Raw genomic sequence first — 55,733 nt, forward strand, 5'->3', positions numbered from 1 at the left:
ATACGGCTACATTGGCTTCGCCACCGCCAAAAGTGGCATTCAAATTGTTCGACTGGATAAAACGTTGATAACCGGGCGTTGCCAATCGCAACATAATCTCTCCGAACGTTACTACTTTTTTCATTAAAATCAAGTGTTTGTTTATCTATTGTTAATATTAAATTTGCTTAAAAATTAAAGAAACGTTTCGCATTGAAATAAGAAACATTTTCGACCAATTGACCCAGGAAGTCTATTTCAGAGGCTGGTAGTAGGCCTTTTTCCACATCGTTGCCAATCAGGTTACACAAAATGCGGCGGAAATATTCGTGGCGAGGGTAGGACAAGAAACTGCGCGAGTCGGTCAACATCCCCACAAAACGGCTCAACAGACCCAGATTGGATAAAGAGTTCATCTGCGCTTCCATGCCTGTACGCTGGTCGAGGAACCACCAGCCCGAACCGAACTGAATTTTTCCGGCAACCGATCCGTCTTGGAAGTTACCTATCATTGTCGCAATCAGGTCGTTGTCGCGTGGATTCAGGTTGTAGATAATTGTTTTTGCCAGTTTGTTACCGGTATCCAGGCGGTTAAAGAATTTCGACATCGCCTTTGCTACGGTGAAATCGCCAATGGAATCGAAACCGGTATCGGGGCCTAATTGCTTGAACAAGCGGGTGTTGTTGTTGCGGATAGCGCCATAGTGGAATTGCTGTGTCCAGCCTTTTTCCCAGTCCATGATAGCGCCTTCGACCAATATGGCCGATTTGAACTTCAGAATTTCTTCCTTGCTCAGTTCTTTTCCGCCATACACCTTATTAAATATAGCGTCTATTTCGCTCTGGGTATAGTCTTCGGCATAAAACTCTTCAATTCCGTGGTCGGACAATTTACAGCCTACACTGGCGAAGAAATCGTGGCGTTTGCGAAGAGCGGCAATCAAATCGCTGAATTTACTGATAGTTACGCCCGAAACAGCCGACAATTTTTCTACATAAGCGCGGTAATCGGCAGGTACTTCAACGGCCATCGCCTTGTCGGGGCGCCAAGTTGGAAGCACTTTCACAGGGAAGCCTTCGTTTTTCAACGAGATATGATGCTCCAAGGTATCAACAGGGTCGTCAGTTGTACACACAGCCTCTACATTGTACTTTTTCATCAAGCCACGCGCCGAATATTCCGGTGTGCGCAATTTAGCCGTACACTCGTCATAAATTTCCTTTGCTGTTTGAGGATTCAATATTTTTTCAACGCCAAAAGCCGATTTTAGTTCCAGGTGTGTCCAGTGATACAAGGGGTTACGCATGGTGTAGGGAACCGTTTCGGCCCATTTTTCAAATTTTTCCCAATCAGTCGTATCTTTTCCTGTACAAAAACGTTCGTCTATACCATTTGTACGCATCGCACGCCATTTATAGTGGTCGCCTTCCAGCCATATCTGCCCCAGGTTATCGAATTTATGGTCATTCGCAATATATTCGGGAATCAGGTGGCAATGGTAGTCAATAATCGGTTGATTTTCAGCATGTTCATGGTAAAGTCGCTGAGCCGTTTCCGTTTCAAGGACAAAGTTGGAATCGAGGAATTTTTTCATGTTATTATATTATTTAATTGTTACTGATACATTGTTATTTAATCGGTTTAAAACTTCATCAATACAGCGTTGGAAGTCGCTTTTGGTAGCCACCGGTTCCAAATCCAGTTCCCATGCAGCCATAAAGTAATAGTCCACATAGCCTTTTTCGGGTTTCAGTACCACTACATGGTTCAATTTATCCTCGGTAAGTTCTTTCAGCTGTTTCGTTCTGTAAAAAACGGCCAATCCCGCCATATCCTTATTCAAACTTTGCTGGCCGAATGTAGCGATGTACGACCACTCGCCCTTAGCATCCGATTTGATAAGCTCCGCATTTTTATCTTTGATAATTCCGGTGGCAATATTATCTAATTGCTTGTCCACCAACAGTTCTATATGCGAAGCACGGCTACCTGCATCAATAGAAATCAGGGATTGCAAATCGCATTTCACGCCGTTGGCATTCCAGCCATAGTAAGTTGTCATCACCTGGGAACGAATTTTTCCATCGGCTTTGATGTAGCAGATTGTACTGTCTTCCTTGTCCACGCGGACAGCCTTTTCGCCGTTCCATACAGCGATAGAACCCAATCCGAGCGCATCGCCAACGGTTTGGTTATCCATTCCCCAAACGCTCATTTTATGGTAGTTATCATAGCCGTCAACGCCCACAAAAGGCAAAACGATGCCCGATGTTTTTTTCGCAAACACGTCAATACCATTGCGCCAGTCGAGGTAAAAGCGGAAGGCCACCTTATCGCTTTCCCAACCCGGCCCTTCGTATTTAATATAGTAGGCATGATCGGTAAATCCGTCCGGAAGACGCAGGTAGTTCGGTTTTACCCAAGCAAAATCGCCGACATATTGCACCCAATTGTGCTTGTCGGTTATCTTCGGCTCAAATTTTCCACCAATCTTGTGCGCCAATTCGGCATAAGTGCGTTTTGGGTATTCGGGAACCTCTCCGTTTTTGATAGAATAGCTCAGTTTTGAGTTGGCCTTAATCTGCGATACAGGGAATATGAGCGTGGTGTTTCCGCACACACCAGTTGCAATTTCAACAGGAACTTTTTCGCCTTGCTCACTAATAGCGATGTAATTGCCAAGCGCCAATTTCACTTTACCGACAGGTAATTCTACCGTATAATCGACAATGTCATTTGCCGACTTATTTACTATTTCCACTTTTTGGGCATAGCTTTTAGCCACAAAAAACGAAAACAGCATTACGACCACAATACTTAGATTTCTTTTGTTTTTCATTTCAAATAGTGTTTATTTTCAAACTGTTAGATATTATTTATTTATTCATTATCCTGTATTTTCCATCCAAATGAGGCAAGCCCGACTTTTCAAGTTCCAATATTAAGCATAAATTATGAGTTAATCATCCTATTTTTCCTGAAATTTACTTCATTTATACTAAAAAGCATCATACATCCGGGTTCTTGTTTCTGATTCCCTGTGCAACAAGCAGATGTTTTTCGGCCAATTCGGTGTTGCCAAGCGCGTTATAGCCTTCGGACAAATACTCGTGGCAAGCGGCATGATTGGGTTTCAGGGACGAAGCCTTTAACAAATCGTTCAAGGCCAACTCGGGATTTTTCATGGACAAGCGGTTTTTCCCTCTGTTGTACAAGGCTTTGAACAACATGGGGCTCAACAAAACAGCTTTGTTAAAGCAAACATCCGCCTCATAATAATCCGCTAAATCGTAATAAGTTACGCCTTTCCGCACCCAAGCATCCACATAATCGGGGTCGAGGTCGAGGGCTTTATTGAAATTGGCCAAGGCTGCCCGGTGGTCTTTGTACGACACGATGCACTCATTACCAAGCAGATAATATTCCTCGGCATATTTTTTCAGCGCATTTTTTTGTTCGAGCATCTTGTGGCGCAAGTCTTTGTTCTGCTCCTTCAGTTTACTGATCAGGCTGAGTTTCTTCCTGATATAACGCTTCGACAAGGGCTTTTCTATGTCGTAGCGCGCATGGATGGCCTTGAAAAAAGAATTGATGCAGTTTTCAAAATCCCCCTCATCATACTGTTGCACCGCCTGCGCATACAAATAATCGGCATCCGACTCCTTCAGCGCCTTATTTATCAGTTGCTGATTGTTGAATTGCTTGCTGAACTCAATAATTTCGGGGCGCACAAACACATCGGAGCGGGTAATCGTTTTTCGGAGCGTCATTCCCTCCAGCGAGGTGCAGCGACTAAGGGCAACGTAAGCCTGTCCACCCGCAAAAACGCCTCCGCTGAAATCAACAATCACCCTGTTGAAAGTCAAACCCTGGCTTTTGTGCACGGTTATCGCCCATGCCGGTTTTAGCGGCAACTGCGTAAATGTGCCTATAATTTCTTCTTCTATGCGCTTTTCGGCCTCGTTGTAGCGATAACGGTAATTCCGCCAGGTCTCCAGTTCCACAACTACCTCATTTCCATCCTCTTTCAGAACATACACATGATCCATATCGTCTATCTGCGACACAATACCCAGCGTTCCGTTTACCCAGCGGCGCGGCCATTGCAAGTCGTTTCGGATAAACATAACCTGTGCATGTTCTTTCAGCACCAGTTCTTTCGCAGTCGGCAGGCTCGATTCGGGGAAATCGCCTTCCACCTTGCCATAGCTGAAAAATTCGGGCGTTTTCAGTTCCGCCATTTTCCGGTCGTTGATGTGGTCAACATTGTCCCGCTTTGTGGCCAAAGTGATGTACATTTCGTCCTCCGATGGATTGAAAGAGGGGAAATGGCGCGTATTCAGCAGTTGCATATCCTTGGCCGCCACCACTCCCGTCCGTATATTGTCGAGGATGGAGATAAAAGTCCGGTCTGTTTGCCGGTATATTTTCGTAAATTCTATCGGGATAAGGTTCACCTCGCGAAAAACATTGGCCGAAAAGAAAAACGGATTGGGATAAAATTTATGGATAATCTCTCTCGAATCGCCATTGACCACCGGTTCCAACTGGAATATATCGCCCACGAACACCAGCTGTTTTCCCCCAAAAGGGAGGCGCATATTTCCCGAATAAACCCTCAGAATGCGATCGATACAATCAATCGTGTCGGCCCTGACCATGGAAATCTCGTCAATAATAATCAGCTCGACCTGTTGTATTATTTTCCGGCGCTCTTTATTATACTTGAAAAAATCGAAAATCCGTCCGCTGACCAAACTCAAATCAGGGTCGTCGGGAAGCATTGGGCGAAAGGGCAATTTGAAAAAGGAATGAATGGTAGAGCCGTTTGCATTGATGGCGGCAATACCGGTCGGCGCGAGAACCACCTGCTTTTTTGCGGTAGTGTCGCACAAATATTTCAGGAATGTCGATTTCCCCGTCCCAGCCTTTCCTGTCAGAAAAACCGATTGGGAGGTTTTATTGATTAAATCAAGCGCATCCTTAAATTCCTTATTCGATATGTCAATTGCAGGGTTCAATAATCCAATTTTGAAATGATGCACAAAAATACAATATATATGAGAACCGGGCAATCTTATCGGAGGGATTATCGGGGCAGACGCATGAAAAATTTTAGAACCACTATTACGAATGGGATTCCTCCCCAAGCCCCCCCACCCCCCGTAGGGGGGATTTCAAAAGCCTCCAAAAGCTTTTACCTTTTCCTTTCTCCTTTTGGAGAAAGGACCCGTAGGGGGATAGAGGCAGGGGAGGTTTGGAGGGGCTTCGCCGCCGCTTCCTACTCCCCTCTCCCCAAAAGAAGACAGTCATTCCGACCAAAGGGAGGAATCTCCTGCTCATATCAGCAACTTTACCGAAAGGCATAAGCCGTAAAATTTTCATACGTTTGCCCCGAACAGAAGCATAAAAGTTGTATTTTTGTTCAATTAAAGAAAATAAGCATGATAGAAATAAAAGACATCTCCAAAAGTTTCGGCGAATTGCAAGTACTGAAAGGTATAAACCTGACAGTCAATGCGCACGAAATCATATCTATAGTCGGGCCAAGCGGCGCCGGTAAAACCACCTTACTCCAGATAATAGGAACCTTGGACAAACCCGATCTGGGTTCCATAACCATAAACAACACGGATATTCTGAAACTTAAAGACCAAAAATTATCCGAATTTCGGAATAAAAATATCGGATTTGTTTTTCAGTTTCACCAGCTTTTGCCCGAATTTACTGCCCTCGAAAACGTGATGATTCCGGCTTTAATTGGCAAAACAAAGGATACGGAAGCAAAGAAAAAGGCCTCCGAACTACTTAACTTACTGGGACTTTCGTCTCGCAGCCATCACAAGCCCAACGAGCTTTCGGGAGGAGAAAAACAACGGGTGGCCGTGGCGCGCGCCTTAATCAACAATCCCTCAGTCGTGCTGGCCGATGAACCCTCGGGAAGTTTGGATACGGAAAACAAGGAGGAATTGCACCGGCTGTTCTTCGACCTCAGGGATAAGCTGGGACAAACATTCGTGATTGTTACCCACGACGAAAATCTGGCTAAACTCACCGACCGGACTATCCACATGAAAGATGGATTGATAATCAATTGAAGTTCAAAACCCTAACCACTATGAAAATAAAATATATTATGGCAATACTACTAAGTGCAGGTATGTTTTCCAGCTGTCCGAAGAGTAATACAACTGACGAAAACGAAGCGTTGATAGGTAAATCAACCATCCAAATACCCGGCGGCAAACTGACTCCCGAAGCCTTATACAGCTTTGGACGCATCACTGATGTGCAAGTATCGCCCGATAAAAGCAAAATAGTGTATGGCGTAACCTATGTCGGCATCGAACAGAATAAAACCAACCGCGAATTGTTTGTGATGAATATTGATGGCACAAACAAAACCCAAATAACCCAAACGCCCACCAGCGAAAACAGCGCCAATTGGGTTAAAAACGGCGCAAAGATAGCGTTCCTAAGCGCCGAAAGCGGCAGTTCGCAGATATGGGAGATGAATCAGGACGGAAGTTCGCGGACACAGATAAGCGATGTGGAAGGCGGCATAGATGGATTCAGTTACTCACCTGATAATAAGAAGATTCTATTCTACAAAAACATCAAATCGGGCAAACGGACATCGGATATATACCCCGATTTAGCCAAGGCATCGGGGCGGATTATTGAAGACTTGATGTACAAACATTGGTCGGAATGGATAGAGAATATCCCCCACCCTTTTGTTGCCGATTTCGACGGGGAAAAATTGAGCAACGTAAAAGACATCCTCGAGGGAGAACCCTACGAATGCCCGATGCTGCCCTTTGGAGGAATTGAGCAATTGGCTTGGAGCCGCGACAGCAGAACTATTGCTTATACCTGTCGCAAAAAAACAGGTCGCGACTATGCGCTGTCCACCAATTCGGATATTTATTTATATGACCTGGAAACAGGAAATACCAGAAATATTACCGAAGGCATGATGGGTTACGACACCAATCCGAAGTTTTCGCCCGACGGAGAATACATCGCCTGGCAAAGCATGGAACGGGAGGGATATGAGTCCGACAAAAACCGGCTATTCGTGCTCAATCTTTTAACAGGCGAAAAAAGGGACTTGACCACCTACTTCGACTACAATGTGGACAGCTTTTGTTGGGGTGAATCTTATAGTATTTATTTTGTAGCTAACCAATCAGGCGCCAGTCAATTGTTCCGGTTAGACGCCATAGCTCCCGTCACCGAAGACCACGTAATAAAAGAAACTGAAGGCGCCCACGATTATGTGTCGGTGGCCTGCGCCTACCCCTTGCTTGTAGGATTGCGCCAATCCTTGTCGGCGCCCAATGAAATATATACGGTACACCTCGACAAGGGCGTTCAAACCAACATTTCGCACGAAAACGATAATATATTGAACCAAATAACGATGGGCAAAGTGGAAGAGCGATGGATTCCAACCACCGATGGCAAGGAAATGCATACCTGGGTAGTCTATCCGCCGGATTTCGACCCCACGAAAAAATATCCGGCCATACTGTATTGCCAGGGAGGGCCACAAAGCACAGTCAGCCAGTTTTGGTCGTACCGCTGGAACCTCCAGATAATGGCCGCAAACGGATATATTATAGTAGCGCCCAATCGTAGAGGATTACCCGGATTCGGACAGGAATGGCTGGAACAAATCAGCGGCGATTACGGCGGACAAAACATGAAGGACTACCTGTCGGCCATAGATGCCGTATCAAAAGAGCCCTACGTTGACGAAAACAGATTGGGTTGCACAGGAGCCAGTTACGGCGGCTTTTCGGTATATTGGCTGGCCGGAAACCACGATAAACGGTTCAAGGCCTTCTTTGCACATGCCGGTATGTTCAATCTGGAAGCCGAATACCTCGAAACAGAAGAAATGTGGTTTGCCAACTGGGATTTAGGCGGATCGTTCTGGGATAGAAACAATTCCATAGCCCAACGCTCGTATGCCAATTCGCCCCACCGGTTTGTTGATAAATGGGATACCCCCATCATGATTTCCCACGGCGAACTGGATTACCGGATATTGGCTTCGCAAGGCATGATGGCTTTCAATGCCGCCAAACTGCGCGGAATCCCCAGCAGGATGCTTATCTATCCAAACGAAAACCATTGGATTTCGCAACCCCAGAACGGCATATTATTTCAACGGGAATTTTTCAGGTGGTTTGATGAGTGGTTGAAATAATATTTCAATGGAAGACATCAACGGCAAAGTAACCGACCATGGAGTCATACTGAAAGTCGAAGACATTGCTTGGGCAGGGCGGCAGTTATGGGATAGCGATACGGCGTTCCGCATTTGCTTTGTTACGCCATTGGCGATAACCCTTACGGACCGTTTACTTATCAGGGAGTTATCCTGACACCGGTTGTAGGCTGGACAACGCACCATGCCATTGTCAAGTTCAAGAGGAAGTGGTATCTGTTCCATCATGATTGCGTTCTTTCGGACGGAAAAACATGGTTGCGCAGCCTGAAAGTGGTGGAACTGGAGTATAACGAAGACGGAACGATAAAAACTATTGACGGAGGCGGAAATCAAACCCATTAATTTTTGGCAGGATAGTTCAGGAATAAATAAAAAATAGAATTTTTTAATGACGAGATGAATAAAAGGGACTTAATAATCGCGGCTTCCAAAAAATCGGGCATGACGCAATCTGCAATACAACAAAGTCTGGAAGCCATATTTGAATGCATGATTGAATCATTGGAGAAAGGGGAACAAATTGCCATTCAGAAATTCGGCATATTTTCAGTAAAGGAAAGGAACGAGCGCAATTCAATGATTCCATACACGGGAGAACATATTATCATCCCGCCGAGAAAAGCGGTTAAATTCAAGCTGACCCGACAATCGTCGCTCAATGAAAAAGGAAACTACAAGCGGATATGACTTGTAGTTTCTTATTCATGTATCTCCCTATGACAGTTGCATTTTCCCAATTCAAGTGTAGGTAGGCTATAATATTCGGAAAATAGTTATTATAAGTCTTTTATAATAGAAACAAGGACTGTCCATTATACGGACAGCCTCAAGTATCGTGTATAAGGAGATTGCAGGTCGGGGCTCGCAATGACAAATATGGGCAACGCGAGTGTTGCCCATATATTATTCTCATTGGCATATTATTCACATTATTCTAAGTAACCTCGTAATTTAAATGGGCTTTTCTCTTGTCCAGATTCTTATTGTTGCGGAACAGGGCCAGGAATAAGGTTTTTGCTACTTTTTTTCGCTTGCTGTAACTGTTGAAGGTATCCACCTCCAGGTTAAAGTCCGGTTTCCAGCAAAAAGCGGGGTCGATGTAGCAGTACGAATAGCCGAAAATAACGCCGTTATTGTTTGTATCTTCGGGAGCCAGCAGTTGCTTTTTGGAGGGCGCCATGCAGGTGATATTCCGTACAATAGCTTCTTCCTTTACTTTTCGTATCACCTCTTCGTATTTCTCAGCCAGTTTAGAATGATCGAAGTTAGCGTATTCCGACTTTCCAATGTTCTGAATAGGGCGGAGTTGCAGAATATCAAGCTTCACAAGCCCGAACCGCTCGAAAAAGTAAACCAGCTCATCCAAATTCTGTTCGTTTATCGTATAATTGATTCGAAGCTTGAAGTTGTATTTTTCTTTGGCAGCCGTCAATTGCTTGAGCATTTCGCAAAACCGGTCATAATTGGCATTGGTCATAAAATATTCGTAGGTCTCCTTCACAACCCCGTGCATCGACAGCGTAATTTCGTCCAGACCCGCATCCAGACAGGCAACAATCAATTCCTCATTCAGCAACAAACCGTTGGTCGTTATCGAAACGTAGGGAACATGCTGTTTTTTTGCCAATGAAATTATATCGGGCATTTTTTTGTACAAGGTCGGTTCGGCCCCGCAGCCTATTTGCAGTTTCAACGCCCTGGAAAAGAAAGCTTTCGCTATTTGCTCAAGCTGTTCATCGCTGAGGATGCCTTTCAAAGTTTTTCGCTTTTCTTCGTCGCTGAAGTAACACATTTTGCAGCGCAGATTGCAGGCTAAAACCGGGTCGAGAAAAATTCCCAGATAGCGTTTATTGGTGATATGCATCAGATACAAAGCCAGCAATTTCAGGCGCGGGCTATTTATCTTGTTAAACTTTTTAATCAAGGTATAGACATTCATAATAGAAGAAATAGTGTTTATCCAAGTCAAATTTAAGCAAAAAATCCTTATCTCGAAAATTCGGACGTTTTTTTGTCAGGGCAAAGGTATGAAAAATTTAGTACTACCGTTACGAAAGAGATTCCTCCCTTTGGTCGGAATGACTCGCCTGTTAGTGGTTTAAGGGGGTAGGACGCGGCGGCTTCGCCGCCGCGTCCTACCCCCCCCTCTCCCAAAAAGGAGACCGTCATTCCGACCAAAGGGAGGAATCTCCTGCTCATATCAGCAACTTTACCGACAGGCATAAGCAGAAAGATTTTTCATGTGTTTGCCCTAAATTTGTAATGCATCGAGAAACTGTTTAAGCAGATTCTGGTTATATTTGCAGCATGAATGAGGAGTCAAATTTATTGTACCGGATAGCCTTGACAAAAATCAATGGCGTTGGAGATGTTATCGCCCGAAATTTGTTGAATATTGTCGGCGACGAGGAGGCTGTTTTTAAGTCCAGTAAAAAGTCGTTGATGAAGATACAAAATATTTCGCACAAGCTCGTTGATGAAATATTGGACGCCAATGTCCTCCGCCGGGCCGAAGAGGAATTGAAATTTGTAGAAAAGAACAAAATACAAGCGCTTTTCATTCGGGACGAGGCTTATCCTCTGCGGCTGAAAGATTGTACCGACGCCCCTATCCTACTCTATTACAAGGGAAATACCGACCTGAATGCACAACGCATTATCAGCATTGTCGGCACCCGAAAATCCACCGATTACGGAAGTCGGTTCTGCGAAGATTTTCTGCACAACATGGCCTCCTACTTCCCCGAAGCGTTGATTGTCAGCGGACTGGCCTATGGCATCGACATACAGGCGCATAAATTGTCGCTGATGGAAAAACTGCCCACCATTGGCGTTCTGGCGCATGGTCTGGACAGGATATACCCGCAGGTACACCGGAAAATAGCCGTCGAAATGCTGGAGAATGGCGGATTGCTGACCGAATTCTCCAGCAAAACCGAGCCGGACAAGCACAATTTTGTCAGAAGAAACCGGATAGTAGCCGGAATGGCCGATGCCGTGATTGTAGTGGAATCGGGAGCCAAAGGAGGCGCATTAATCACCGCCGAAATAGCCAATTCGTACAATAAAGAGGTGTTTGCCGTTCCGGGAAGGGTTACCGACCCCTCTTCCATAGGTTGCAACACTCTGATTTCCGATAATAAGGCGCTAATACTTCAGAGTACCGAACATTTCATTCAGCAAATGAACTGGGCGGGCAACAAAAAGACCGTTACCCCCAGACAACAAAGCCTGTTCCTCGACCTGAACACCGAAGAGCAAGCCATATACGATGCATTAACCGGTTGCGAAAACAAACACGTCAACCAGCTGGCCATTGAGATTGGAATCCCCGTAACTCAACTATTCTTCACCTTGCTCGATATGGAAATGAAAAACATTATCAAGCCATTGCCGGGCGGGGTTTACCGGTTGAACTGATGTGCTGATATGCTGATATGCTAATGTGCTGATGTGCTAATGTGAATAATGTAGGGTTGTGGCGTGCCACGACTATTTTTATTTCTGTCATTGCGGGATCCGACCCGCAATCTCCTGAGCGCGAGTAAACCTCCCAGATTTTGTTTCATACTCGGGAGATTGCGGGTCAAGCCCGCAATGACAGTCAGTTTCTTTGTCGCTTCGCGCCAATTATTCTCATTAGCATATTAGCATATCGGCACATTAGCACATCATTCCTCTTCGTCAAAATCAAATTCATCGAAGAACGAAGTGTCGGCAAAATCTTCCAGTTCGCGCCGGTCTTTTTTGGTGGGGCGACCGGTTCCGCGGGCGCGGTCGATAAATCCGCCGACTTTTGTCATTTCGAGTATCTGGTATTCGGAGGCAGGGGTAACATCGACCATGTATTCGGGCACAAGCTTGGCGCCCATTCTTTTCCCTGTCAATGCCAAGACCTTAAACGAATAGGTAACCGGCGATTTTCGTATCTGAATAACATCCCCCACTTTAACTGTCCTCGAGGGTTTTACCTGCATGTTTTGCATCATCACGCGCCCTTTTTTGCACGTTTCTATCGCCAACGAGCGGGTTTTGAACAAACGTACCGCCCATAGCCATTTATCTATCCTGACTTCTTGGTTACTCATAATATAAAAAACAGCCCCAGCCCAGCCCCTCCAACCTCCCCGTAGGGGAGGCTCTGGATCCCCCCTACGGGGGACGGGGGGGCTGTTATTTTTTCAAATACTCATTTACATTCTTTTCAATCCTTGAGGCTACATTGCTTATGTCGGCCTTAACAAAGGGTTCGCCTACAATTTTTTCGTACAGTTCGATGTACCTGTCGGATACCGATTTGCAATAATCCGGCGTCATTACAGGCGCTTGTTGTCCGGTTTTTCCATGGAAGCCGTTATCCATCAACCATTTGCGCACAAATTCTTTCGATAGTTGGCGTTGCTCCTGATCTTGGTCGAACAACTGCTGATAGGTATCGGCATAGAAATAGCGCGAGGAATCGGGCGTATGGATTTCGTCAATCAGGTAAATTTTCCCGTCCTTTTTTCCAAACTCGTACTTGGTATCTACCAGTATCAAGCCTTTTTGCGCCGCTATCTCCGTTCCTCTTTGGAAGAGCGCGCAGGTATATTTTTCCAGTTGTTCGTATTCCGCTTCCGGCACCAATCCCTGAGCGATAATTTCTTTTTTCGAGATGTTTTCGTCATGCCCTTCATCGGCTTTGGTGGTCGGCGTAATGATGGGCGTTGGGAACTTTTGGTTTTCTTTCATTCCGTCCGGCAGCGGCACACCGCACAGGCTGCGTGCACCCGCCTTGTATTCGCGCCACGCACTTCCGGTCAAATATCCGCGGATAACCATTTCCACCTTGTAGGGTTCGCAACGGAGGCCAACGGTTACCATGGGGTCGGGAGCGAATAATTTCCAGTTGGGCAGTATATCGGCTGTGGCATCCAGAAATTTAGCGGCAATCTGGTTCAACACCTGCCCTTTGTAGGGAATTCCCTGAGGAAGTATTACATCAAATGCCGATATGCGGTCGGTGGCAATCATCACCAACAGGTCTTTCCCGATGGAATATACATCGCGCACTTTTCCGTGATATACGTTTGTTTGGCCGGGAAAATTGTAATTTGTATTTACTAATGTCTCGTTCATTGTTGTCAATGGTTTTATGTTATAATTTTTTTTGATTATGCTTTTCTTTTTTATCCTCTTTGTCGTAAGCCTCCACAATGCTTTGTACCAGCCTGTGGCGCACTATATCTTTCGCATTGAATTCAATTCTCTCGATGCCTTTTACGCCTTTCAGCACCTGCAAGGCATGTTTCAAGCCCGAAAGTTGAGAGGGTGGAAGGTCGATTTGGGTTACATCGCCCGTAATTATCATTTTCGCATTCATCCCAAGGCGGGTCATAAACATTTTTATCTGGTTCACCGAGGTGTTCTGCGCTTCGTCGAGAATAATCACCGCATCGTTCAGCGTCCGTCCCCGCATAAAGGCCAGGGGCGCAATTTGTACCACCTTGTTTTCGATGTATTCCTTCAACTTAGAGGCCGGAATCATGTCTTCCAGTGCATCGTAGAGCGGTTGCAGGTAAGGATCGACCTTATCCTTCATATCGCCGGGGAGGAAGCCCAGTTTTTCGCCCGCTTCCACCGCAGGCCGGCTGAGTATAATCCGTCTCACCTGTTTGCTTTTCAGGGCTTTTACGGCCAGGGCAATGGCTATGTAGGTTTTTCCGGTTCCGGCGGGACCTAAAGCAAAGACCAGGTCGTTTTTCTGAAAAGCCTGCACAAATTTTTGCTGGTTTTCGTTCCGCGCCAAAATAGGCTTTCCATTCAACCCGAAAATAATGAGATTATCCTCCTTAATTGTGTTGGGCGATTTTCCCTTCACGATGTCGATAATATTTTCTTCCGAAAGTGCATTGTGGTCGGCGCAAAACTGCTCCAGTTCGCGCGCTTTTTCTTCAAAAAAAGGCAATTCCTCCACATTGCCCATTGCCTTGATTACATTTCCTCTGGCAACGATTTTCAGCTTGGGGAAAAGCGTTTTTATCAATTGCAGATTGCTATTATTAATTCCGAAGAATATAACAGGATCAACATTATTAAGTATAATAACTTGCTCTATCATTTAATATATAAATCATCCGTTTTAGTACGCAAATATAGGTATTCTTTTTAAAATAGCTGAAAATAGGGAAGGTATTTGCAGGAAAATCTCTGTTACGCCAAGTTAAGGCTGAAAGCCTTTGATAACCCAGCCCAATGCAGCGCATTGGGTTAAGGGCGGGGACATGCGTTGTCGGGCTGTAAGCTGGGGTGGCATAAATCGGGGTATCTTCATAAAAAAAGTACCATCCTTAAAAATATGTTGACTGTAAATAGCTTACAGTCAATTAAAGAATCAAAGAATCCCGTTAGGGATTACCGCTCGGTAGAAAACAGTATGATGCCGAATTATCCCGCATTCCGCAGGAATGCATCCCCAAATAGCCAACAGGATACATTCCTACGGAATGTGTAAGGCTATACTGCGCTGATTTTTCTACCGGGCGAATCATTCCTAACGGAATGAAAGCAGCGACTTTGTAGCTTTGTGCTTTTGCGTATCTTTTTTCTCACAAAATGTGCAAAGAGCACAAAAAATAATGGTTACATGCTGTTTCTTTGAAAAATTACTGCTTATGCCTTTCGGTAAAGTTGCTGATATGAGCAGGAGATTCCTCCCTTTGGTCGGAATGACTGTCTCCTTTTGAGGAGAGGGGATGAGGAAGTGGCGGCTTCGCCGCCACTTCCTCATCCCTTAAACCACCAATAGCGAGTCATTCCGACCAAAGGGAGGAATCTCATCCGTAATAGCGCTTCTAAATTTTTTCAGGTTTGCCTTGAAGGTATTTGCAGCTTCGTTGTTGTTCTAAATTAACACAGAATATAAATTTTATATACTTTATTTTCAGCATTTTAAAAATCATAAAATAAATATATTCTGTATTTTCCGTGTATTCTGTGTACTAATTTTGATATTTTAATGCAACCCTCCACCATGTTAATTAGCGTCAAAGTCTGCCATTTATCAGATAATTCAGAAATTTGTCATCTAAAGTTTGCAAAAAAGACGGATTTTTTTTATTATCTTTGCACTCAATTAGTTTTAAGTATAAAATGAGCGCTAAAAAAGTTTTATTCATTGCACAGGAAATTTATCCTTACCTGCCCGAATCGATAATTTCAACAAACTGTAGATACTTACCGCAAGCCATCCAAGAAAAAGGCAAAGAAATCAGAGCATTCATGCCCAAGTTCGGAAACATTAACGAAAGACGTAATCAGCTACATGAGGTCATCCGCTTGTCGGGGATGAACCTTATTATAGACGATTCCGATCATCCGCTGATTATTAAAGTTGCTTCGATACAGGCCGCCCGGATGCAGGTTTACTTTATCGACAACGACGATTTTTTCAACCGGAAATCGACTATAAGCGATGACGAAGGGATAGAGTTTGACGACAATGACGAAAGAAGTATATTTTATGTGAGAGGGGTACTCGAAACCATAAAAAAGCTTCGTTGGATACCGGATATTATCCATTGCCACGGTTGGATGACGGCGTTGACACCCTTATACATAAAAACGGCTTTTGCCGACGACCCCTGTTTTAAAAACACCAAAATTGTATATTCATTATACAACGATGAATTTAAAACCCCGTTCAAGGAAAAATTTGCTTCCAAACTGAAGCTGGCCGGTATTAAAGAACACGAAATTAAAGAATTGAAGGACGAAGTTGACTATGTGAAACTAACCAATTTCGCCATAAAATATGCGGATGCAGTTATTCAGAGCGAAGAAACCATAAACAGCGATGTGTTGGACTATGTGGCTCAATCTCAGAAGAGTTTTCTCCCCTATCAGGAAGGTGAAATATCCGAGACTGCCCATGCAATAAACGAATTTTATAACGCACTGTGATTTGCTAAAAAAAAAGAAAAATGTATCTATGTTTTCACCGATACATTTTTTTTTTAGATATTTGAGCCCGATAAAATAATTAGTCGATGTGCTGATATGCTAATGTGTCAATGTGCTCATAAAAATGAAGCGCAAAGACCAACGGCGCAAAGAAATAATAAAGAAACGTAGCGGCTTAGCGTTTAGAATAGTTGCTAATTAACTCTTGTAACTCGTAACTAAAATGAAATTATACATACTGGGATTTGTACTTGTTTTGACGGCGGTTTTTGCCGTATCGTGCGACGATGACGTTAACTCCATTGGCGGAGATATTCAACCGGGAAGCGATGAAATTCTGATAATTACCGACACGGTGAATGTATCGGCGCGAACCATCCTGATGAATGATATATATGCCCGATCGACTTCTGCCATTCTGGGTAAATACGAAGACCCCTTGTTCGGAACAATCAAGTCGGAGTATCTTTTTGAGTTTAAAGGCGCCGACAATCTGATATTCGGAAATATAAACATACGCAAAGAAAATTTATTCATTGATGTGGATTCGGTGCAGCTGGCCGTTACTTTTCTCGAATATACGGGAGACTCGCTGGCTCCCATGGGCGTATCGGCATACGAGCTGACATCCCCGCTGAAAAGGGATTTTTATACGAATGTCGATCCCAGGAGCTATTGTAATATGACAAAGCCGTTGGGCCAAAAAACATACACAATAGACCAATCTAAACTATATACCTCGATAAGTACCGGCGAATCGTTCCGCACACTGACCATAGATGTTGATACGCTTATTGGCCGAAAGTTTGTAAATGAATACCTGAAAGATTATGGTACAGCGGCACAGGCAAAATTCGATACCTTCAGCAACACAGACAAGCTTCGCCAATTTTTCCCGGGCGTTTATATGGCAAGTACTTTTGGGTCGGGGAGCTTGATTAATGTAAATATTTCGGCCTTGAATATATATTACACCTACAACTACCCTGCTGGAAACCACGATGGTACGGCAGATACAATCATGCACGATGTATTCAGGCTGGTGGTAACACCCGAGGTTATCCAATTGAATAGCATTCAGAATTCGTTTCCCAATCCGAATCCCTTGCTGACCGACCCTGATGCCGTTTATCTGAAAACACCGGCGGGTGTTTGCACCGAAGTGCAGTTTCCGCTTCAGGATATAGTGCGAAAAATGGATGCCCTTGGTAGCGAAAAGGTAATCGTGAATTCGGGTAAATTTATATTGAATGGCTATAGCGAAAAAGAATCGGCTTTGAAATACGACTTTGGAAGACCTGGTTCGGTACTGCTAATAGAGAAAGATTCGCTGAACGACTTTTTCCTGAATCCGCAAAAAAGAAAGCCTGATAACAAAACAAGCTTTTACGCATCGTGGAATTCAACGACCAATTCGTGCAGCTTTACAAGCCTGGCCAATTTGATTACGGCATACAGGGAAAAAATAAAAAATGGTCTCAACCACGACCCCTATTTTGTTATCCTGCCCGTTGAAGTGGATGCAATACAGTCATCTACTACCGGAACCGTATCTATCCGGCAGGTTTTCAACTACATGAAACCGTCCACATCTGTTATCCGAAGCGGTGGTAATAATATGAGGTTCAGCTATATACTATCGTTGTATTAGTGGATATAAAATAAAAAGCATAAAAATAAAACCGTGTTTCGTTTACCATTGAAATACGGTTTTTAGTTTACGAAATAAGTTACGTTTATAAAACAAAATCGCTTGACTTCGTAGAATATGATACGGAAAATACTCATCAGTTTTATTATAGGGCTTACCGGCATTACCGGAATGCAAGCCCAATCCATACTGTTGTCCGATTCGGCGCAAATCAGTTTATTGACCAACAGCCCATGGTATGGCGCATCATACACCGTCTTTGGCCATACGGCTATCCGCGTGAATGATAAGGCTTATGCGCTTGATTGCGTTTTCAATTACGGAATATTCGATTTCAACAAGCCCAATTTCACTTTCCGTTTTATGAAAGGCGAAACGGATTACATGGTGGCAGGCTACCCGTTTGAGTATTATCTCGAAGAATATAAAACGAGAGGGGTTGCCTCGTACGAGCAGAGGCTGAACCTGACGCAACAGGAAAAACAAGCTATATGGGATGCCTTGTACGTCAATGCATTACCAGCCAATAGGGAATACCGCTACAACTTCTTTTTCGACAATTGCGCTACACGTCCCCGCGATATTATTGAGAAAAATATCAACGGACACATAAAATATGCTGCCGAAGATGAGCTGCTTGTCAGAAAACGCCAAACATTCAGGGATTTGGTGCACGAATGTACATCGCCAGACCCTTGGCTCCGATTCAGTATCGACCTGCTGATTGGTACCGGTGCGGACAGGGAAGCCACAGTGCGCGAAAAAATGTTTTTACCCTTGTACCTGAAACAAGCTTGCGACCACGCCGTTATTGTATCGGAAGACGGTACGGAACGCAAACTAGTCGCTAAAGAAGTCCTGATTACCGAAGCTGGGGAAACAAATGAAAACGGCGCTAAGCCAACCAACTATCCGTTTATAGCGGGAATTGTATTGCTGCTTATAACATTTGCCGTCTCTGTTCTTTCTTTCCGAAATCGTTGCTTGCCGGGCAAGGTTTTTGACGTAGTATTGTTTGCCGTAATGGGTCTATTGGGCTGTATAATTGCATTTTTGGTGTTCTTTTCGGAGCATCCGGCAACCAGTCCGAACTGGAATTTGGTGTGGTTGAACCCGCTTCAGTTGATAATAGCGATTTTAATTCCCGTAAAATACTTTTCAAAGGCGGTATATTACTATCATTTTATTAACTTTGTGTGCTTAAGTTTGTTTTTGCTGTTCAGATGGCTTATTCCGCAGCATTTTGAGGCAAGCTTCAGCCCTTTTGTTTTTGCATTGTATTTACGTTCCGGTACGAATTTTGTACAGAGTAAATTAAATAAGAAAAGTTTGACTTTCAAAAAATAAATGATAAAGATAATAACATCGCTTGTTGCTGTACTAACGGTTGTTTCGGCCCAATCCCAGACAAGCTTTAAGGAAACCCCGAAGTTGGTGGTCGGTATTACAATCGATCAACTGAGGGGCGATTATCTTGAACTGTTTCAACATACATTTACCGAAAAAGGCTTCAAACGCCTGTTGAACGAAGGATTGGTGTATCAGAACATGACCTTCGACTTCCCCAACATAAACAGTCCGGCAGCCATAGCCACCATCTATACCGGTGCAAATCCCTTTTATCACGGCATTATAAGCGATAAAAAAATTTCACCCGAAAGAGCCAACGAAGTCCCGTTCTTCAACGACGATGCTTTTCTGGGGAACTATACGCAAGACAAGTTGTCGCCCACAGCCTTAAAAGTTTCGACCATCGCCGACGAATTGAAACTGGCATCACATGGCTTTTCGGATGTGTATTCTTTTGCGCCCGATGCTTCGCAAGCCTTAACAACGGCAGGTCATGCCGCCAATTGCGCCTATTGGGTGGACGATTACACCGGCAAATGGGCAACAAGTACCTTCTACAAAGACTTTCACTGGGTGGTGGACAAAGAAAACCGCAGCGGAACTTTTTCGGGCTATGTAGGCTCGTTATCGTGGAAACCCGTACTCTCCATAGAAAACTACAAAGCCTTTCCCTACACCACAAACAGGGCTGCTTTCCAACATTTGTTCAATTCGTATATGCTGGTGAAGAAAACACCTTTGGTCAACGAGCAAGTGCGGAATACGAGCATGCAACTGCTGGAAAAAGCCGAAATGGGAAAACGGACGAATCCTGACTTTTTGGCATTGACTTTCTATCTGGGAAACTACCCCAAATCAATAGACAAAACTTATTCGCTCGAAATACAGGATGCATACGCCCGGCTGGACAGAGAATTAGGCCTGCTGCTGGATAACATAGACAAGCTTGTCGGACTAAAAAACACCCTGATATTTGTTACCTCCACCGGCTATTACGATAGCGAAGAGATATATCCCGATGGGCTGAAAATGCCGGGTGGCGTGTTCTATACCAATCGCTGCGAAGCCTTGCTGAACATGTATCTGATGGCCATTTACGGCAAGGAACAATGGGTAGAAAAGCTATACAACAAACAAATATACCTCAACCGGAAACTCATTAAGGAGAAGAACCTGAACTTGGAAGAGGTTCAGAACAAAGCCGCCGAATTTGTTGTTCAATTTACCGGCGTACAAGATGTGGCGACCTCCATTCAGCTACTGAACGGACGGGCGAATGACAATATGACACGCTACAAAAACATCCTGAACAAAGATGTTTGCGGAGATATATTCATCGAAATTCAGCCCGGTTACAAAATTATAAACGAACAGGAGCGCGTTACACAGGAAAAACGGGAACGGGAAACGGCGACCACTGCCCCGGCCATCTTCTTCGGCAATGGAATAAAAGCCGAAAAAGTGAAACGGACGATAAAAGCCACCGAAATAGCCCCAACCGTAAGCCATATTCTACGGATACGCTCGCCGAATGCCGCCAAATCGCAGGCGCTGCCCGAATTTTTATCGCCGGCAGCCGGTATATAAGTAATTAGAAAACAAAAATAACCTATAACATAAAGCAATAATTAAATGGGATTAAATAGTATTTTAGCCACATTATTTGGTAATAAATCGCAACGTGATTTACGGGAAATCAATCCGTATGTCGATAAAATAAAAGCTGCTTACCCGGCAATTGAAAAGCTATCGAATGACGAACTCAGAGCTAAAAGCGCCGAATTAAGGACAAAGGTACTGGATTATGTTGCAACCGAAAGGGCAAAAATTGCAGAGCTGAAAGCCGGCATCGAAAACATCGAAATAGACCAGCGTGAAGAAATCTGGGCGGAAATAGATAAGCTGGAAAAGGAAATCACCGAAAAATTGGAAACTGTTCTGGACGAAATATTGCCCGAAGCATTCTCCGTAGTGAAGGATACCGCTCGCCGCTTCACCCAAAACGAAGAAATTGTGGTGAAAGCCACCGATTTCGACAGGGAACTGGCCAAAACCAAAGATTTTGTTTGGATAGACGGCGATGACGCCATATACAAGAACCGCTGGATTGCCGGAGGTAACGAAATAACCTGGGACATGGTTCACTACGATGTTCAGCTGTTTGGTGGAGTGGTATTGCATAAAGGTAAAATAGCCGAAATGGCAACGGGGGAAGGAAAAACCCTCGTGGCTACCCTGCCCGTCTTCCTGAACGCCCTTACGGGTAACGGAGTGCATGTGGTAACGGTCAACGATTATCTGTCGAAACGCGACTCGGAATGGATGGGGCCTTTGTATATGTTCCATGGCCTGTCGGTGGATTGCATCGACAAACATCAGCCCAACTCCGAAAGCCGCCGTCAGGCCTATGCCGCCGACATCACATTCGGTACAAACAACGAATTTGGTTTCGATTATCTTCGCGATAATATGGCGATTAGTCCTGCCGATTTGGTGCAACGGAAACACAACTACGCCATTGTGGATGAGGTTGACTCGGTGTTGATTGACGATGCCCGTACCCCTTTGATTATATCGGGACCGATCCCGAAAGGCGAAGACCAATTGTTCGACGAATTTCGTCCCCGTGTCGAAGTAATCGTGAAAGCCCAGCGCGACCTCTGTACCAAACTCCTGGCCGAAGCCAGGGTTAAAATGGCATCCGATGATAAAAAAGTGCAGGAAGAAGGCAGCTTGCTTTTGTTTCGTTCCTACAAGGGCTTGCCCAAGAGCAAGCCGCTTATCAAGTATTTGAGCGAACAGGGCATAAAAGCGGCCATGCTTAAAACCGAAGAGTTTTACATGTCGGAACAAATGAAGAATATGCACATTGTTACCGACGACCTGTACTTTACAATTGACGAGAAAAATAACAGCATCGAACTGACTGACAAGGGCATCGACCTGTTGACAGGTAATTCGGACGACCCCTTGTTCTTTGTCTTGCCCGATATTGGGGCGCAAATGGCCGAACTGGAAAATTCGGGCTTAACCGATCAGGAAAAGGCCGGGAAGAAAGATGAAATGACGCTGAATTACAGCATCAAGTCGGAACGCGTTCACACCGTAAACCAACTGCTGAAAGCCTACGCCTTGTTTGAAAAAGACGACCAGTATGTGGTGATGGACAACAAGGTGATGATTGTTGACGAACAAACCGGACGTATTATGGATGGCCGCCGCTATTCCGATGGTTTGCATCAGGCCATTGAAGCAAAAGAACGCGTGAAAGTGGAAGCGGCAACGCAAACCTTTGCCACAATCACCTTGCAGAATTACTTCCGTATGTATCACAAACTATCGGGGATGACCGGTACTGCCGAAACAGAAGCAGGCGAGTTGTGGGACATATACAAGCTGGATGTGGTAGTTATCCCAACCAACCGCCCCATCACCCGCAACGATATGAACGACCGCATATACAAAACCAAAAGGGAAAAATATACGGCTGTTATTTACGAAATAGAAGAACTTGTAGGAAAAGGACGTCCGGTGCTTGTCGGTACTACTTCGGTAGAAATATCCGAGTTGCTGAGCCGCATGTTGACGCTCCGTAAAATAAAGCACAACGTGTTGAATGCCAAGTTACACCAGAAAGAAGCCGATATTGTGGCCTTGGCAGGACAACCCGGAACAGTAACCATAGCCACCAATATGGCAGGTCGTGGTACCGACATCAAGCTGACGCCCGAAGTGAAAGCTGCCGGAGGGCTGGCCATTATCGGTACCGAAAGGCACGAATCGCGCCGGGTCGATCGCCAGTTGAGAGGTCGTGCCGGTCGTCAGGGAGACCCGGGCTCTTCGGTATTCTTCGTATCGCTCGAAGACAACCTGATGCGTTTATTTGCCAGCGACCGTATCGCCAAATGGATGGACAGGATGGGCTTCAAAGAAGGAGAAGTACTTGAGCACAACATGCTGAGCAAATCGGTAGAACGGGCGCAGAAGAAAGTGGAAGAAAACAACTTCGGTATTCGTAAACGCCTGCTCGAATACGACGATGTGATGAACTCGCAGCGGGAGGTAATCTACAAGCGCCGCCGTCATGCGCTGATGGGCGAACGTATTGGTATCGACATCATTAATATGCTTTACGATGCATCGTCGGCCATCATCGAACAATACTACGACTCTCAGGACTACGAAGGTTTGAAAATAGAACTGTTGCGCATTATGGCTCTTGAAGCGCCATTTGACGAACAGAAATTCAAATCGGATAAACTGCACGGACTGGAAGAACAGGTGTATGACAAAGCCATTCAGGGTTTCAAGGGCAAGATGGACCGGTTGGCGGAAATAGCCAATCCTGTTATCAAGGATGTGTTTGAAAAACAAGGCGATAGATACCAGAATATACTCATCCCCATAACTGACGGAAAGCGCATCTACAATATTTCGTGCGACCTGAAAGAAGCCTACGAAACCGGCTCGAAAGGGGTGATAAAGGCATTTGAAAAGTCGATATTGCTCCATACCATCGACGAGCAATGGAAAGAACATTTGCGCGAAATGGACGATTTACGTCAATCGGTGCAAAATGCAAGCTACGAACAAAAAGACCCCTTGCTGATTTACAAACTGGAGTCGTTCAACTTGTTCAAGGCAATGGTCGATACAATAAACCGCAAAGCCGTAGCCATTTTGATGAGAGCGCAGATACCTGTTCGCCAAGCCGAAGATGTACGTCAGGCTGCTCCCGAATCGAAAACCGATTACAGCCGTTACCGGACCGAAAAATCGGATATTACCAGTCAGGGCAACCCGCAACAGGGAGCGCAGGCACAACAAGCCGAAGCGCCCAAAGTTATGCCCATCCATGTGGACAAAAAACCGGGACGAAACGATCCTTGTTTCTGCGGAAGCGGCAAAAAATATAAAAATTGCCACGGACAACTGGAAGGGTAATGATTAAATAGAATTGTAGGGGCGTATCGAATACGCCCTTTGTGCAATGTTCAATGTTTGTGTGTCGGGCGTATTCGATACGCCCCTGCTGAAAAATGCCGGATGAAAAAAATACTGCTATTCAACGATTGCCTGAATTATGGGGGGACAGAGACATTGCTGGTCAACCTCCTGCATCATATCGCCGGTGAAGCATGTGAAGTTACCTTGTTGCTGCCGGTTCACGATGCCGGTGATATTCTGCTGAAGGATGTTCCCGACAGGGTGAATGTGGCGTATATATACCCGAAGAAATTGTCGAGGCTTCAAAAGGTGCTGCACGAAAACCTGATGTCTTTTTTTCCGTCCCTCTATGCTAAGGTAGTCCACCTCGACCTGAAAAAGTATGACTTGATTGTAAGCTTCAAGGATAGTGTGTATTCTGCTGTTTTTGCACGCGCCAGACAGCCCAAGATACTCTGGATACACAATCTGCCGGTCGAGCGAAAATACACCGTTAAATCGCTGAAAGAATGGCTTCCGGTGAAGCTTCTCCAAATCAGGAGCGAGCGGCTTATCAAAGCTTTCCGCCGCTACAACGATGTTGTTTTTGTATCCAATGCTTCGATGAACAATTACACCCGGATATACAACCAGGGAAAACTGGTCAAAGGACAAAACCTGCAAGTGATATACAATGCCATCGAACTCTCCAAAATAGGGAAACTCAGTCTGGAGGCGTGTAACACTGAAATGGAACATCCCATGTTTATCATGGTCGGTCGCTTTTCGGTCGAAAAAAGAATTGATAGAGTGATAAAAGCCGCCCGAAGGCTTAAAAATGAAGGCTATAACTTCAAGATAAAAATAATAGGCGACGGGCTGTTCTTTGAGGATGTTAAGAGGCTCGTAGCCGGGTTATCGCTAAGCGACACGGTCTCGTTGCCGGGATACATAAACAACCCCTACCCTCACATGAAATCGGCCGATTGGCTGATATGCAGCTCCGAGAAAGAGAGCTTTTCGCTGGTTGTGTTAGAGTCTATTTATCTGGGAACTCCCGTCATAACTACCGATTGCGGAGGCCCTACCGAAATATCGGCCAACGGAGAATATGCATTACTCACCGGCAACAGTTCCGATGGCGTTTACAGGGGAATGAAAAAGGCCTTGGACGAGCCGTCAATAGCCGGAAAATACACCTCAAAAGCCGACGAATGCCTCAAGCGTTTCGATTACAATAAATGGCTGGATTCCGTTGATAAAATACTGGGGCTATCCTGAACGATTGATAATGTATCCCCTACGGACAATCAGTATCGCCCTCTGCGGGCAGGGCTGTTAAGTTCTAAATCCCGTTAGGGATTCGATGTTGGTAGAAAACCGATTCTTAAGCATAACAACGTGCCATCAGGTACGCCATGTTGTATCTGTACCTTTTTTGCAACCTAATTTTTACCTAATTCAAAATACAAAACAACCTCAGTAGCAGCATATTATAATAAATAGCCTGACCTCATTACCTCATTTATTCACACAAAATTTATCGGCACAAGAGAGGTGTGAATAATGAGGTAATATGGTTAAATTATACGTTGTAATCCATTGCTACTGAGGTTGTTTTGTATTTTGAATTAGGTGGGAATGAGGTTTTATTATTCGTATTATCGTAGGGGTGAATCATTATTCGCCCGCTGACGCGAATATGTATTTTATTAATAGCCGTAAGGCTAAGGCTGAGAACTACAACCTGTTGGCGGCAAAATAGTTACACCATTCCTTCAAACCACAGGCTTCGCAGTTGGGCTTTCGGGCCATGCAAACATAGCGACCATGCAATATGAGCCAGTGATGCGCTTTCGATAACAACTTGGCCGGTATATATTTCACCAGCTCTTTCTCCGTTTCCAGTGGCGTTTTAGAGTTGATTGTCAGCCCTATCCGGTTGGCTACCCTGAACACATGCGTATCAACCGGCATCGCAGGCTTGTCGAATGCTACGGCGAGCATTACGTTGGCTGTTTTGCGCCCCACCCCCGGTATTTGTTCCAGCAACTCCAGTTCCGAAGGTACTGTGCTGTTGAAGTCCGTTACCAGTTTTTTGGCCATCCCAACCAAGTTCTTGGCCTTGTTGTTGGGATACGATATGCTTTTGATGTATTGATATACTTCGTCGGGAGATGAGGCTGCCATCACCTCGGGAACCGGAAAAGCCTCAAACAAATCCGGAGTTATCATATTCACGCGCTTATCGGTGCATTGGGCCGACAAAATAACAGCTATAAGCAGATGAAACGGACTATCGTAGTGCAGTTCGGTTTCGGCAACGGCAAAATTTTGCTCAAACCAGCCAATTACCTTTTCGTAGCGTTGTTTTTTAGTCATCATAAAAATACTGTTACTTATAAACAAAAGGCCTCACAAAAATAATTCTGTGAGGCCTTTGTTGAGTTATTGTTTGTTTAGAAAAACTTCACACGATTGTCCTGTACATCCATTTTTTCCTTCAGAACCTCAAACAAGGTACCCGAATTTACACGGTAAACGTACGAACGGTCCAAATTGCTTTTCACAAGATTAAGCTCCTGAATCACAGGAGATTCCTGACGTTCAAACACCGAATACACCAGTACGCCGGCATTGCCTTTCACAGGGCCTTGCAGTTTGTTTAATCCGGCATGTTTGGCAGAAACATTCACCACCGGCTCGCGTCCCAATCCCGAAACACTTAGTGTTGCAAAATTAACGAACCTGACAGTATCGACTTTCGCTCCCAATACTTGCGCATAAGCATCCAGACTTGTTGCGTTCTTCGTTTTCAGATCGGCAATTATTTTTTCAGCTTTTTTAGCTTTGATAAGCTCATCTTTCAATATAACCGATACTTCGGACAAGGGTTGGTATCCAGGCTCTATTTTTTCGTCAATTTTGGCGACAACCCGTTGCTCGGGAAGATCGAACTTTTTCACCGAACCTGCTTTTTCGTTGAAAGCCCAGGATATTACCTGACGAGAACCTTTTATCTGGTTCAGATTCATGGAAGACGGAACCAGCGTCATACCGGTTACAACATTGTAGCCTTTTTCGGCAACAGCTTTGTCAAAATCGGCAGCGCTTACGTTTTCAGCTGTAAATTGGTTCAACTCGTTGTCTATATCCGACAAGGTCTTATCGCTTACCGGAACCGACATTTGTATTGTCGCCAATTTCACTTTAGAAACGGGCGAAGTTATGTCGTCTATTTTAACCACCTGAGTTACAGTCCCTGTTTTGAGTTTCAACAAGGCTCCTTTCGATGCGCCGAAACAACTTCTCACAAAATCTTCACCTCCTGTCGCCAACATGGCTTCGGTTGCCCAGCCAATATCACCACCATTCGATTGAGGATTGATTTCGTTAGCTACATCCGAAAAGTCTTTTCCTCCGTTAATTACGTTTATAAGACTGTCGGCAACGGATCCAGCCAATTTTTCGTCGGCCAAAGGTACGCTGATCATTCTCATTTTAACCGAATCGGGAGCCACCGTTTTTGCCACTAACTTATATAAACGATACGAATCGTTATCTCTTTCGGGGCCATACACATCGCCAGCAGCGGCTGAACCGACAAAAGTCTTTTCTTCGGGATACAACGAAGATTCCGAAACAAATACATCCTGGTATGGAATTTCCGAATAATCGGCGACTAACAGCGCCGGATTTGTTGCCGTAGCCAAGCTTTCGCGAATCGTTTGCATTTCTTTTTCGATTTCGGCGTAATCGTCTTCGCTTGGTCGAACATCTTTTACAAAATAAGAAAGCTTAGCCTGTTCGGTGTATAACTTATAATTGTTTTTACGTTCGTTGTACAGCTTTTCAATTTCCTTATCAGACACAGTAACTGCCGAATCGGGAATCAAAGAGTAGCGGCTGACAACGTAGGCTATGCTTGAGTTGGTTTTGGTATCTTCAATATTGGATTTAGCCTCAATATCATTCGCCGAAATTGACGATGCCACCAATGTATTGTATTTTTCTTCCAAACGATAATATTTCATCATTCGTTCTATCATCAACCACATGGAAGAAAACATCTGGTGTTGTTGCCTTTGTTCTGCGGGTATTGTATTTATATCGGTGTGGATATAGCTGAGAAATTGCAGCAATCCTTCTTTGCTGAACTGCCTTGTTTGAGGGTCGGCAAACATGGGCGATTGCAAAAGGAGAGGCGAAACATTTTCGCCATAAACCATATCCTGAAGTTCCTCCGGCGAAACAGCCAAGCCTAATTTTGCCGACTGGTCATCCAGAATTTTTTCTTTCACCATTTGCTCGTAAACATACTCTCTTATCTGAGCGCTAAGGTTTTCGTCCATCGAGGTCTGACCGCTCATCATTTTCTGAAATTCCTCGAACTGCGTAATCCTGTCCTGGTATTCCCCTGTGGAAACAACATCTCCGTCAACCGAAAATGCCCTGTCTCTAAATTTATTGAACAATGTTCCACCTGAGTTGAACAAGTCTCCTAAAACAAATGCCAGTAACGCTATGCCTAATGCAGCAACGAGCAAACCGCCTCTATTCCTGATTTTTTGTAATGTTGCCATTGAGTATCAACTATTTTTAAATATAATATTGTTATTTCTTTATTCTTAACCGAATATCAGGGCACGAAGATAATATATTTTGGTTTAAAAAAATCCTAAATTCAAAAAAATATCTGTTTTTCGTCAAAAAGCATCATCCCGAATCAGTTTGCAACAGCTGTCGTGTCGATTATTTCCCCGCCATCTTGCACATAAGTATATGAATCGTGCGGTCGAAGTATCTGATATTCTGTCATCTGCTGATTCGATACAAAGCCAAAACCTTTGAGCATCAGCTTATCCGGTCGATTTATTTCGATATACATGTCGGAATATACTTTTCCTCTCCTTTCGTCCCAATACAGTTCCTGACTTTCAAATGTTTCGTTGAGCGAATTGCGAAAGAACACATTTCCTTTCAGTTTCCACAATTTACGTTGCTTATAATTCCAGGCGGTATCCGACCTTAATGTAACCTGAACCTGATGCGCCGTGTCGAACTGCTCGACATACAATCCTTCGGGAAAAAACCAATGCGGATCTTTCGCCTTGTCGAAAAACAGCCACTTTCTTGTAATCAGCTTGTAGCGTATTATCCCCGAATCCGAAATCAATTCGGTTACACTATCTACTGACATGGTGGGCGTTTTTTCGTTATCCAAAGGAATATCAACATATTCTTTCTTTTCGCCGCCGCAACAAACAAAGAGCATCCCGATAAAACAAGCAACTATATATATTCCTTTATTTTTCACAAAAAAAAAGTTCAAAGTTTCAAGTTCAAAGTTCAAGGTTTTGAATGGAATACGAGACGTGGCGCGTCTCTACAACTTTGAACCTTGAACCTTGAACTCAATTTATCTGAATTTGTTTTTCACAAACCACAAATCATTCAGGTTCATGCCTACCGAAACTCCGATATAGTCTTCTTTTATCATTGTACTTATTTCGGGAGCCAGTTTGGTGTATTCAAAGCTGACATTAATATAGGAGGTTTTTCCGGTGTATGAATCCCTGATAGGCAATCCAAGCCCTAAGGTTGCTCCATATTCTTTATAACCGCCTGTTTTGCCTGTCGATTTCTCTTTCACATTCAGGTAAGAGTTGCTGTAATTTAATCCGGCACGAAACTTCAGCCTTTTGAAGAAGTTGCGTTCAAAGGGAGATATGAGGTACTCAACCCCTGCATTAACACGCAGTCTGTTGTTAAACCGGTCGGCAGAGGAGAGTTCGTCTCCCATTTGGCCGGGGTAATTCAGGTCTGCCCATTTCTGATAAGTTACGTCAACGCCATACAATAAGGTTCGGTTGTTGGACAATGTAAATCCCAGCCCGAAAGTATGGGGCAATTGTGTATCAACGCCATAACTGACAGTATCGGTGGATATGACAAGCATTCTGGCGCTTGGCTTAATCGCCGGAGTATAGACAGCGCCTACCGTCAGCAGGTTTTTACTACCCAGCAAGGTTAATGGCTGCAGGTATTGCACACCAATGTCGAACCTGGCCGAGTTGATGGATAATTTCTTGTATTCGCCCGCAGCAGGAACCGATTCGGATAATATGGACATCGACCGCGAATGTTCCGCCCGTCCGTACAAATAGGCTACATTGGCTCCAATAGACAGGTTTTTGAAAACGCGGTACGACAATCCGCCGTATATCTGGCTTAATCCGCCTGCGCCCTGAAAATCATATTTTTTTCTCAATCCGTTTTCCACCACTTCGTTACCAAATTGGTATCCTACCGAAGAATAGGGTAAAAAACCGACGCTAACCGCCAGGCCTTTTGCAATGGGAAACTGCAAGGCCAGATAGTCCAATCCGCCGTTGTCGTCGTTTTGAGAGGCCCCGGGGGTTTTAAAACGGCTATTCGTATAGGAGACCCCTATATCGAACAAAAACGTCAATGAATCGATACTGGAATAGGAAGCAGGATTGCCCGGATTCACATTCTGGCCTCTGACCCCGTAAGAAATTCCGCCCATTCCTTTCGATGCCCCAATGGCTTTATCGTTCAGCACGCCATACCCGTACCGGCTATATGGCGAATTCGTGTTCTGTGCTTCTGCGGAGACAGCGAAAACAGCTAGTATAGCCAGAAAAAATAATTTTTTATTTGTCAACATTCTAATTCTATAATTCGGATTAAATCTTTACAATGCCAAATTTGGCTCCACAAAAATATGACTTTTTAATTGAGATTGTGCATTCTTGTCGCACTCTTCCATTAAAATAACTTCAATATTTGTATATCTTAACTAATACAAGCGGTAGTCGAAAGTTATTTTGCTGCATAAAGGGTTAAGGTAAACCATGAAAAAATTTAGAACTACTATTACGAATGAGATTCCTCCCTTTGGTCGGAATGAATCGCCTATTGGTGGTTTAAGGGATGGGGAAGCGGCGGCAAAGCCGCCGCTTCCCCATCTCCTCTCCCCAAAAGGAAACCGTCATTCCGACCAAAGGGAGGAATCTCCTGCTCATACCAGCAACTTTACCGAAAGGCATAAGCAGTAAAATTTTTCATGCGTTTGCCTAATTCCTTTTTTATATGACAATAATTTTATACCTTCGCTCTCTGTTTTATTATATATAAGGAGACGTTCCGTTGAAATCGCATATTAGGGTATTACATAACGAAATAAAACCGTATAAAGATATTATCTGGTTTCTTTTCCTATTCATTTCTTTTGATTTTCTGTGGAAATTGTTTGTAAGCACGGATGAAGAAGAAACTGAAAAATTATTTTTTCTCAGCAAAGATATAACAAATCTCACGAAGCCTTTTTCGGTGTGGACGGCACAAGCAACCTACTGGATAGTTAATCATGTTCTGGGATTCCACGATTTAACAATAAGCGGCGCCCTGCTCTACTTCGACCATCCTATTACTTATCAGGACTTTGTTTCGGAAACTTCCATGAGGTTGCGCATCGTTTGGGACTGTACGGGGATTAAACAAATGATTCAATTTGCCCTGATTATTGTCTGCTGCTTTGGCCCGCTGAAGAAAAAATTATGGTATATCCCCCTTTCGATAGTTATATTGAGTTTAATCAATATCCTTCGGATAATGACCTCAGCCCTGCTCATAAAGGACGGATTTCCCGATTGGTTTATCCCTTTTAATGAATGGTATAACCATGCTCAATGGCAAGACGCCCCAAACTCCTACCGGACATTTTACAACGATTGGTTCCAATTGTTTCACAAAGATGTATTCAAATGGCTCTACTACAATGGTGTTATATTTATTCTGTGGCTGGTTTGGCAAGAAAAGTGCAACATCCCTTATCAACGGCGGAAAAAAAATCGAAGCATACCGGAAAAGCGGAGGTAAATAGCCCGAACACCGGAAGAATGCAAATTCATGTGTTTAGTCCCGCATGGGACGGTACTTTATTAACCGTATGCTTCAACTTACAGATAAAGAATCGCCTCATCCAAGCAAGTCCCGCATGGGACGACACTTGGACACGCTATCAAGTGTCGCCCCATGCGGAGCTTAGGGTGTTGGGGTGTCCGTCAATTCGTAAGCACAGCGTATTATTTGCGATAATTCGCATAATCCGCGTTCCCATATCCGTCTCAATAATAAAAAACCCTCGCCAAGAGCAAGGGTTTTCTATTTTATTCTCTACTATTGTCAGCAATTATGCCGGACTAATGGCCCCTGTTGGGCAAACATCCGCACAAGTGCCGCAATCGGTACATGTGTCCGGGTCAATTTTATAAATATCTCCTTCCGATATTGCACTTACCGGACATTCGTCGATACAAGTACCACATGCAATACAATCTTCATTAATTACATAAGCCATAACTCAAAATTTTAAATACACCATTATTAATACTACTTTTGAAGCAACAAATATAAGGAGTTTTTCTATTCAGCCAAAACTGCTGTTACCGAAAAACCGCTGTATGACCAACCGGCATATCCGGCCTTATCAAATGGAAACGCCCTAATTGATTGATTTATAAAAGGAAGATTCATCAATCTATCGCAAATAAATAAAATCAATAGCCGGTTATTTTGAATTATTCTAATTAAGTTTCGGGCTGGGAACCTTAAACTTTGAACTTTAAACCTTGAACCTTAAACTTTGAACTTATAATAATTTGTGCAAATCAACGTTTATTAGAAAAATGAATTTGAAAACAAGATACATAACAACAATATTTTTATGCGCCGTACTCCTGCTGGCGATGCACCATAGTGCGTATGCACAGCAGCTAAAGGTGCAGAACCGCCCATACGCCGACCAAAAGCTGTATAGCTTCGGGTTTACGGTGGGTATGCATACGCAGGATTTAATTTTGTCTCACACCGGATTTGTTCAGCCAAACGGCGAAGTGTGGTTTGCCGAAATACCTTCCTATTCGCCGGGGTTTAGCGTTGGAATCATCGCCGACCGGTATTTGAGCGAGTACCTGAATATTCGGACAGCGCCTACCCTCTATTTTGGCGAAAAGTCATTCTTTTTTAAAGAGCAGAATTCGGGCGAAGAGTTCAAAACCATATTAAAAACAAACTACCTGTCCTTTCCTTTATTGCTAAAGTACAGTTCAAAAAGGCTCAACAATATTCGCCCATACGTGCTGGGAGGAGGATATGCCAACATGGAAATAGGCGCCAAAACCAACCAGCCCCTCAGGCTGAACGGCTCCGATTTCGGCCTTGAATTTGGCTTTGGATGCAATATTTATACGCCCATGTTCAAGTTTTGCCCCGAGCTCAAGTTTTCGTTCGGATTAAAAGATCTGATTAATAAAGACCGTTCGGACTTACGCGACAAAGACCTCCTGAAATACACCGAAGCGCTGTCGTCGGGCAAATCGCGCATGATAACGCTATCGTTTAATTTTGAGTAACAGCAAGATAAATTGTCAACGGTATTTTTGTATCTGCCCTCTCCTGTCCGTTTTCATCCTTCATTCGGCAAACAACAATACGCAAAAAAGATTGTTTAACAAAAATATGGCACATTTTTACTTCCATAAAGGCATGGATTCCGAAGAAAAAGCATTACCTTTGCTGGCCTGTCTAAGTTCAAATACACATAAAAGCAACTAAAACTAAGTTTGGATATATGCTACAGGAATTTACCATTTCCCGCGGAAGAGCGATGATAAACTTCACTTTGAAGTACTGCGATACAAAACAAAAATTGTTGAGCAGCTATGGTTTTAAAAGAGTTGTCGAAGTTTTCATCAAAACGCTCAAAAAAGATGAGCCCATCATTTACAATCACTACCTTGCCACGTTTAAAACCGACGAAGAGTTAACCGAATCGCTCATTGAGGTTTTTAAACTGCTGACAGTATTCAATATTGATGAGGTGGTAGCCGTTGACAACAAATACAAAGCTTTCTTTGAAGACAAGGACTTGTTTATCGAAGTCATCAAACTTTTATTAGGTTTCTGGAAAAAACTCGAACGATACAGTATCGTCCGGAACGAAAAACTGGGCGAAGGGCTTCAGAATGTTCGCTTTATTCAGGCCAATGACATGTTCAACGACTTGGTGCTGGCCACCAGCCGCCGCATTCAGGAAACCGTCAACGGACACGATATTCGTGTTTTCAGGCAATCAATTGCCGGAGCCAATGCCAGTTTAACCCTGAACGATGTGCAATGGAACTGCCCGGTTGACTACATAGGACTGGCTAAAATCCCTTTCATCAGCACCGTAGTATTGCGTCCGCCGTTCATATCCTACACAAAAAGGAACACGCGGGACGGAATATTTCAGGAGCACAGCCAGAATCCGCTGAACAACATCGTGTTGAACGAAGACGACTGGTTTATATTCCCTGCAAAAGTAGGAAGCATGCTCACATTCGTCTATTTCCACAAAGATTTTATGGCACACGGAATCGGGCTGTCGAACTTGTTTGAACTGGCAAAAGAAAGCGAATACATCGGCAAGAAACCCGATATTATATACCTCTTCGGCTATCCCGACGGACAAGAAGAAAAGAGAACGTTCTACCACAAGGACAAACAGAATGACATCCTGATTGGGTACGCCAATTATTGCGACGATATTGATTACTTCGGATACATGAAGAAGATGCTTCTTACCCTCCACAATGTGAAGCAGATAGAAAAAAACCGGCTTCCTATTCATGGAGCCATGGTGAACATTGTGCTGAAGAACGGAAAAGAATCGAACATCATCATCATGGGAGACAGCGGCGCCGGAAAATCGGAAAGCCTCGAAGCTTTCCGCACACTCAACGAAAGCTATATCCGCCACATGCGGGTTATATTCGACGATATGGGATACCTCAACGAAGAAGAAGACGGCTCGATAAAGGGATACGGTACCGAAATCGGCGCATTTGTCCGCATCGACGACCTCGACCCCATGTATGCCTACGAACAGCTCGACAGGGGTATATACACCAACCCCGACAAAGTGAATGCCCGTGTAACAATACCCATCTCCACCTACGAAGTCATTTCAAAAGGCTATACGGTTGACATCATCTTGTATGCCAACAACTACGAAGAAGCAGAGAACAAAATCGTGTTCTACAACGATTTAGGCAAAGCCATTCAGGTTTTTGAGGCAGGAGCACGCAAAGCCAAAGGCACAACCACCGAAAAAGGCCTCGTGAAATCGTACTTTGCCAACCCATTCGGCCCCGTACAGGAACAAGCCGAAACAGAAGCGCTGGTACGCAAATACTTCAAAGACATGCAGAAGAACGGCGTAAAAATAGGCGAAATGCACACAAGCCTCGCCATTGAAGGAAAAACCAAGAACGGACCACGTGAAGCAGCCGAAGAACTCTTCAAGCTGATTAACGAATAATATTTAATTAATTATTGCAAACAAAGAGGGATTCGGAAGAGTCCCTTTTTTGTTTTGTAAGCTGCCTAAAACGTATTTTTTGAACGCAAATTACGGCTCACCAGCAAAACCCTGTATTTAGTCCCGCATGGGACGACACTTTATTAACCGTATGCTTCAGCTTACGGGTGAACAGTCGTCTCCTGCAACCAAGTCCCGCAGGGACGACACTTGGACACGCTATCAAGTATCACCCCATGCGGGGATTAGGTTACTGTGCTGTATGTCAGGCCGTAAGCTAAAGCATACGGTTAATAAAGTGTCGCCCCATGCGGGGCTAAACGCAATTTTGCTGGTGAGCCGAAAAAAGATATAAGCAGTATGATTCATTTGCGCAATTTGCGCAATCGGCGTAATTGGTATTCTTTTGAGACAGCCCCTAACGTAACATAAACCCTTAAACTGGTGAAAAATAATTAATTCTATCTTTAATTCTCGCAAAATACAAAGACTTCCCCTCGCTTTTTATTAATTTTGCGTGGTTAACACCCCCTCCAACCTTCCCCTTTTGGGGAGGCTCTTACAGCCCCCTTTGGAGGAGCAAGGGGTTAAAGGAAGAGGCGTAGCGTTGTAACTCATAACTCGTAACTAAAATAAAACGATTTAAGTATATATTTTTAAGCCTTGTAGGGATAATTCTGGGAATTATCACATTGTTGTTCGGCCTTTTGAACATGCCTTCGGTTCAAGAGGCGATAAAGGAACGCATTGTTGAGGAATTAAAAAATAAACTGCATACCGAACTGGGGATAGACAAAATACACATCCAGCCATTCAATACGGTAGAACTCAATGGCGTTTACCTGTTCGACAAACAAAACGAACAAATATTGCGTGCCGATAAATTGTATGCCGGCATCAGCTTGTTCTCCCTTCTGCAAAAGGAAGTAGTTGTTACCGCCGTGCGCCTGAACGATTTCGATATAAAGTTGTCGAAAGAAACATCCGGATCGCCGCTCAATATCCAGTTCATTATCGACGCTTTTAAATCGCCCGATGACGAAAATAAATCGAAGATTGAAGTAAAAATAAATACCCTAAGCATCAGCAACGGGAATCTCAGCTTCGACATAAAGGATAAACCGGTTGCAAACAATCCTTTCGACCCAAACCACATTCAGGTTTCGGACTTCAACGCCCACCTGTCCCTGAAATCGCTGAAATCCGATTCGCTGAACATTCAGATTAAGAAACTGGCGCTAAAAGAAAAAAGCGGCTTAGAAATCGAGAACCTGAAACTACGGCTGATTTCACAGGCTCAGTCGATACAGGTAAAAGGATTTATGCTCGAAACACCCAAATCCCTTCTGCAATTCGGCAAATGCGAAATTGATTTATCCAAGGTCGATTCGCCCAAAAACCTGGCCGATAGCGCCTGCATCAATTGTTCGATTGTATCGTCCTACATTACCCCCAAAGACCTGTCGCCGTTTTCAAAGGTCCTCAAAAATTTTGAAGACCGGATATATTTGAAATGCAAGGTGTTGGGCACGATTAACGATTTTGACGTATCGGACATATCGCTGGACTATGGCGACAAGATGCAATTGAGCGCCGATGCGAGCATTACCCATGCATTGGATAAAGAATTGCTCTACCTTTCGGGGAATGTAAACGACCTCCGGGTAACGACCGAAGGAATCGCCGGACTAATCAATAACTTCTCCGACAACAAGAAAACCCTGCCCAAACAGATACACAATTTAGGAACCGTTACCTTTAGCGGCAATATTTCGGGGCAGCTGAAAAAACTGCGGGCGCACGGATTCTTAAATTCCAAGCCCGGGTCGGTAACTGCCAAGCTCGATTTCGGGTTTAATACCGAATCGGGAATCGAATCGTTTTTCACCGGCAGCATTTCGTCCGGGAAGTTTAAATTGGGCGAATTACTGGAAGACGAAAAATTCGACGAACTTTCTTTCAACCTGGATATTGACCTGCAAAAATACAAACATAAAACACTGGGAGGCAAGGTGAAAGGTGATATAAGCCATTTCGATTACAAAGGCTATCCGTATCGGCATATTGCATTAAACGGGAAATACGACGGCTTGAAAATGGAAGGCGCCTTGTCAATTGACGACGAAAACGTTTTTCTGGATGTGGATGGATTGTTCGACTTTTCGCAAAAGCAACCCGTTTTAAATTTTATCGCCAAACTGCAAAACCTGCGGCTGGATAAACTAAACCTATCGGACAAGTACAGCAATTCCTACCTTTCGCTGGATGTCAACGCCAACTTTTCGGGCGATAATATCGACAATGCCGAGGGTTATCTGAATATAGACTCCATCCGCTTTTACCGCGATGGCGACCAATTTTTCATGGACAACATCCTGATAGAGGCATCCGGCTCGCTGTCCGACCGAAAGTTGAAGGTCAGTTCCGATATTATTAACGGCGAAGCGCTGGGCGAATATTCTTTTCTGACAATGCCCAAAAGCATCACACAAACGCTTCATTCCTATCTACCGGCATTGATTAATTTCGACAAGAAAGACGCCGGCAAAATACAGACAAACAATCTTTCGTTCAATTTCACGGTGAATAATACAGAGCAAGTCAGCAAAATATTTTCACTTCCGTTTACCATATACAGCCAGGCCAAAATCATTGGATTTTACAACAATATTTACAACAAATTTCGTCTGGAAGTATATTACCCATCGGGGAAGGTGGCCGGAGCCAATGTTAAATCGGTTTATTTGCTGGCCGAAAATACCGCCGACAAAATAAACGCGGATATTACCGGAATTTTTGTGGGGAAAAACGATGTGCTCAACGATGTTTCGATTGATTTAACGGCCGGCAACAATACGGTAAATACCGAATTGAACCTGACGAACAACAGCAAGCAAACCTTCGACATTTCGTTTGCCGCCCTGACCAACTTTAGCCGCGAAAAAGCCGGTACGCCACTCAAAACCGAAATAGAAATCATGCCCCGGAATATCGTCCTGAACGACACAGTATGGGCTATTGATAAATCGCATATATCCATCGGTTCGGGAGAGTTAAGCGTCAACAACTTCAATATCAGCAACAAAATAGGGAAACAGGCGATTGACATCAACGGAAAATATTCCCAAACAAACCCCTACGATACACTGAAAGTCAATCTCAACAAAATCAACCTCGAATATGTATTCAATACCCTCGCCATCAATGCCCTTAATTTCGGAGGATCGGCCACCGGCACATTGAATGCATCGAGCGTGGACGGAAAGCCTTATCCGCATATCAATCTGGATGTTGACGGATTCCGGTTCAACAAAGCGCCATTGGGGCGCCTCAGGTTATACAGCGAACTGGAGGATATAACAAACAATATACTGCTGAAGGGGACGCTCCTCGATGAAGAAAAAAGGCAAACAGACATCACCGGATTTATCAACCCCGTGAAAAAAGAATTATCGTTGAATTTCGATGCCAACAAGGTAAATATCGCCTTTCTGAATAAATATGCGGCCTCACTTTTCAACAATATCTCGGGACGCGGAAGCGGAAAAGTCCATTTGTTCGGCGATTTCTCGAACGTAACCGTGGAAGGAAAAGCATTCATCGAAAACGGGAGCCTTGGCATCAACTTCCTGAATACAACCTATACATTCACCGACACCGTTTACCTGAAAAAAGACCTGATATACTTCAACGACCTCAGGTTATACGACCAGTATAAGAATAAAGCCCTGGTCAGTGGAAAAGTTGTACACGATTATTTCGCCAATTTTATGTATTATGTAGAGCTATCGGGCAGTAATTTTATGATGTACAACGTTACCGAAAAACTAAATCCGATGTTTTTCGGCAAAGCCTTCGGTTCGGGTTCGGGAAGCATCAGCGGCGACGAACGAGCCGTGAATATTGATGCCCGTTTGCAAACGAATACCAACACCAATATCTGCATGAACTTCATGAAAGAAACCGTACAGAATTATTCGTTTATAACATACCGGAACAACGACAGCATTGCCACCGACACCCTGAAAACAGCCCAACAGCTAACAGGCAAACCCCTGAAAACCGAATCGGGAATGGAAGTCAATATGAATTTCTACATTGACGCAACCCCCGATGCCACGGTAGAAATGGTGATGGACCCTGTTGGTGGCGACAAGCTCAAAGGCTCGGGAAACGGAGCGATACAATTTGTGTGGGGAAGTAAAATTGCCCCCCGGCTGTATGGCACCTACACCATCAGCAAAGGAGACTACAACTTCACCTTCCAAAAAATCATGGAGCGGCGGTTCAGCATACAAGACGGCAGCTCGATACTATTTCAGGGCGACCCGTTCCGCGCCAATCTGGATGTAGCGGCAAAATACAAGCTGAACGCCAACCTGAAAGACCTCGATCAGGATTTAGTGAGAAATACCGGACAAACAAGCATCCCCGTTGAATGTATATTGAACATTACCGGCGAACTGCAACATCCGAATGTAGGCCTCGACATTGCCTTACCTGCAGCCGACCCCGAGGTGCAACGACAGGTTAAAAGCCTGATGAACAACGAAGATATGATAAACCGCCAGATGGCTTATCTGCTGCTGCTCTCCAAATTTTATACGCCGGGGTATTTTAATGTGGATCGTAAGACAAATGATTTTGCCTCGGTGGCCTCCGCCACCCTCTCGACCCAGCTAACCAAAGTGCTGAGTATGATTGACAACCGCTGGCAATTTGGCACAAACATCCGAACCAGCGACGCCAATTTCAACGATACCGAAGTAGAATTGCTGCTATCGAGCCAAATACTGAACGACAGGGTGTTGCTGAACGGCAATTTTGGTTACCGCAGCTTCGACAACAGCAGTAGCAGCATTTCCGAAATGCAGCAACAAGATGCTCTGATACACGACATTGACGTAGAAGTACTCTTGAACCGGAGAGGAACATGGCGATTGAAGATATACAACCATTACAACGAGAAATACTATATTTCCCGCAGCGACAAAAACCTGCAAACACAAGGCATTGGACTTCTGTATAAAAGGGACTTCGATAAATTATCCGAGATTTTCAACTTTCAATACAAAAAACCGGCGCCGAAACAGGATAGCATCCAAGCTATATTGCCCGATTTCAGCATCAAGGGAAGCCATTTAGGCGAATTTATCAGGATAAAGAAATGATTGATAACACGAGCATTGAGTTTATACGCTTGCACGAAAACGCCGATATTCACGCTTTGGCGCTACAAGCCAACCGCTATCCGGCTATCGACATGCCGTTTGCTATCAGGCAAATAACAGGCCGGCAAATTGCCCGCGAAAAAATTCCCTCATGGTACAATAACGAGCAGCTGGTGTATCCGCCGCATATATCCATGGAGCAATGTTCTTCGGAAAAAACGGCGAAATACAAAGCCTCGTTGTGTAAAGGCAAGCGTTTGGTCGATTTAACGGGCGGGCTGGGCGTCGATTTCTATTTCATGAGCCGGCAATTCGACGAGAGCATTTATGTTGAAAAACAAACCGGACTAAGCAAACTGGCCGAACACAATTTTGCTGTTTCAGGTCTAAAAAACACCACAATAGTGAATGCCGACGCCCAATTGTACTTAAACCAAATGCCAGCTGCCGATACAATCTACATCGATCCGGCGCGCCGCAATACACAAGGCCGGAAAACAGTACTGATAGAAGACTGCACCCCGAACCTGATAGAAATAGAAGCGTTGCTGGACGAAAAAAGCGCCCGGACAATCATCAAACTATCGCCCATGCTCGACATAGCGCTTGCCCTGAAAAAATTGAGCAACATAGCCGAAGTACATATTATAAGCTGCGCCAACGAGTGCAAAGAATTGCTGCTGATTAAAGATCGGAACAAAGAATCCGCCACAAGCTTGTTCCGCTGCGTAAATATCCTGGCCGATAAAGCCCAATGCTTTTCGTTCAATCAGGAAGAGGAAGAAAAGGCGCAGCCTGCCTATACCACAACAACGGGCAACTACCTCTACGAGCCCAACGCGTCCATACTGAAAGCGGGCGCCTATAAAAGTGTTGCGACAAGGTATCAGCTCTTAAAGCTTCATCCCAACAGCCATCTCTATACCTCCGGAAACTTGGTGGAGGATTTCCCCGGCAGGTGTTTCAGGATTCAGGAGGTGATGGATTTCAACAAAAAAAGCATAAAAGACTTGGCTTCAAGAGCTAAGGCAAACATAACTACCCGCAATTTTCCGCTTTCGGTTGATGAAATCCGAAAGAAAACGACACTAAAAGATGGCGGAGAATTGTATATATTTGCTACAACACTTGCCAACGACAAAAAAATACTTGTTCTTTGTGAAAAAGTTTAGTCCGAACACTATGCAACTGCTCGAAACAGTAGAAAAATACATCAGCGCCCACCGGTTATTAATACCCCACGAGCGCGTTATAATTGGCGTCAGCGGTGGCGGCGACTCCATGGCCTTGCTCCATATACTCAATGCCTTGGGCTACAAATGCATCGTTGCTCATTGCAATTTTCACCTGCGAGGCGAAGAATCTGACCGGGACGAAACATTCGTTCGCAGCTATTGCGCCGAAAATTCGTTTGAATTTCATTCCGTCTCCTTCGACACTTACGCCTGTATGAAAGAAAAAGCCGTTTCGCTGGAAATGGCCGCACGGGAATTACGCTACAATTGGTTTGAGGAAATAAGCCAAAAGCACGGGGTATCTAAAATTGCAGTCGCACATCACTTGGACGATTCGGTCGAAACATTCCTCATTAATCTGGTCAGAGGAACCGGCATAAAAGGGCTTACCGGCATTTCGCCCGAAAACGGAAAAATTATTCGCCCCTTGTTGTGCCTCACCCGAAGCGAGCTATTGGACTATTTGAGCGAAAACAGCCTGTCGTTTGTAGAAGACAGCAGCAATGCCGAAGATGTTTACCTCCGCAACAAAATAAGGCTGAATATCATTCCGCTGCTGAAAGAAATCAATCCGTCCATCAACCGGACAATCAACCAGACGAGCCTCCATCTGCAAGCCATTGACGCGATATACCGCCAACACATAAGCGAAATTATCGACAAGGTATTCAGGAACAACGAGATAGATATTCAGTTACTGATGGAATCGGAGAATCCCGAAAGCGTTTTGTTCGAGATACTCCATCCATATAGCTTCAATGCGGCCACCATCGGCAACGTGCTCCAATCGGCAAACGGTCTGTCGGGCAAAGTATTTTTTGCGGACAACTACCGGCTCGTGAAAGACCGCAACAAATTTATTCTGGAAGAAAAAGCCGGTAAAAAAGCCGGTTATTTTTATATTGACGAAGATACAACGACCATAAATACGCCCGTCAAGCTGGTTATTGAGCAGCGGAAAAAAGAAAAAGACTTTCGACCGGAGAAAAACAGCAACAAAATAGCAGTTGATAAATCCACCCTAACCTTTCCTTTACATATCCGAAAATGGAAACAGGGCGACAGGTTTATTCCGTTCGGGATGAAAGGCTCAAAAAAGCTGAGCGATTACTTTTCCGACCACAAATTCAGCCTGATCGACAAAGAAAACACCTGGCTACTATGCAACGCCGACGACAGCATCATCTGGATTATAGGCGAAAGAGCCGACGAGCGTTTCAAAGTTTCGGGGAGTAGTGTGGATATTTTGGAGATAGAGGTGAATGTGAATAATGAAATTATTGCAGCTACGATCCAAAAGGCTGACACTCTACTACCCCAACGGGGTTGAATATGAATAACCCCTTCGGGGTAACAAGGGTATATAATTTTTTTCATGCGTTTATCCTACCTTTTTCACCCATTGCATTGTGTATCAAAAAAAATCTTTCTATATTTGCAGGGTCTTAGAGAAACCGTTAAATGGTTTCGGAGTATAAAGAGAGCATATTCTGCTTTCGAGGCAATCTATAAAAACATTATTACACAGTATTTTTATGTATCTCAATATTTATACATGAGAAGCGTTTTTTCAAGTAATACTATAAACGAGAACTGCACGTACAATAAAATCTAATAAATTCTTACTAAATAATTTTAAATATACATGCGTATATACAACATTCTTGAGCTTAACGAAAAGCTCACTACCGAACTTAGGGTCTTAGCCAAAGAACTGGGATTGAGACGCCCTGACGCTTTCAAAAAAGATGAGCTCATTTACAGGATTTTAGACCAACAAGCTATCCTTGAATCGCGGAATAAAAATTCGGAAAGCTATCAGGCCGAAGATAAAATATCAGATAAAAAGAAACCGGCTGCCGATAAAAATAACAAGCCCAACAATAAATCCAAGATAAAACCGGAACCCATCAAGAAAACCGAAGAAAATCCGGCAAAAAAAGAGGATGCCAGCAATAAGGTAGTGGTCAACAAACCTGCCGCCAAAGAGCCTGCCGCCGCAAAAACAGCGGAAACAACCACCGCTCCTCCTTCCAATGCAAACAAAGGCAAGCAGCCTCAAGGAAAAAACAAGCCCCAAAATGCCAAAGGCAAAGATGTTGTGGCAGCTCAGGAAAAACCCAAACAACCGGCGTCTGTAGCAAACCCGACACCAAGCCCGGTACAAACCAACCAGTCGGTACAACAAGTGCAAACACCGGAAAAACCGGCACAAGAAAAAGCTCCTCAACAAAAACCCATTCAGCTTGTCTTCAGATCTAAAAAAGTACGAGAAGAAGAAAATACGGAACCGGTACCGGCATTGCCGCCGCTTTCGGCTGTTGAAGAAGTAATTGTTGAAGAAGATGAGCCTGTTGTTATGACAGAAGTTGTGAAACCGCAGAATAGCAATAATGGAAACAGCGGAAACGGCAATGGAAACGGCAACCAAAGACAAAACAATAATAATCAGGCACAAGAAAAAGCCTTTGAATTTGACGGAATTCTGTCGGCATCGGGTGTTCTTGAAATTATGTCCGAAGGATACGGATTCCTCCGCTCGTCCGACTACAATTACATGTCATCGCCCGACGACATCTATATATCTCAGTCTCAAATCAGGCTTTTCGGACTGAAAACCGGCGATATTGTCGAAGGACCTATCCGCCCGCCAAAAGAAGGAGAAAAATTCTTCCCACTGGTTAAAGTTGACCAGATTAACGGACGTTCACCCGAAGAAGTACGCGACCGCGTACCTTTCGACCACCTGAAACCTTTATTCCCGAACGAAAAATTCAGTCTTACGACCGGACGAAACGACAATTTCTCGTGCCGTGTTGTTGATTTGTTTTCGCCTATCGGAAAAGGTCAGCGCGGTTTGATTGTTGCACAACCCAAAACAGGTAAAACAACCCTGTTGAAAGATATAGCCAACGCTATTGCCGCCAATCACCCCGAAGTTTACATGATTGTGTTGCTCATCGACGAGCGTCCTGAAGAAGTTACCGACATGGAACGCAGCGTGAATGCCGAAGTTATTGCTTCAACATTCGACGAGCCAGCCGACCGCCATGTGAAAATTGCCGAAATAGTGCTGAACAAAGCCAAAAGGCTGGTAGAATGCGGACACGATGTAGTTATTTTGCTCGATTCGATTACACGCCTGGCCAGAGCCTACAATACCGTGCAACCGGCATCGGGAAAGGTGCTGACCGGTGGTGTGGATGCCAACGCCCTGCACAAGCCCAAACGTTTCTTCGGAGCGGCGCGCAATATCGAAAACGGCGGATCGCTCACCATCATAGCCACCGCATTGACCGAAACAGGTTCTAAAATGGACGATGTTATCTTTGAAGAATTTAAAGGTACCGGCAACATGGAACTTCAACTCGACCGCAAATTGTCGAACAAACGCATATTCCCTGCTGTGGATATTATATCGTCCAGCACACGCCGCGACGATTTGCTGTTGGATGCCGAAACGCTGAACAGGATGTGGATACTGCGCAATTTCCTTTCGGATATGAATTCGGTTGAGGCTATGCAGTTCCTCGCAAGCAGACTGCGGAAAACAGTAAATAACGACGAATTTCTTATATCAATGAATGATTGATATGATTTTGATGTGCTAATGTGATGATTAGTAAATCAGCACATTAGCACATTAGCACATCAAAAAACCATGAGCAAAGGACATTCACACAACGGCCATTCGCATTCGCATTCGCACAATGCCAATAAGAGAGCGTTGACTATCAGCTTCGCACTGATACTGACGTATATGGTCGTGGAGTTTGTCGGCGGATTTCTGACCAACAGTCTGGCCCTTATATCCGATGCCGGCCACATGCTGAGCGATGCCTTTGCACTGGGACTAAGCCTGAGCGCCCTGTTGTTCGGCGAGAGAGCCGCAACTGCCGATAAAACATACGGATACAAACGGTTCGAGATACTGGCCGCCTTGCTGAACGGTGTGATATTGGTTATTTTATCCGTTTTCATCATGAAAGAGGCTATTGTGCGGTTCAACCACCCTGCAACAGTCTTGGGAGAAGGCATGATTATTATATCCTCAATCGGATTAATCGTCAACATTGTTGTTGCATGGATCCTTTCGCGGGGGCAAACAAAAGAGAATCTGAATATCAGGAGCGCGTTTATGCATGTCATCGGCGACCTTCTGGGTTCGGTTGGAGCCATAGTTGCCGCCGTACTGATTATGCTTTTCGGATGGGACATTGCCGACCCCATAGCCAGTATTGTGGTATCGGCGCTCGTTCTTTACAGCGGATGGCACATACTGAAAGAATCGGTGAATATTCTGATGGAAAGTAAACCGGCAAACATCGACAACCAAAAGGTGATGAATGCGTTGAAAATGATACCGGGAGTAACAGACATACACGACCTGCATATCTGGATGATAGCCTCCGACTTCCCCACCCTAACCGCTCACCTGAACGTAGAACCCAACTCCGACAGGGATGCCATACTCGAAGAAGCCGTACATATCATCTACACCGAGACAAATATCAAACACATCACCATCCAAACCGAGGGACGCGAACTCAGCATACACGAAGATTGCAAGATGTAAGCAATTAGCAAATTAGTTAATCAGCGCGAAGCGACAATGATTTTATTATCACATTGACTAAATTTATCAATTCTACTAACATATAACGCATTGATACTATTCTAATTTATTAATTATCAGTATTTTATACTATTTTGAAAATGCGTTTAATTATACTATAATGCATTTGTATAATTTATTTTTTTATTATTCTACTATCATATAATTAACTAAAAGTTCTATTGGATTATTGTTAAACGCTCTTTTTTGTGCCATCAGGCACAATATGTTGGTAGAAATATTGTTCTTTCCTTTTTTCGTGCCGTAGGTACGGGATGTGAATATTGCGTACCTGACGGCACGCTGTTATGCTTAGGAATCGGTTTTCTACCAACATTGAATCCCTAACGGGATTTAGAACATAAATGATGTAATGAGGTTTATTGTGTTGCTATTCATTTGTTACTGAGGTTGTTCTGTAAGTGAAATCAGGTAGAAATGAGGTTTTTCATTGTCCATTTTATTCTTCCGCTGCAAATTTAGTTAATGATTAATAAGAATTTGGTACGAATATCATATTATTATAATTATTTATGCCAACTTTGCAGTCGAAATGCAAAGTTTGAGTGTAGTTATGTTGAAGCGACTGAAGTATTGTTGGATTCCATTTATCATAGCTTGGCTAATCTTTTATTTATGTTGTTTGATACCAAACAAGGATATTCCTGAGGTGGAATTTAATTTTTTCGTACCCGCCGATAAGCTGGTTCATTACTTGATGTATCTTGGACTTTCGGGAGCTGCGGCTCTGTACTATATTTACGATAAAAAAGGGCATATACACCTGTCGGCAATGTTGTTTGGCGCCATTATTGTCCCTATCCTTTATGGTGGTTTGATAGAGATTATTCAGGAGAAATATTTTCCGCCCCGTTCGGGTGATTGGTTCGATTTTCTGGCCGATACCCTGGGAGCATTGACCGCCTTAGTTATTTCGTTGTGTTACAGACGATTTTTATTGAGAAAACAAGTTATATGAAAAGCTAAAAATATGAGTATTGTTGTCATAAAATACAATGCAGGTAACGTATTTTCGGTGGAATCGGCCATCAAACGCTTGGGTGGGGATGTGCTGGTTACAGACGATAAAGAGTTGATACGCCAAGCCGATAAAGTGATTTTTCCGGGAGTTGGCGAAGCCAGTTCTACGATGGACTTCCTGCGCGAAACCGGCTTTGATAAACTGATACCTCAATTGCAACAGCCTGTGCTGGGCATTTGCCTGGGTATGCAACTGATGTGCGCCTGTTCGGAAGAAGGCGACGCCGAGTGCCTGAATATTTTTGATGAGGTGAACGTCAAGCGTTTTATCCCCTCCCGAAACGAAGATAAAGTGCCCCACATGGGCTGGAATACGCTTTCGGATGTGAAAAGCCCCCTGTTCGACCCCCGTGTCGAAGGGCAGCATGTTTATTTTGTTCACAGCTATTATGTGCCTGTGAATCAATACACCATAGCCACAACGGATTACATACATCCCTTTAGTGCAGCTTTAAACAAAGGTAACTTTTATGCCACCCAGTTTCATCCCGAAAAAAGCGGTAGCGTAGGAGAAAGCATTTTGCAGAATTTTTTATTGAACTGTTAAGAATATGATAGACATAATACCGGCAATAGATATTATAGACGGAAAATGCGTCAGGTTGTCGCAGGGCGATTACGATGCGAAAAAGGTTTACAACGAAAATCCGCTTGAGGTGGCCAAACTATTTGAAAGCCACGGCCTGAAACGCCTGCACCTGGTAGATTTGGACGGAGCAAAAGCAAAACACATTATCAACCACAAAGTGCTGGAAAAAATAGCCTCAAACACCTCGCTGGTCATTGATTTTGGCGGAGGTATTCAGAGCGATGAAGACATTGATATAGCTTTTTCATCGGGGGCCTCAATGATTACCGGCGGAAGCATTGCCGTGAGGGATAAAGCCCTTTTCACCAGCTGGATAGCCAAGTACGGCAACGAGAAAATAATACTCGGCGCCGATTGTAAAGACCAGAAAATAGCCGTTTCGGGCTGGCAGGAATCTACCTCGTTGGATATAATCCCTTTCATCGGGGAATATGTGGAGCGTGGCATCAAAAAAATTGTTTGCACCGACATCAGCAAAGATGGCATGTTGCAAGGCCCTTCGGTTGAATTGTACAAGAAAATCCTGGCGGCTTTCCCCCAGGTTTATTTGGTGGCGAGCGGCGGCGTAAGCTCGTTTCAGGATATTCTTGATTTGGAAGCGGCCAATATTCCGGCTGTTATATTAGGAAAAGCGATATATGAAAATAAAGTAACGTTAAAACAATTAGCTGATGCGCTAATGTGTTGATATTAGAAGAATTTGCTAATTAAAAAAATATGCTGGCAAAAAGAATTATACCCTGCCTGGACGTGAAAGACGGCATTACCGTGAAAGGAACCAATTTTGTCAACCTCCGCGAGGCTGGCGACGCCGTTGAACTGGGCGCGCGATACAGCAGGGAAGGAGCCGATGAACTGGTGTTTCTGGACATTACGGCCACATTCGAGGAGCGAAAAACCTTTACCGAACTGGTAACACGCATCGCCCAAAGCATCAATATACCCTTTACCATTGGTGGGGGCATCAACGAATTGAAAGATGTTGACCGCTTGCTAAAGGCAGGCGCCGACAAAATTTCGATTAACTCAACAGCCATCAGGCATCCCGAAATAATTGGGGAGATAGCTAAAAATTATGGTTCGCAGGTATGTGTCTGCGCCATAGATGCACATTTTGAAGACGGAAAATGGATGTGTTATACCAGCGGCGGACGCAACCGGACAGACAAAGAACTGTTTTCGTGGGCAAAAGAAGCCGAAGACAGAGGAGCCGGTGAAATTCTTTTCACCAGCATGAATCACGATGGGGTAAAAACCGGCTATGCCAACGAAGCCCTTCATCGCTTGTTCGAGAGCCTCCGTATCCCTGTAATAGCCTCCGGTGGAGCCGGTTCGATGGAACATTTCAAGGATGTTTTTGAGAGTGGATGCGCCGATGCGGCATTAGCGGCAAGCGTTTTTCACTTCGGAGAGATTGGAATAAAGGATTTAAAGAATTATCTTCGCAGCGAAGGTATAAATGTTAGATAAAAACTATGAATTTAGATTTCGAAAAAACAGGCGGTCTAATTCCGGCCATTATTCAGGATGATTACACCGGTAAAGTGTTGATGCTGGGCTATATGAACGAAGAATCGCTGGCAAAGACAAAAGAAACAGGTAAAGTAACTTTTTACAGCCGCACCAAACAACGGCTTTGGACAAAAGGCGAAGAAAGCGGAAATTTCCTCCATGTAGTGAGCATAAAAGACGATTGCGACCACGATACGCTGCTCATTAAGGTCAACCCCGCTGGCCCCGTGTGCCACACCGGAGCAGATACCTGCTTCGAGGAAACGAACAAGGAAGACATCCTGTTTCTCAAATACTTGCAGACTTTCATCGAAAAACGCTACAAAGAAATGCCCGAAGGTTCGTACACCACCTCACTTTTTGAATCGGGCGTAAACCGCATGGCGCAAAAAGTAGGCGAAGAAGCCATCGAAAGCGTTATAGAAGCCTGCAACGGCGCCGACGAACGCCTGGTATATGAAGCAGCCGACATGATTTACCACCTGATAGTGCTGCTCACCTCCAAAGGTTTAAGCATTGAAGATTTGGCCAGAGAGTTGGAGAAAAGGCATAAATGATTGGTGAATTATGTGTCTAGCCGGATTTGCAAATCCAATCGAACGAGATAGAAACGCAAAATTTTGCGTCTCATTTTTACTGCATTGCACAATCAAAGAGAAAAATATTCATTACCTTTACGGGGGAAAAAGCAATCGGAATTATGGCAACATTAGTAATTGACATTGACAACGACACAAATGTGAAGCAATTTATATCCTCTTTGTATATGTTTAAGGGGGTAAAAAGGGTTTCATTAGAAGAAGATGTGTGTTATCCGAAATTGGATAAATCCATATCGGAGGCAAAATCGGGAAAAACCGTTCGCAGCAAAAATATATCCGAATTAATGCAAGGTTTAAACTCCTGATGTACGAAATTGAATACACCAATAGCTTCAAAAAGGATTATAAACGTGTTCTGAAAAGAGGATACAATGTGGAACTTTTGACTAAACTATTTGAACAATTAATGGCAGATGGAAATGTAAATCCAGTTTACAAGCCTCATAAGTTGCTTGGAAACTACGCAGGATATTGGGAATGCCATATTCAGTCAGATTGGTTGTTGATTTGGGAAATTGATGAACAAAATCAATGTATTATCCTGTATTATACGGGTACGCACAGCGATTTATTCTAATTTTTAAACGTATGGAAGAGAACACAGTAGTTGAATACAAAAACGTAAATCTTGGCCGGGACCGGAACGTGATATTGCACAATATCAACCTGAAAGTCGGTAAGGGCGATTTTCTGTACCTGATAGGTAAGGTTGGGTCGGGAAAGAGTACTTTTCTGAAGAGCCTTTATGCCGAAATTCCGGTGGAGGAAGGAGAAGGGCATATCCTTGATTACGAATTGAATAGCCTGAAAAGAAAGCAAATCCCCTTTTTGAGGAGAAAGATCGGAATCGTTTTTCAGGATTTTCAACTGCTGATAGACCGTTCGGTTGACGACAACCTTGGATTTGTTCTAAAGGCAACCGGTTGGAAAAACAAAGACATTATAAATGAGCGAATTAAAGAAGTTCTGACACAGGTTGGAATGCAAAACAAAGGCTACAAAATGCCTCACGAACTATCGGGTGGCGAGCAGCAGCGCGTAGTTATCGCCAGGGCTTTGCTCAATTCGCCCGAAATTATACTGGCCGACGAGCCGACCGGTAATCTCGACCCCGAAACGGGCAATGTTATTGTACAGCTGCTCCACGATATTGCGAAAAATGGAACCCCGGTGATTATGTCCACACACAATTATTCGATTGTTCAGCGGTTTCCCGGACGTATCATCCGGTGCGACGAAAACGGCGGAATGAAGGAAGTGAAACTATCGGCGTCGATAGACGATTGAAAACTTTGAAAAAGGGAAAATATACAGGAAAACATCCTGCCTAATTTTAATAATACAAAATTTATACACTCCACGAAGCTCCTAAAACGGATTTAGTGTAACAAAAGTTAAAACAGATTTCGTATTCGGGTTTTTATTAATAACTTTGCCCAAAAATTGATGCAGATTTTAAATACAAACAGAAATGAAAAAAATTGGATTATTTTTATTGGTTGCAATGCTTGGTTTTGGCTACACGTCTGCGCAAAGCGGACCTGCTAAAGCGCCAAGCGCTAAACTTGAAAAAACAGTACATGACTTTGGAAGAATAGCGGAAGAAATAGGACAGGCAGTTTGCACATTTGAGATTGTAAATACCGGTACAGCGCCGCTTATCGTCAACAAAGTAGGAACTTCGTGTGGTTGCACAGCGCCATTGTATTCTAAGGAACCTATTTTGCCGGGGCAAAAAGGCGAAATAAAACTTTCTTACAATACAACAAGCAAGGTTGGTGCGTTTGAAAAAACAGCAACTGTATTCACCAATGTGGCGGATACAACCTATCGGTTGGTAATTAAGGGCGAAGTGTTGCCTGCTAAGAAGTAACTGTGAAAAAAGTGATATAATGTGAACCGGATAAAGATAAAATCTTTTTCCGGTTTTTTTATTTGGATTGCTTTTGGTAAATTTACACCCTCGTAATGAGACTCTGAAAATAGGTAACAAGTGGCAAAAATGGAACATCCTGAGAATGAACGCCAATATTTGGGCTTAAAAGTGAATAAAGGAATATCGGAAAAACCAACCCTAAATCCCTACATGAAGGACTTCAGTCGTTTTAAACGAAAGTCCTACACCGTATCCGAATATGTGGAAGGAATACTGAAAGGGAATATTTCGATTTTGGGACAAGCTGTTACCCTGATTGAAAGCTCGAGACCCGAACATCAGATTATAGCACAGGAGGTGATTGAAAAATGCCTTCCCTATGCAGGAAATTCGGTGAGAGTCGGCATAACCGGAGTACCCGGCGCCGGTAAAAGTACTTCGATTGACGCCTTTGGGATGCATGTGTTGAAGCAGGGCTACAAACTGGCCGTTTTGGCTATCGACCCTTCGAGCGAAGTTTCTAAAGGGAGCATTTTGGGCGATAAAACACGCATGGAGCGGTTGAGTATTGCTCCCAATGCCTTTATACGCCCCTCGCCGTCGGCAGGTTCGCTGGGCGGTGTTGCCCGAAAAACACGGGAAACAATCGTATTGTGCGAAGCAGCCGGTTTCGACCGTATCTTTATCGAAACAGTGGGCGTAGGGCAGTCGGAAACAGCCGTACATTCGATGGTCGATTTCTTTTTGCTGATACAGCTTGCCGGAACGGGCGACGAATTGCAGGGAATAAAGCGCGGCATTATGGAGATGGCCGACGGCATCATCATAAACAAAGCCGACGGCAACAACATCGAAAAAGCAAAGCTTGCCCAAAGCCATTTTAAAAACGCCCTGCACTTGTTTCCCCTGTCCGAATCGGGCTGGTCGCCCCGTGTATTAACGTATTCGGGCTACTACGAAAAGGGAATCGCCGAAATCTGGAATATGATAGACGAATACATCGCATTTGTCAGGAAAAATCGCTATTTTGAGCGCCGGCGCAACGAACAATCGAAGTATTGGATGTACGAAACCATAAACGAGCGTTTGAAAACCGAATTTTATAGCAACACTGCCGTGCAGGAAGAGCTTGGTTTGTGCGAACAGGATGTATTAAATTCACAGATGAGCTCTTTTATAGCGGCATCCAAAGTTTTAGATATATACTTTAAACAGATAAAGAATAAATAATGTTCTGTATTAAAGGGCAGGGCAAACGCATGAAAAATTTTAGTACTACTGTTACGAATGAGATTCCTCTATGACAGAAGAGCAGATAAAACTCAGGGAAATGCCACATCCCGAATGGATAACGGAGGAACAATGGCAGAGGGTTCCTTACGTGCATCATTGGGAATCCCAAAAGAAAGGAGCGGAATATATCGCACAATCTCCTCGTCTAACAACGCAGGAGATACAGGCTCAGTTCGAGAGGCTGAGGAGCGAGAAGAACTGGAAGCAAGGGGAATAAATCCCGACTTTGACAGAACGGTTTTTAGAGAAGAACTGCCCTTTGGTCGGAATGACTCGCCTGTTAGTGGTTTAAGGGATGAGGAAGCGGCGGCTTCGCCGCCGCTTCCTCATCCCCTCTCCCAAAAAGGAGACAGTCATTCCGACCAAAGGGAGGAATCTCCTGCTCATATCAGCAACTTTACCGAAAGGCATAAGCAGTAAAATTTTTCATGCGTTTGCCCTAGATTAAAGGGGTATCTGCTTTTTTAATAAAATATATATTCGTATATTTAGCCGGAATTATTACTAATTAGATTCAAATATAAAATATAAATTTTCTTTACTACTATGGAAAAACCTTATGCAATTGGAATAGATATTGGTGGAACCAATACTGTTTATGGAGTTGTAGATAAAAGAGGACACATCATCAATCAGGGTTCGATGAAAACCGCTGTTTATACGGAAGCCAATGACTATGTGAATCATCTGTCATCGGCTATTCAGGGAATTATAACACAAGTGGGAGGCGCCGAAAACATCAAAGGTATTGGTGTTGGAGCGCCCAACGGAAATTTCTTCTCGGGCTGCATCGAATTTGCACCCAATTTACCATGGAGAGGCGTTATCCCTTTAGCCCAGATGCTAACCGATAAGTTAGGCATCCCCGTTTCGTTGACAAATGACGCCAATGCTGCGGCGATAGGCGAAATGACTTACGGCGTAGCCCGTGGGATGAAAGACTTTATAGTCATCACGTTGGGTACAGGTGTTGGTAGCGGTATTGTAGTCAACGGACAACTGGTTTACGGACACGACGGTTTTGCCGGAGAATTGGGACACATAACCGTGCGCACGTCTGGTGGACGCGTTTGCGGATGCGGACGAAAAGACTGCCTCGAAACCTACGCCTCGGCAACGGGAGTTGTTCGGACAGCAAAAGAATTTCTCACCACACGAAAAGAAGCCAGTCTGTTGAGGAATATCGCTTATATAGATGATATTACGTCAAAAGATGTGTCGGAAGCCGCTTTGCAGGGAGATAACCTGGCAAAGGAAGTGTATGAATATACCGGACAAATACTGGGAGAAGCATTTGCCGATTTCATCGCTTTTTCGAGCCCCGAAGCTATTATTTTGTTTGGCGGCTTAACCAAAGCCGGAGAGCTCATTTTCAATCCGGTTCATAAAAATATGGAAGAAAACTTGCTGCCAATTTACCGCAACAAAGTAAAATTGTTGATGTCGGATTTGAAAGAAAGCGACGCTGCCGTGTTGGGCGCAAGCGCTTTAGGCTGGGAAGTGAAGGCTATTGATAGCGCTTATTAGAGATAAAGGCAGGGGCCGTGTCAAAAAGTATTTTTGAACGCGAATTACGCTGATTACGCAAATTATCGCAATTTATTTATTGTTGAAATTCAATTAAATAAGAAAAAGATATAGTGGCTTATTTTAGGGCAAACGCACCAAAAATTTTACTGCTTATGCCTTTCGGTAAAGTTGCTGATATGAGTTGGCGATTCCTCCCTTTAGTCGGAATGACGGTCTCCTTTCGGGGAGAGGGGGGCTGTTTTAAAAGACTGTCATCCCGTGCTTGACACGGGATCTCCCGAGTAAATGTGCAATGATTTTCAGGAGATTGCGGGTCGGATCCCGCAATTGGAGCGGAGTGGAATTGTAGCCAACGGCGGAAATCAGCCTGAGCTAAATCGGCCTGAGCCAATGACAACCTCAGAGACAGACTTTTGAGACAGCCCCGAGAATAGCTAAGAGGTGCAAACGCTGTCTGAAAACGTCTTTTTTTATGTCTTTCCCTAATGTCAAAAATGGAAGTCTTCTTTTACTTATAGCGCTGTGTTTGAGTGATTTTTCCTGCTTTTGTCCCGCCTTGTCTGCTTGGGCGGTTTTTTAGTGATAATCCTACGCTAACTTTTCGGGTGGAGTATTGTTTTCGGCATATTTGTGTTGATAATCATTGCCGCCTCAAGATTTAAACCCTAACTCCGCAAAAATTTAGGTAGTTTTAGCAAAAAAGTGGCATAAACATTTGGATATTCCACTTTTTTGTTGTAGCTTTGTGCTACCTAAATAGGTTGCATTATGTATTTACCGGAATGGATTC

44 protein-coding genes and 2 pseudogenes are annotated in these 55,733 nt (G+C 44.1%); 33 read left to right on the forward strand and 13 right to left on the reverse strand.

The window, feature by feature from the left end; all coding sequences use genetic code 11:
* The 4 genes and pseudogenes from ACYPWY_RS10890 to ACYPWY_RS10905 all read right to left on the reverse strand — a co-directional run.
* Nucleotides 1–124: pseudogene (locus ACYPWY_RS10890) on the reverse strand (sugar kinase); the annotation flags it as partial.
* 43 nt (nucleotides 125–167) lie between these two features.
* The gene (gene uxaC / locus ACYPWY_RS10895; RefSeq protein ID WP_459685558.1) at nucleotides 168–1,574 is read right to left on the reverse strand and encodes a glucuronate isomerase; all 1,407 of its coding nucleotides are present in this window, start codon (nucleotides 1,572–1,574) and stop codon (nucleotides 168–170) included.
* 9 nt (nucleotides 1,575–1,583) lie between these two features.
* Nucleotides 1,584–2,819, reverse strand: a complete 1,236-nt coding sequence (locus ACYPWY_RS10900) for a DUF4861 family protein (protein WP_459685559.1) — start codon at nucleotides 2,817–2,819, stop codon at nucleotides 1,584–1,586.
* Nucleotides 2,820–2,988: 169 nt separating this feature from the next.
* Complete coding sequence (locus ACYPWY_RS10905) at nucleotides 2,989–5,001, reverse strand: AAA family ATPase (protein WP_459685560.1); 2,013 nt, start codon at nucleotides 4,999–5,001, stop codon at nucleotides 2,989–2,991.
* A gap of 423 nt (nucleotides 5,002–5,424) precedes the next feature.
* Between ACYPWY_RS10905 and ACYPWY_RS10910 the strand changes: the two genes are divergently transcribed.
* The 5 genes and pseudogenes from ACYPWY_RS10910 (at nucleotide 5,425) to ACYPWY_RS10930 (ending at nucleotide 8,909) form a co-directional block, all read left to right on the forward strand.
* Nucleotides 5,425–6,078, forward strand: coding sequence for an ABC transporter ATP-binding protein (locus ACYPWY_RS10910; protein ID WP_459685561.1), 654 nt, complete (start codon nucleotides 5,425–5,427; stop codon nucleotides 6,076–6,078).
* A gap of 20 nt (nucleotides 6,079–6,098) precedes the next feature.
* Nucleotides 6,099–8,198 (forward strand): dipeptidyl-peptidase Dpp5, encoded by a 2,100-nt coding sequence (locus ACYPWY_RS10915; RefSeq protein WP_459685562.1) that lies wholly within the window; start codon nucleotides 6,099–6,101, stop codon nucleotides 8,196–8,198.
* 7 nt (nucleotides 8,199–8,205) lie between these two features.
* On the forward strand, nucleotides 8,206–8,376 hold the full coding sequence (locus tag ACYPWY_RS10920) for a hypothetical protein (RefSeq protein WP_459685563.1): 171 nt from the start codon (nucleotides 8,206–8,208) through the stop codon (nucleotides 8,374–8,376).
* Nucleotides 8,301–8,564 (forward strand): annotated as a pseudogene (locus ACYPWY_RS10925) (alpha-N-arabinofuranosidase); the annotation flags it as partial. The gene ACYPWY_RS10920 and the pseudogene ACYPWY_RS10925, both read left to right, overlap by 76 nt.
* Before the next feature lie 54 nt (nucleotides 8,565–8,618).
* Entirely contained in the window at nucleotides 8,619–8,909 is a 291-nt protein-coding gene (locus tag ACYPWY_RS10930; protein ID WP_459685564.1) for an HU family DNA-binding protein, read from the forward strand.
* A gap of 247 nt (nucleotides 8,910–9,156) precedes the next feature.
* Here ACYPWY_RS10930 and ACYPWY_RS10935 read toward each other — a convergent pair whose 3' ends face one another.
* Nucleotides 9,157–10,191 carry a radical SAM protein gene (locus ACYPWY_RS10935; RefSeq protein ID WP_459685565.1) on the reverse strand — a complete coding sequence of 345 codons (1,035 nt, stop codon included), beginning with the start codon at nucleotides 10,189–10,191 and terminating at the stop codon, nucleotides 9,157–9,159.
* A 338-nt stretch (nucleotides 10,192–10,529) separates the two neighbouring features.
* On the opposite strand from ACYPWY_RS10935, the gene dprA reads away from it, so the two are divergent.
* Nucleotides 10,530–11,642 (forward strand): DNA-processing protein DprA, encoded by a 1,113-nt coding sequence (gene dprA, locus ACYPWY_RS10940; RefSeq protein ID WP_459685566.1) that lies wholly within the window; start codon nucleotides 10,530–10,532, stop codon nucleotides 11,640–11,642.
* A 251-nt stretch (nucleotides 11,643–11,893) separates the two neighbouring features.
* Here dprA and ACYPWY_RS10945 read toward each other — a convergent pair whose 3' ends face one another.
* The 3 genes from ACYPWY_RS10945 to ACYPWY_RS10955 form a co-directional block, all read right to left on the reverse strand.
* Complete coding sequence (locus tag ACYPWY_RS10945; protein WP_459685567.1) at nucleotides 11,894–12,310, reverse strand: RNA-binding S4 domain-containing protein; 417 nt, start codon at nucleotides 12,308–12,310, stop codon at nucleotides 11,894–11,896.
* A gap of 85 nt (nucleotides 12,311–12,395) precedes the next feature.
* Nucleotides 12,396–13,340 (reverse strand): phosphoribosylaminoimidazolesuccinocarboxamide synthase, encoded by a 945-nt coding sequence (locus tag ACYPWY_RS10950; protein ID WP_459685568.1) that lies wholly within the window; start codon nucleotides 13,338–13,340, stop codon nucleotides 12,396–12,398.
* A gap of 19 nt (nucleotides 13,341–13,359) precedes the next feature.
* Nucleotides 13,360–14,322 (reverse strand): PhoH family protein, encoded by a 963-nt coding sequence (locus ACYPWY_RS10955; protein WP_459685569.1) that lies wholly within the window; start codon nucleotides 14,320–14,322, stop codon nucleotides 13,360–13,362.
* A 1,031-nt stretch (nucleotides 14,323–15,353) separates the two neighbouring features.
* On the opposite strand from ACYPWY_RS10955, the gene ACYPWY_RS10960 reads away from it, so the two are divergent.
* The 6 genes from ACYPWY_RS10960 (at nucleotide 15,354) to ACYPWY_RS10985 (ending at nucleotide 25,371) form a co-directional block, all read left to right on the forward strand.
* Nucleotides 15,354–16,163 (forward strand): glycogen/starch synthase, encoded by an 810-nt coding sequence (locus ACYPWY_RS10960; RefSeq protein WP_459685570.1) that lies wholly within the window; start codon nucleotides 15,354–15,356, stop codon nucleotides 16,161–16,163.
* Nucleotides 16,164–16,386: 223 nt separating this feature from the next.
* Nucleotides 16,387–17,814: a DUF4270 domain-containing protein gene (locus tag ACYPWY_RS10965; protein ID WP_459685571.1), complete on the forward strand. Its 1,428-nt coding sequence runs from the start codon at nucleotides 16,387–16,389 to the stop codon at nucleotides 17,812–17,814.
* A 117-nt stretch (nucleotides 17,815–17,931) separates the two neighbouring features.
* A complete protein-coding gene (locus tag ACYPWY_RS10970; protein WP_459685572.1) occupies nucleotides 17,932–19,161 on the forward strand; it encodes a lipoprotein N-acyltransferase Lnb domain-containing protein in 1,230 nt (409 codons plus the stop codon).
* Nucleotides 19,162–20,751 carry an alkaline phosphatase family protein gene (locus tag ACYPWY_RS10975; protein ID WP_459685573.1) on the forward strand — a complete coding sequence of 530 codons (1,590 nt, stop codon included), beginning with the start codon at nucleotides 19,162–19,164 and terminating at the stop codon, nucleotides 20,749–20,751. It abuts the gene before it with no gap.
* Between the two features lie 45 nt (nucleotides 20,752–20,796).
* Nucleotides 20,797–24,108, forward strand: a complete 3,312-nt coding sequence (gene secA, locus ACYPWY_RS10980) for a preprotein translocase subunit SecA (protein ID WP_459685574.1) — start codon at nucleotides 20,797–20,799, stop codon at nucleotides 24,106–24,108.
* A 102-nt stretch (nucleotides 24,109–24,210) separates the two neighbouring features.
* A complete protein-coding gene (locus ACYPWY_RS10985; RefSeq protein WP_459685575.1) occupies nucleotides 24,211–25,371 on the forward strand; it encodes a glycosyltransferase in 1,161 nt (386 codons plus the stop codon).
* Nucleotides 25,372–25,830: 459 nt separating this feature from the next.
* On the opposite strand, the gene nth is transcribed toward ACYPWY_RS10985, so the two are convergent.
* The 4 genes from nth to ACYPWY_RS11005 all read right to left on the reverse strand — a co-directional run bounded on the left by nth (nucleotide 25,831) and on the right by ACYPWY_RS11005 (nucleotide 30,781).
* Nucleotides 25,831–26,472 carry an endonuclease III gene (gene nth, locus ACYPWY_RS10990; RefSeq protein WP_459685600.1) on the reverse strand — a complete coding sequence of 214 codons (642 nt, stop codon included), beginning with the start codon at nucleotides 26,470–26,472 and terminating at the stop codon, nucleotides 25,831–25,833.
* 77 nt (nucleotides 26,473–26,549) lie between these two features.
* Entirely contained in the window at nucleotides 26,550–28,673 is a 2,124-nt protein-coding gene (locus tag ACYPWY_RS10995; RefSeq protein WP_459685576.1) for a peptidylprolyl isomerase, read from the reverse strand.
* Between the two features lie 143 nt (nucleotides 28,674–28,816).
* On the reverse strand, nucleotides 28,817–29,407 hold the full coding sequence (gene lptC / locus ACYPWY_RS11000) for an LPS export ABC transporter periplasmic protein LptC (protein ID WP_459685577.1): 591 nt from the start codon (nucleotides 29,405–29,407) through the stop codon (nucleotides 28,817–28,819).
* Between the two features lie 102 nt (nucleotides 29,408–29,509).
* Entirely contained in the window at nucleotides 29,510–30,781 is a 1,272-nt protein-coding gene (locus ACYPWY_RS11005; protein ID WP_459685578.1) for an OmpP1/FadL family transporter, read from the reverse strand.
* Between the two features lie 187 nt (nucleotides 30,782–30,968).
* Here ACYPWY_RS11005 and ACYPWY_RS11010 point away from each other — a divergent pair, with 187 nt between their 5' ends.
* Nucleotides 30,969–31,172 (forward strand): hypothetical protein, encoded by a 204-nt coding sequence (locus ACYPWY_RS11010; RefSeq protein ID WP_459685579.1) that lies wholly within the window; start codon nucleotides 30,969–30,971, stop codon nucleotides 31,170–31,172.
* 91 nt (nucleotides 31,173–31,263) lie between these two features.
* Nucleotides 31,264–31,995, forward strand: coding sequence for an exosortase/archaeosortase family protein (locus ACYPWY_RS11015; RefSeq protein ID WP_459685580.1), 732 nt, complete (start codon nucleotides 31,264–31,266; stop codon nucleotides 31,993–31,995).
* Nucleotides 31,996–32,308: 313 nt separating this feature from the next.
* On the opposite strand, the gene ACYPWY_RS11020 is transcribed toward ACYPWY_RS11015, so the two are convergent.
* Nucleotides 32,309–32,476, reverse strand: a complete 168-nt coding sequence (locus ACYPWY_RS11020; protein ID WP_459685581.1) for a DUF362 domain-containing protein — start codon at nucleotides 32,474–32,476, stop codon at nucleotides 32,309–32,311.
* Between the two features lie 328 nt (nucleotides 32,477–32,804).
* Between ACYPWY_RS11020 and porT the strand changes: the two genes are divergently transcribed.
* The 19 genes from porT to ACYPWY_RS11115 all read left to right on the forward strand — a co-directional run bounded on the left by porT (nucleotide 32,805) and on the right by ACYPWY_RS11115 (nucleotide 54,940).
* Nucleotides 32,805–33,530 carry a type IX secretion/gliding motility protein PorT/SprT gene (gene porT / locus ACYPWY_RS11025; RefSeq protein ID WP_459685582.1) on the forward strand — a complete coding sequence of 242 codons (726 nt, stop codon included), beginning with the start codon at nucleotides 32,805–32,807 and terminating at the stop codon, nucleotides 33,528–33,530.
* A 218-nt stretch (nucleotides 33,531–33,748) separates the two neighbouring features.
* Nucleotides 33,749–35,479, forward strand: coding sequence for a phosphoenolpyruvate carboxykinase (locus tag ACYPWY_RS11030; RefSeq protein ID WP_459685583.1), 1,731 nt, complete (start codon nucleotides 33,749–33,751; stop codon nucleotides 35,477–35,479).
* A gap of 683 nt (nucleotides 35,480–36,162) precedes the next feature.
* The gene (locus tag ACYPWY_RS11035; protein ID WP_459685601.1) at nucleotides 36,163–40,650 is read left to right on the forward strand and encodes a translocation/assembly module TamB domain-containing protein; all 4,488 of its coding nucleotides are present in this window, start codon (nucleotides 36,163–36,165) and stop codon (nucleotides 40,648–40,650) included.
* The gene (locus ACYPWY_RS11040) at nucleotides 40,647–41,822 is read left to right on the forward strand and encodes a THUMP-like domain-containing protein (protein ID WP_459685584.1); all 1,176 of its coding nucleotides are present in this window, start codon (nucleotides 40,647–40,649) and stop codon (nucleotides 41,820–41,822) included. Before ACYPWY_RS11035 ends, ACYPWY_RS11040 begins: the two co-directional genes overlap by 4 nt.
* Entirely contained in the window at nucleotides 41,809–43,215 is a 1,407-nt protein-coding gene (gene tilS, locus ACYPWY_RS11045; RefSeq protein WP_459685585.1) for a tRNA lysidine(34) synthetase TilS, read from the forward strand. Before ACYPWY_RS11040 ends, tilS begins: the two co-directional genes overlap by 14 nt.
* Before the next feature lie 315 nt (nucleotides 43,216–43,530).
* Nucleotides 43,531–45,477 (forward strand): transcription termination factor Rho, encoded by a 1,947-nt coding sequence (gene rho, locus ACYPWY_RS11050; protein WP_459685587.1) that lies wholly within the window; start codon nucleotides 43,531–43,533, stop codon nucleotides 45,475–45,477.
* A gap of 69 nt (nucleotides 45,478–45,546) precedes the next feature.
* Nucleotides 45,547–46,461: a cation diffusion facilitator family transporter gene (locus ACYPWY_RS11055; RefSeq protein ID WP_459685588.1), complete on the forward strand. Its 915-nt coding sequence runs from the start codon at nucleotides 45,547–45,549 to the stop codon at nucleotides 46,459–46,461.
* 682 nt (nucleotides 46,462–47,143) lie between these two features.
* Nucleotides 47,144–47,479 carry a VanZ family protein gene (locus ACYPWY_RS11060; protein ID WP_459685589.1) on the forward strand — a complete coding sequence of 112 codons (336 nt, stop codon included), beginning with the start codon at nucleotides 47,144–47,146 and terminating at the stop codon, nucleotides 47,477–47,479.
* Nucleotides 47,480–47,491: 12 nt separating this feature from the next.
* Nucleotides 47,492–48,088 (forward strand): imidazole glycerol phosphate synthase subunit HisH, encoded by a 597-nt coding sequence (hisH, locus tag ACYPWY_RS11065; protein WP_459685590.1) that lies wholly within the window; start codon nucleotides 47,492–47,494, stop codon nucleotides 48,086–48,088.
* Nucleotides 48,089–48,092: 4 nt separating this feature from the next.
* A complete protein-coding gene (gene hisA, locus ACYPWY_RS11070) occupies nucleotides 48,093–48,818 on the forward strand; it encodes a 1-(5-phosphoribosyl)-5-[(5-phosphoribosylamino)methylideneamino]imidazole-4-carboxamide isomerase (protein WP_459685591.1) in 726 nt (241 codons plus the stop codon).
* Between the two features lie 29 nt (nucleotides 48,819–48,847).
* Nucleotides 48,848–49,600: an imidazole glycerol phosphate synthase subunit HisF gene (hisF, locus tag ACYPWY_RS11075; RefSeq protein WP_459685592.1), complete on the forward strand. Its 753-nt coding sequence runs from the start codon at nucleotides 48,848–48,850 to the stop codon at nucleotides 49,598–49,600.
* Between the two features lie 5 nt (nucleotides 49,601–49,605).
* Entirely contained in the window at nucleotides 49,606–50,199 is a 594-nt protein-coding gene (hisIE, locus tag ACYPWY_RS11080; protein WP_459685593.1) for a bifunctional phosphoribosyl-AMP cyclohydrolase/phosphoribosyl-ATP diphosphatase HisIE, read from the forward strand.
* Nucleotides 50,200–50,342: 143 nt separating this feature from the next.
* Entirely contained in the window at nucleotides 50,343–50,549 is a 207-nt protein-coding gene (locus tag ACYPWY_RS11085) for a hypothetical protein (protein ID WP_459685594.1), read from the forward strand.
* Nucleotides 50,549–50,821, forward strand: coding sequence for a type II toxin-antitoxin system YafQ family toxin (locus tag ACYPWY_RS11090; RefSeq protein ID WP_459685595.1), 273 nt, complete (start codon nucleotides 50,549–50,551; stop codon nucleotides 50,819–50,821). Before ACYPWY_RS11085 ends, ACYPWY_RS11090 begins: the two co-directional genes overlap by 1 nt.
* Nucleotides 50,822–50,832: 11 nt before the next feature.
* Nucleotides 50,833–51,531: a cell division ATP-binding protein FtsE gene (locus ACYPWY_RS11095; protein ID WP_459685596.1), complete on the forward strand. Its 699-nt coding sequence runs from the start codon at nucleotides 50,833–50,835 to the stop codon at nucleotides 51,529–51,531.
* Nucleotides 51,532–51,715: 184 nt separating this feature from the next.
* Nucleotides 51,716–52,117, forward strand: a complete 402-nt coding sequence (locus tag ACYPWY_RS11100; protein WP_459685597.1) for a DUF1573 domain-containing protein — start codon at nucleotides 51,716–51,718, stop codon at nucleotides 52,115–52,117.
* A gap of 129 nt (nucleotides 52,118–52,246) precedes the next feature.
* A complete protein-coding gene (gene meaB / locus ACYPWY_RS11105; protein ID WP_459685602.1) occupies nucleotides 52,247–53,350 on the forward strand; it encodes a methylmalonyl Co-A mutase-associated GTPase MeaB in 1,104 nt (367 codons plus the stop codon).
* 57 nt (nucleotides 53,351–53,407) lie between these two features.
* A complete protein-coding gene (locus tag ACYPWY_RS11110) occupies nucleotides 53,408–53,833 on the forward strand; it encodes a hypothetical protein (protein WP_459685598.1) in 426 nt (141 codons plus the stop codon).
* A 126-nt stretch (nucleotides 53,834–53,959) separates the two neighbouring features.
* Nucleotides 53,960–54,940 carry an ROK family protein gene (locus tag ACYPWY_RS11115; RefSeq protein WP_459685599.1) on the forward strand — a complete coding sequence of 327 codons (981 nt, stop codon included), beginning with the start codon at nucleotides 53,960–53,962 and terminating at the stop codon, nucleotides 54,938–54,940.
* Nucleotides 54,941–55,733: the final 793 nt, after the last annotated feature.

The sequence above is a fragment of the Viscerimonas tarda genome (genome assembly GCF_054601255.1).

What these genes read in the sequence shown, in the direction of transcription:
- ACYPWY_RS11030 (WP_459685583.1), top strand. Translation starts at nt 33,749, where the DNA reads ATGCTACAGGAATTTACCATTTCCCGCGGAAGAGCGATGATAAACTTC.
- hisIE (WP_459685593.1), top strand. Translation starts at nt 49,606, where the DNA reads ATGAATTTAGATTTCGAAAAAACAGGCGGTCTAATTCCGGCCATTATT.
- ACYPWY_RS10960 (WP_459685570.1), top strand. Translation starts at nt 15,354, where the DNA reads ATGAGCGCTAAAAAAGTTTTATTCATTGCACAGGAAATTTATCCTTAC.
- rho (WP_459685587.1), top strand. Translation starts at nt 43,531, where the DNA reads ATGCGTATATACAACATTCTTGAGCTTAACGAAAAGCTCACTACCGAA.
- ACYPWY_RS10920 (WP_459685563.1), top strand. Translation starts at nt 8,206, where the DNA reads ATGGAAGACATCAACGGCAAAGTAACCGACCATGGAGTCATACTGAAA.
- meaB (WP_459685602.1), top strand. Translation starts at nt 52,247, where the DNA reads ATGGAACATCCTGAGAATGAACGCCAATATTTGGGCTTAAAAGTGAAT.
- nth (WP_459685600.1), bottom strand. Translation starts at nt 26,472, where the DNA reads ATGACTAAAAAACAACGCTACGAAAAGGTAATTGGCTGGTTTGAGCAA.
- ACYPWY_RS10945 (WP_459685567.1), bottom strand. Translation starts at nt 12,310, where the DNA reads ATGAGTAACCAAGAAGTCAGGATAGATAAATGGCTATGGGCGGTACGT.
- ACYPWY_RS10900 (WP_459685559.1), bottom strand. Translation starts at nt 2,819, where the DNA reads ATGAAAAACAAAAGAAATCTAAGTATTGTGGTCGTAATGCTGTTTTCG.
- ACYPWY_RS11090 (WP_459685595.1), top strand. Translation starts at nt 50,549, where the DNA reads ATGTACGAAATTGAATACACCAATAGCTTCAAAAAGGATTATAAACGT.
- ACYPWY_RS10985 (WP_459685575.1), top strand. Translation starts at nt 24,211, where the DNA reads ATGAAAAAAATACTGCTATTCAACGATTGCCTGAATTATGGGGGGACA.
- ACYPWY_RS10910 (WP_459685561.1), top strand. Translation starts at nt 5,425, where the DNA reads ATGATAGAAATAAAAGACATCTCCAAAAGTTTCGGCGAATTGCAAGTA.
- ACYPWY_RS10965 (WP_459685571.1), top strand. Translation starts at nt 16,387, where the DNA reads ATGAAATTATACATACTGGGATTTGTACTTGTTTTGACGGCGGTTTTT.
- ACYPWY_RS11110 (WP_459685598.1), top strand. Translation starts at nt 53,408, where the DNA reads ATGAGATTCCTCTATGACAGAAGAGCAGATAAAACTCAGGGAAATGCC.
- ACYPWY_RS11040 (WP_459685584.1), top strand. Translation starts at nt 40,647, where the DNA reads ATGATTGATAACACGAGCATTGAGTTTATACGCTTGCACGAAAACGCC.
- ACYPWY_RS11085 (WP_459685594.1), top strand. Translation starts at nt 50,343, where the DNA reads ATGGCAACATTAGTAATTGACATTGACAACGACACAAATGTGAAGCAA.
- ACYPWY_RS10995 (WP_459685576.1), bottom strand. Translation starts at nt 28,673, where the DNA reads ATGGCAACATTACAAAAAATCAGGAATAGAGGCGGTTTGCTCGTTGCT.
- ACYPWY_RS11100 (WP_459685597.1), top strand. Translation starts at nt 51,716, where the DNA reads ATGAAAAAAATTGGATTATTTTTATTGGTTGCAATGCTTGGTTTTGGC.
- ACYPWY_RS11010 (WP_459685579.1), top strand. Translation starts at nt 30,969, where the DNA reads ATGAAAAAATTTAGAACTACTATTACGAATGAGATTCCTCCCTTTGGT.
- ACYPWY_RS11020 (WP_459685581.1), bottom strand. Translation starts at nt 32,476, where the DNA reads ATGGCTTATGTAATTAATGAAGATTGTATTGCATGTGGTACTTGTATC.
- dprA (WP_459685566.1), top strand. Translation starts at nt 10,530, where the DNA reads ATGAATGAGGAGTCAAATTTATTGTACCGGATAGCCTTGACAAAAATC.
- ACYPWY_RS11115 (WP_459685599.1), top strand. Translation starts at nt 53,960, where the DNA reads ATGGAAAAACCTTATGCAATTGGAATAGATATTGGTGGAACCAATACT.
- ACYPWY_RS10975 (WP_459685573.1), top strand. Translation starts at nt 19,162, where the DNA reads ATGATAAAGATAATAACATCGCTTGTTGCTGTACTAACGGTTGTTTCG.
- hisA (WP_459685591.1), top strand. Translation starts at nt 48,093, where the DNA reads ATGATAGACATAATACCGGCAATAGATATTATAGACGGAAAATGCGTC.
- hisH (WP_459685590.1), top strand. Translation starts at nt 47,492, where the DNA reads ATGAGTATTGTTGTCATAAAATACAATGCAGGTAACGTATTTTCGGTG.
- hisF (WP_459685592.1), top strand. Translation starts at nt 48,848, where the DNA reads ATGCTGGCAAAAAGAATTATACCCTGCCTGGACGTGAAAGACGGCATT.
- ACYPWY_RS11055 (WP_459685588.1), top strand. Translation starts at nt 45,547, where the DNA reads ATGAGCAAAGGACATTCACACAACGGCCATTCGCATTCGCATTCGCAC.
- ACYPWY_RS11095 (WP_459685596.1), top strand. Translation starts at nt 50,833, where the DNA reads ATGGAAGAGAACACAGTAGTTGAATACAAAAACGTAAATCTTGGCCGG.
- ACYPWY_RS10955 (WP_459685569.1), bottom strand. Translation starts at nt 14,322, where the DNA reads ATGATAGAGCAAGTTATTATACTTAATAATGTTGATCCTGTTATATTC.
- porT (WP_459685582.1), top strand. Translation starts at nt 32,805, where the DNA reads ATGAATTTGAAAACAAGATACATAACAACAATATTTTTATGCGCCGTA.
- secA (WP_459685574.1), top strand. Translation starts at nt 20,797, where the DNA reads ATGGGATTAAATAGTATTTTAGCCACATTATTTGGTAATAAATCGCAA.
- ACYPWY_RS11005 (WP_459685578.1), bottom strand. Translation starts at nt 30,781, where the DNA reads ATGTTGACAAATAAAAAATTATTTTTTCTGGCTATACTAGCTGTTTTC.
- ACYPWY_RS10915 (WP_459685562.1), top strand. Translation starts at nt 6,099, where the DNA reads ATGAAAATAAAATATATTATGGCAATACTACTAAGTGCAGGTATGTTT.
- uxaC (WP_459685558.1), bottom strand. Translation starts at nt 1,574, where the DNA reads ATGAAAAAATTCCTCGATTCCAACTTTGTCCTTGAAACGGAAACGGCT.
- ACYPWY_RS10930 (WP_459685564.1), top strand. Translation starts at nt 8,619, where the DNA reads ATGAATAAAAGGGACTTAATAATCGCGGCTTCCAAAAAATCGGGCATG.
- ACYPWY_RS10950 (WP_459685568.1), bottom strand. Translation starts at nt 13,340, where the DNA reads ATGAACGAGACATTAGTAAATACAAATTACAATTTTCCCGGCCAAACA.
- ACYPWY_RS10970 (WP_459685572.1), top strand. Translation starts at nt 17,932, where the DNA reads ATGATACGGAAAATACTCATCAGTTTTATTATAGGGCTTACCGGCATT.